Below are 57,671 nucleotides of genomic sequence, written 5' to 3'. Positions count from 1 at the left end.
CGCCATGATCTGGCGGAGAACGCCAGGTAGGGCGAGCCGGCTCGCGCACCGTAGTCATCGAGGAACTGGTGCAGTTCGGCGAGAAGTTTGCGTCCCGCAGGCGTGGCGTCGAGCCCGTTCAGGAAAGGTCGCGGCCCGTCCTGAAGCAGCCTCCGCTCCAGTCCGAGTGAACGCATCCGCTCGCCGAGGCGGGAGATTCCCGCGTTAGCCGCAGCGGTCGCATAGGACAGATCCCGGTAGAGGTCCTCCTCCTGCACACCGTCTCCCAGACCCGCCATTGCCGCCAGCCGCATGGTGACCGCCCGGTTCACGGCGAGAGGCACGAGATAGTTGCGGTAGCGGTCGTGCAGGACGTGGGCGGCGGCGTCGACCGCTTGATCCAGAAGTCGCAGGAGCGTTGCCGAATCGGCTTCCGCGCGTCGATCGATGCACCGGGTGAGACGACCAAGGCGTCTGCGGATAGCGGCCTCCTCCTGGGGCCAACACCCGGGATCGTGACGCAGGCTGCGCCCCACGACGGCGGGCAGGCGCGTGAGCCCCCACAGACTCTGCGGCGGCAGGGACGCATGCAGGCGTATGACGCCGTCGGCGTCGCCTTGAAGCAGTGCCTCCGGGGCGGGAGGATTGAAACCGGCGCGGGACAGCAGCGCCCCCACGGCCTCGACGAGCCGATGCGCGGCACTCAAGTCGAGGGGGTAGGGGCAGGGCAGGTGCTCAGCCACGTCCGCCCGGATCAACTCCTCCGCTCGGGCGCGCATGGATCGCGGTCCGGCAGGCGGTGCGGCGGAGCCGGCCCGGCCGGCAAAGGCGGTGACCGGCCTGGCCTGGAGGAGCACGACCTCTCCGTCGCACAGCGCCCACTCGACGTCCTGCGCGCATCCGTAGTACTCCTCCAGGCGCATTCCGATATCGAGCAGGCGGAGCAGCTGATCGTCGTCGAGGCACAGTCGGTTGCGCTCGGCCGAGGGGACCTGTGTGGTGACAACGCCCCGCGGGCCCAGGTCCATCCGAGTCTCCTTGGAGCCCATGGTTCGGCTGAGGGTTCGCGGCGGGCTGGCACTCAGCTTGAAGACATCGGGCACCACGTGACCGGAGACCACGCTCTCCCCGAGCCCGTAGGAGGCGCTCACCACCGCCGCATCCGCTGCCGCGGAGAGCGGGTCGCGGGTGAATAGCACGCCGGAGACTGCGGGATCCACCATCCTTTGGACGACGACGGCGATGGGCGCCGCCTCCGTGATCTCCCGGCGGCGGCGGTACTCGGCGGCCCGCTCGTTGAAGGCGGATGCCCAGCAGGTGCGTACGGCGTCTAGCAGTGCGGCCGCGCCCGACACGCCCAGGACAGTGTCGTGCTGCCCGGCCAGGCTGGTTTCGCGGCCGTCCTCATCGGCGCCCGAGGAGCGCACCGCGACTGCGGGCCGTCCCAGCCGGTCATAGGCGTCAAGCAGGGCGGACTCAAACCCGGGAGGAAGTGGGAGCGGGTGCGTGCCATTCGTCTGCCCATCAACTGCACCCGACCGGCTGGCGGCGAGGAATGCCCTGGTGGTGATGCAGAAGCCGTCGGGGACGGGCAGACCCAGCTGACGACACTGCGCCAGGGAGGCGCCCTTGCCGCCCGTCAGTGAGCGATCGGAGGCTTCGGCGTCGTCGAGCCAGAGAATCATGGCGCCTCCATTCAGCGGCCGGGGCGCGGGGTACGCCGCAACCCATCCTGACTAACTGACCAAAACATGTCAACTGGTCAGTCAAAGGGTGTTGCCGTCCCCGGGCTCGGACCATCAACACCTGTTTGGACCGCGCAAGTCCATTCGGCGCTTCTTTCTGTTTGGACCGCCGTCATGCGCCACTGGGACGGTCCAAACCGACGCAAGCGCTCCAAACAGGGACAAGTCGGGGCTTACCCCCTTGAGCTAGAAGAGGGTGGGCTGGGAGGGGGCCGCCGATTCGATCCAGGCGACCAGCGCGGAATGGGAGTCCTCCACCATGGCCAGCTCGAAGCGCTCACCGCGGTAGCGGCAGGGCACGTCCACGACGTGCCCGCCCTCACCGCGGTGGTGCACCGGGCCCAGCTCGAGGTCTTCGCGCAGCAGCCGCTGACGCGGCCGCAGCGATAACGACACCAGCCGGTGCCACTCCAGGTCGTCGTCGCCGAAGATGGCGATACCGCTGATCCAGTGCCGCCCGCCGGTGGGACGCAGTGCGCACTCGAAGGCGCCGACGCGCCCCGCCAGATGACGCAGCCGCGTGAGGAACAGGCCGGCGAGGATGATCACCACCAGCGCTATCGCACCGACAATCCCCCACACCGGCATGCTCATGATCAGTCCCGTATACCCACGCCGGGGATGACGATGGTCTCGGCGATCACGTCCGTGACCTGGGCGCTGGACTCGGAGGCCCCCGCCCCGGCCACGTCGGCCGCCACGGTGACCACATCGCCGTCGACCGAACAGAATCCGCCGGCCACCGGCACCGCGACCGGCTCGCCGTCGACCGGCGTGATGCGCACGTTGCCGCGTCCGAGCACCGCCAGGATCGGCTGGCGCCCGGGCAGGATGCCGAGTTCGCCGTCGGGCAGCGGGACCGAGACCCGAGTGGCTGCGCCGACCCAGGCCTCGCCCCCGAACCGGGAGACCACCTCCACACTCAGGCTGTGCTCGCCGGGCATGTCAGGCGTCCGCCATTTCGGCCGCGCGGCGCTCGAGGTCGTCGATGCCGCCGATGTTGAAGAAGGCCTGTTCGGGCAGGTGGTCGTACTCGCCCTCGGTGATGCGGCGGAAGGCCTCGATGGTCTCCGCCAGCGGCACCGTGGAGCCGGGCACACCCGTGAACTTCTCCGCCATGTAGGTGTTCTGGGACAGGAACTGCTCGATGCGCCGGGCCCGGCCCACCGTCACCCGGTCCTCCTCGCTGAGCTCGTCCACACCGAGGATGGCGATGATGTCCTGCAGCTCCCGGTTCTTCTGCAGAATCGACTTCACGCGGGTGGCGACGTCGTAGTGCTCCTGCCCCACGTACTGGGGGGCGAGCAGCCGGGAGGTGGAGGCCAGCGGGTCCACCGCCGGGTAGATGCCGCGGGAGGCGATGTCGCGCGACAGCTCCGTGGTGGCGTCCAGGTGGGCGAAGGTGGTGGCCGGGGCGGGGTCGGTGTAGTCGTCGGCGGGCACGTAAATCGCCTGCAGGGAGGTAATGGAGTGGCCGCCGGCGGAGGTGATGCGCTCCTGCAGCTGTCCCATCTCATCGGCCAGGTTCGGCTGGTAGCCCACGGCCGACGGCATGCGGCCCAGCAGGGTGGAGACCTCGGAGCCGGCCTGGGTGAAGCGGAAGATGTTGTCGATGAACAGCAGCACGTCCTGGTGCTGCACGTCGCGGAAGTACTCCGCCATGGTCAGCGCGCTCAGGGCCACGCGCAGACGCGTGCCCGGCGGCTCGTCCATCTGTCCGAACACCAGCGCGGTCTTGTCGAACACGCCGGCCTCGTCCATCTCCCCGATCAGGTCGTTGCCCTCACGGGTGCGCTCGCCGACACCGGCGAACACGGACACGCCACCGTGGTTCTGGGCGACGCGCTGAATCATCTCCTGGATCAGGACCGTCTTGCCGACGCCGGCGCCGCCGAACAGGCCGATCTTGCCGCCCTGCACGTAGGGGGTCAGCAGGTCGATGACCTTGATGCCGGTCTCGAACATCTGCTCCTTGGCCTCGAGCTGCTCGAAGGCCGGCGGCTGGCGGTGGATGGGCCAGCGCTCCTTGATCTCCAGGTGCTCGCCCGGTTCAAGGTTGAGCACCTCGCCGGTGACGTTGAAGACGTGCCCGAGGGTGACGTCCCCGACGGGCACGGAGATGGGGGCGCCGGTGTCGCGCACCTCGGTGCCGCGCACCAGGCCGTCGGTGGGCTTGAGCGAGACGGTGCGCACGATGTTGTCGCCCAGGTGCTGGGCCACCTCGAGGGTGATCTCGTGGGTCTCGTCGCCCTCACCGGTGGAGTTCACGGTCACCTTCAGGGCGTTGTACATCGCGGGGATCGCGTCCGGCGGGAACTCGACGTCGACGACGGCGCCGATGATCCGGGTGACGTGCCCGATGGCGGGGATGGTCCCTTGGGGGGTCGTGTCGGTCATGATGCGTTCTTCCGTGTCCGTTCTGCCAGAAGCTACTGGGTTGGTTGGCTGTGATCGAGTGGGGCGGCCGTTATTGCGAGCCGAGGGCGTCGGCGCCCGAGACGATCTCGGTGATCTCCTGGGTGATGTCGCCCTGACGGGCGGCATTGGCCAGGCGGGTGTAGGTCGCGATGAGGTCCTCGGCGTTCGAGGTGGCCGTGTGCATGGCCTGTTGCCGGCTGGCCAGCTCGGAGGCGGCCGCCTGCAGCAGGGCGTTGCGGATGCGGCTGCGCACGTAGCGGGTGAGCAGGGCGTCCAGCACGGCGTCGGCGCTGGGCGAGAACTCATACAGGGGCTGGGCGCCGGTCCGCTCGGCCCGCACCCGCTCGACGTCGGCGGCCAGGTCCTCGCGGCTGAGTTCGCCGGGCCCGTCGACGTCGACGACGGTCAGCGGCAGCATGCGGCGCACCTCGGGCACCTGGGAGACCATCGACACGAAGCGGGTGAAGACGATGTGCACCTCGGCCACGCCCCCGGCCTCCACGCTGGACAGGAAGTAGTCCAGCATGACGGTGGCCACCTCCTCGATGGAGGCGTCGCTGGGACGGTCGGACTCGCCGGTCCAGGAGAACTCCACGGGCCGGCCGCGGAAGGCGAAGTAGGCGCTCGCGCGGCGCCCGTAGGTGAACAGGACGGGCTCCTTGCCGTCCTCCACCAGCTGCTCGATCAGCCGCTCGGTCTCACGCAGGATGGTGGCGGAGTAGGCGCCGGCCATGCCGCGGTCGGAGGTGAGCACCAGGACGGCCACCCGATTGGTGTCCTCCCGCTCCCGGGTCAGCGGGTGGTCCAAGACGGCGTGGGTGCCGACGGCGGCAACCGCCTGACTCAGGGCGTGGTCGTAGGGGCCGGCCTCCTGGGCGTTGTGGCGTGCGGAACCGATCCGGGAGGAGGCGATCAGCTCCATGGCCCGGAAGACCTTCTGCAGCGTCTCGGTGGACCGGATGCGCTGCTTGTAGATGCGCTGGTTCCCTGCCACGGCGGTCAGCTCCTCTTGACCACGATCTGCTCGGCGGTGTGCTCCGCGGGCACCTCTTCCTCGGGCGCCTCAACCTCGCCGGACAGCATGCGCCCGCCGGACAGGTAGGTGGTGCGGAAGGACTCCACGGCCTGGCGCAACGCCGCCTCGGTGTCGTCGTCGAGCTGGCCGGTGTCCCGGATGGTGTCCAGGATGGAGGTGTTGCGGCGCAGGTAGTCCAGCAACGCGCGCTCGAAGGGCAGCACGTCGGCGACGGGGAGGTCGTCGAGGTAACCGTTGGTGCCCGCCCACACGCTGGCGACCTGCTCCTGCACCGGGTAGGGGGTGAACTGGGGCTGCTTGAGCAGCTCCATGAGCCGCTCGCCGCGGGTCAGCTGCTGACGAGTGGCCGAGTCCAGGTCGGAGGCGAACATGGCGAAGGCCTGCATGGAGCGGTACTGGGCCAGCGTGATCTTGAGCGTGCCGGCGACCTTCTTCATCGCCTTGATCTGCGCGTCACCACCGACGCGGGACACCGAGATGCCCACGTCGACGGCGGGGCGCTGGTCGGCGTTGAACAGGTCGGACTGCAGGAAGATCTGCCCGTCGGTGATGGAGATGACGTTGGTGGGGATGTAGGCGGAGACGTCGTTGGCCTTCGTCTCGATGATCGGCAGGCCGGTCATGGAGCCGCCCCCCAGCTCGTCGGACAGCTTGGCGCAGCGCTCCAGCAGCCGGGAGTGGAGGTAGAAGACGTCACCGGGGTAGGCCTCGCGGCCCGGCGGACGGCGCAGCAGCAGCGATACGGCGCGGTAGGCCTCCGCCTGCTTGGACAGGTCGTCGAAGACGATCAGCACGTGCTTGCCGCCGTACATCCAGTGCTGTCCGATCGCCGAGCCGGTGTAGGGCGACAGGTACTTGAATCCGGCCGGATCGGAGGCCGGGGAGGCGACGATGGTGGTGTACTCCAGGGCGCCGCGCTCCTCCAGGGTGGCACGCACCGAGGCGATGGTGGAGCCCTTCTGGCCGGTGGCCACGTAGATGCAGCGCACCTGCTGGTTCGGGTCGCCCGTCTCCCAGGCGGCCTTCTGGTTCAGGATCGTGTCCAGGGCGATGGCGGTCTTGCCCGTCTTGCGGTCGCCGATGATCAGCTGTCGCTGTCCGCGACCGATCGGAATCATGGAGTCGATGGCCTTCAGGCCGGTCTGCAGCGGCTCGTGCACGGACTTGCGGGCCATCACGCCGGGGGCCTGCAGCTCCAGGGCGCGGCGCCCCTCGGCGGCGATCTCACCGAGCCCGTCGATGGGGCGGCCCAGCGGGTCGACGACGCGCCCGAGGAAGCCGTCCCCCACCGGTACCGAGAGCACCTCACCGGTGCGGTGCACGACCTGTCCCTCGTCGATGTCGGAGTAGTCGCCCAGGATCACCACGCCGATCTGGCGCTCGTCCAGGTTCATGGCCAGTCCGGCGGTGCCGTCCTCGAAGGTGAGCAGCTCGTTGGCCATGGCCCCGGGCAGGCCCTCCACGTGGGCGATGCCGTCGGCGGCGAAGACCACGTGCCCGATCTCGTCGGCGGCGACTTCCGCCGGCCGGTAGGAATCGACGAACTCGTCCAGGGCGGAGCGAACGTCCTCCGCGGCGATGGTCATATCAGCCATCTGTCGTCTCCTTCGCTGTGGCTGGCTGCGTTATCGCAGCGGTTCGTTTGGCTTGTATGTGGCGTCGGCGCCGGGAGGCGGGTCATCCGGTCAGTGCGGTGCGCAGCCCGGCGAGCGAGTGGCGCACGGTGGAGTCCATGACGAGGTCGCGCACCATGACCCGCACGCCGCCGATGACCTCCGGATCGACCTGCAGGTTGAGTTCGACGTCGTATCCCAGCCGCCGGGCCAGGATGTCGCGCAGCCGGGTCTGCTGCCGGGTGGTCAGCGGCACGGCCGTGACGACGTCGGCGATCACCCGGTTCTGCATGGCGGCGGCCAGCTCGGTGACGCGGCGCAGGTTGTAGGGCACCCCGCCGACGGCGACCTCCGGCTGGTGTCGCACACACCAGACCACCAGGGTCATGGCGGGGTGGGAGATGCGTGAGGCGAACAGCCGCTGGGCCAGGCGCACACGAGCCTCGGTACTGGTGCGGCGGGCCGGCTCGAGCGCCTGCCGGATCTCCCGGTTGGCGGCTACCTGGCGGGAGACGGCGAAGACCTCCTGCTCGACGTCGTCGAGGGTGCCACCCGCCCGGGCGCCGGCCAGAATCGACTGGATGCCCAGGTCGTGCAGCGCACTGATCAGGTCTACGGGCCGGGACCAGCGGCCCCGCGCCATGCCCTGCAGCAGCTCCACCACGCGCGCGTCCACGCGTCCCGTGAACAGGCGGGCGGCCAGCGCGGCCTTGTGCTCCGGCTCGCGATTGGGGTCCGTCAGGGGGCCGCGCAGCGGGTTGGAGGCGATCGCGTGGGCCACGGTGAGGATCTGTTCGCCGAGTTCCTGCCCCTGCGCACCGGCGGCGGCCAGGACCGGCGCCCAGGCCTCCTCGGCTTGGGCGCGGGTGGTGGCGGTTCCGGCTTTCACCGGACCGACCCCGCTCTGGCGGACCAGGCCGGGCTCACCGGCGCGTTCTCGAGTTCGTCAAGGAAGCGGTCGATGACGCGACCGGACAGCTCCGTGTCTGACAGGTGCTCACCGACGAGCTTCTCCGCCAGGTCCGTGGCCAGCAGGCCGACGTCGGAACGCAGCGAGATCTGGGCGGCCTGCTTGTCCGCCTGGATCTGCCGCTCGGCGGCCTCCATGGCGCGGCCGGCCTCGCCGGCGGCCTCGGCACGGGCGTCGGCAATGATCTTGTCCGCCTCCGCCTGGGCGTTCTCGCGGATCTTGGCGGCCTCCAGGCGGGCGTCCTCCACAAGCCGGGCCGCACGGGCCTCGGCCCCGGACTGCTCCTCCTTGGCCTTCTCCGTCAGGGCCAGGCCCTCCTCGATCTTCGCGGTGCGCTCGTCGAGCACCGCGTTGAATCGCGGCAGGGCGTACTTGATCAGGACGACGGCGATGATCAGGAAGCAGATCGTGCCCCAAACCAGGTCGGCCAGGTCGGGGATGAACAGACCAATTCCCTCCTGGGTCCCGGCCGCCGGCAGCACGACGGTACCGACAGACATGCTGGTCACTCCGTAACGATCAGTGGAAGATGAAGCCGGCGACGAAGCCGAGCAGGCCGAGGGCCTCGATCAGGGCGGCACCGATGAACATGTTGGTGCGCAGCACGCCGGCGACCTCGGGCTGCCGGGCGGTGGACTCCTGGGTCTTGGCCACGACCATGCCGATGCCGAGGGCGGGACCGACGGTCGCCAGGGCGTAGCCGATCGTCGCGATAGAACCGGTGATTCCCATGGGGTTTCTCCTCAGTGTTGGTAGGTGGGTGGGTTGTTCGGGGGCGGGTCAGTGCAGGTGCACCGACGATTCGATGTAGACGGCGGACAGCAGCGCGAAGATGTAGGCCTGCAGCGCGGCGATGAACGTCTCGAACAGGATGAAGACGATACCCGCCGCCAGAGTGACCACGCCAACGGCCTTCAGCTGCGCCGACGCGTACACGAAAAGTGCGTTGGTGGCCAGGAACCACAGCGACAGCAGCAGGTGCCCGGAGATCATGTTCGCCATGAGTCGGACGGTCAGCGTGAACGGGCGCATCACGAAGGTCGACAGGAACTCGACCGGGACGATCAGGGGATACAGGAAGCCGGGCACGCCCGCCGGCACCAGCGAGCGCAGGGTGAACTTCCCGACCCCGTTCGTGCGTACACCCGCGTAAATGAAGGCGATGTAGGAGACGATGGCGAAGACCAGCGGCATGCCCACCACGCCGGTGGAGGCGATCTGCAGGCCGGGTATCACGCCGGAGAGGTTCAGGAAGAACACGCCCAGGAAGATCGTGGTGATGATCGGGGTGTAGCGCTTGCCGTATTTCTCGCCGAGGATCTCCACCGCAATGTTCTTGCGGACGAACTCCAGCAGCATCTCCAGCGCGTTCTGCATCCGCCCCGGCACCACCTTGGCGCGGGACGCGCCGATGCCGAACAGAGCCACCAGCACCAGCGTCATGATGATGCGCACCAGCATGACCCGGTTGAGCTCGAAGGGCGTGCCCAGGAAGGCGAAGGGCTCGGGATAGAAGTCGTCGATCGAGGGGGGTTCGAAGCCGCCCTCGTCCGCTGCCGGGACGATCGCGGCCAGACCGGATGCGAGGATCGCGCTCGTTGTCACCGGACCTCCTCAGGAATGATTGCGGACTGCGGGATGTTACCGCGGCGCGCCGCAGCGGCGGTGCCCGATGGCATCTGCCACCGCCTCCAGCGCCGGCACCTGGCGGTCATGGTACTCCCCTCATGGTGCAGTGACCCTACCCCGCTTCGGCGCCGGTCGCACGCCCGTGCCCCCGGATTCCGTTGCATGGCGGTCGAGGATTGCGCCTCCCGGATGCAGGTGACGGTGCCGGGCACGCTTCGGCACGCCGACGCGCCTAAGTCTTTAGGTCTCATCATCCGAGTCGTTGCCCGCGGGACGCCCTGAGGGCGCATGGCTGCCGGAGCCGAGCGAGACGACCTCGACGACGGTCACCCCCAGCAGCACCGCGGCGAAGGCACAGAAGAACCAGCCCGGCGCCAGCGCACCGCGGTGCGCTCCGAGCACCAGCACCACGCCGATCACCACGAGGATCTTCGCGGCGAAGGAGACCATTACCCCGGCCGACGCGAGCATGGGGAAGCGGTCCCAGGGGATGAGCAGGGCGATGACGGTGACGACGGTCAGCAGAACCCCGGTCAGGGCACCCCACGCCGCCCCGGCCCAGGCGCCACCGCCCGCCAGGGCGCCGGCAATCAACGCGACCGCGGCAATCACACCGCCCGCCCAGGCGACGCGCACCGCGGTGCGGCGGAACAGGGACTGCTGCGACATCCGCTGCGATAAGGACCGCTTCTGGCTCGGCCCCCGCCTCTGCTTCAACGCCGCTCCCCCCTGACGCGTCGGGGGCGGGCGTGGCGGGCGCCCAGGTGACGCGTCCAGGCGACGCGGACGCCGGGCATCAGGTCCGCCGTCACCACCAGGGCGAGGACCACACCGACGGCGGCGCCCGCCAGGACCCAGCGCAGGGGGAAGAAGGCCATGGCCGCCACGGAGTACGCGGCGACGGCGGCCCACACGTACATCACCAGCACGGCACGGCGGTGGGAGTGGCCGGCGGCGAGCAGACGATGGTGCATGTGCATGCGGTCGGGGTGGAAGGGGCTGTGGCCGGCGCGGGTGCGGCGCACGATCGCCATGATCATGTCCATCAGCGGCAGCAGCAGCACCGCCAGGGGGATGAGCACCGGCAGGAACACGGGCACCGCCGTCGGCCCCCCGAGCGTGCCCGGGTCGATCTGCCCGGTGACGATGATGGTGCCGGCGGCACTGATCAGCCCCAGCTGCATGGAGCCGGAGTCGCCCATGAAGATGGTGGCGGGATGAAAGTTGTGGGGCAGGAATCCCAAGCAGATGCCGATCAGGGCCGCCATCACGGTGGCCGCCAGGGAGGTGTAGGACTCCGGGGAGGTGTGGCGGGTCAGCACGTAGACGTACAGGAAGAAGGCGGAGGCGCCGATGCCGATGATGCCGGCGGCCAGCCCGTCCAGGCCGTCGACGAAGTTGACGGCGTTGATGACCGCTAGGACCACGATGATGGTCGAGAACAGGGACAGCCGCGAGGAGCCGATGGTCAGCCCGCCGACGGGGAAGGTGATCAGCTGCACGCCCTGCCACGCCATGACGCCGGCCGCCAGCACCTGCCCCACGAGCTTCGTCATCCAGTCAAGCTCCCACAGGTCGTCGATAACCCCGAGGACGCACACCAGGCCCGCCCCCAGCACCACCGCCCAGGCCGAGGAGTCGATGACGCGGGACAGGTAGGGCACCTGGGAGGCGACCACCATCGCGGTGGCGAAGCCGGCGAACATGGCCACACCCCCCAGCCGCGGGATCGGCTTGGAGTGCACGTCCCGCGCCCGTACCGGGGTGAGGGCACCGCTGACCAGGGCGAGGTGACGCACGATCGGCACGGCCACATAGGTGACGACCGCGGCGACCAGCAGCACGAGCAGATAGACCCTCATGCGTCCACGCCCTCCAATCGCGCGCGGGTGATGACACCCTCCCGCAGCACCGCGGGGGCCTGCGCGGCCGTCCCGGCCAGGGAGACGATGGTGGAGGGTACCGAGCCTGGGGTGGGGCCGCCGTCGAGCAGGAGTATGTCCGCGGTTGCGGGCCGGCCTGCGGCAGCGTCCCCGGCGTCGACGACGCGCCCCGGGAAGGCGGCGCGCACTCCGGCGGCGTCGGTGGCCGGGGGCCGTCCCGTGGCATTGGCGCTGGTGACGGCCATGGGGCCGGTGGCGTGCAGCAGGGCCAGGGCCAGAGGGTGGTCGGGCATGCGCACGGCGATCGTGCCGCCGGTCTCCCCAAGGTCCCAGCCGAGGCTCGGCGCGGCGTCGAGTACGAGGGTGAGCGCTCCGGGCCAGAAGGTCTCCATGAGGGCACGGGCCGCCTCCGGGACGTGGGCGACGACGCCGTCGAGCTGGGACAGGCCGGCGATCAGCACGGGCGGCGGCATGCTGCGGCCACGACCCTTGGCGGCCAGCAGGCGGGAGACGGCGTCCGCGTCGTCGGCGCGCACGCCCAGGCCGTAGACGGTGTCGGTGGGCAGTGCCAGTAGTCCGCCGGCGGCGACGTGTGCGGCGGCCCTGGCGATCTGCTCGGGCATCGAGTCCGAAGGGGCCTGCTGGGTCACGGCCGTCATCTTCGCACGATTCACCCCGTCACGCGCGCACGCGCCGCGGTCACCGGCTCAGCGCTTGGGCGATTCCTTGCCCGCGGTCAAGGCTGCGTACCAAATCAGGGCAATGCCGAGAACCATTTGTATCAGCATTATGACTACCGGAACTACGAACGGGATGATTTCAGGCAGGAACGCCTGAATCACGAACAGCACGGCGGAGTCGAAGCATATGAAGCCCAGCAGCAGTACGGCGTTCGCACAGGCCGACTGGATTTGATACCAGTCCTCCTCGGAGCGGTAGGCACGGGGGATGCGTACCCCCGCAAAGGAGTTCGGTTTGAGGGTCCCGCGTTTCATCTTGACACCGATGACGGTGACTAGAACACCGCTGGCGGCGAAGACCACGGTCATCAGCATGCCCGCCAGGAAGTCCTCCATACCTCCCACCTCGCTCCGCCTGCCCAGGAAGCCGCCGCTCCGGGCGTACCAGCAGCCTACCGTTTCCGGATGACCGGTTCCAGGGCGGCAGGACCCGGCTGCCTTCCCCGAGCACGGATGCGCGTCACGGGGCGTGGTCGACGACGGCTCGTCGGCTACACGATGCGGCGGGCGGCGGCCCAGCGGGTGAGCTCGTTGCGGTTGGACAGCTGCAGCTTGCGCAACACGGCGGACACGTGGGTCTCCACCGTCTTGACGGAGATGAACAGCTCCGCGGCGCACTCCTTGTAGGTGTAGCCGCGGGCGATCAGGCGCATGACCTCGCGCTCGCGGGCGGAGAGCCGATCCAGTTCGGAGTCGGCCACCGCGACCTCCCCCGCCCCGGCACCGAAGGCGTCCAGCACGAAGCCGGCGAGCCGTGGGGAGAAGGCGGCGTCCCCCACAGCGACGCGCCGCACCGCCTGCGCCAGGTCGGTTGAGGAGATGGCCTTGGTGACGTAGCCGCGAGCGCCGGCACGGATCACGCCCACGACGTCCTCTGAGGCGTCGGATACCGACAGGGCCAAGAAGCGGGTGGCGGGCACGTCCCGGCAGGCGGTGACGACCTCGGCCCCTCCCCCGCCGTTGCCGCCGGGCAGGTGCACGTCCAGCAGGACCACGTCGGGGGTCAGGGCGTGAACGGCGGCGATGGCGCCCTCGACGTCGTCGGCCTCGGCGATCACCTCCAGGTCGGGGGCGTCGGCGGCAAGCTCGGCGCGCACGCCGGCGCGCACCAGGGCGTGGTCGTCGACGACGAGGATGCGCAGCGGGGGCTGTTCGGGCTGATCGGAGGCGGGCGGCTGGGTCACGGGGAACTCCTGGTTCTGGATGGGAGTGGGCGGCTGCGTTCTGGACGAGGGCGGGCGACGACGTGGGCCGTCAGTGCGGGGAGGCCGGCCCGGCCGAGGCTCCGGACGCGGGCGACGGCGAGGCAGGCGTGGCCGGGCCGACCGGTGTGGCCAGGGACAGGTGTACCTCGGTGCCGCTCTCGCGGCAGCGCACGGTGGCACGGCCGCCATGGCGTTCCATGCGCCCGATGATCGACTCCTTCACGCCGTGTCGGTCGGGGGCGACCTCCGCCAGGTCGAAGCCGGCACCATGGTCGCGGACGAACACGTCCAGGTGGGCGGCGGCGATCTCGGCGTAGGCGCTCACCGGCGGGGTGCCGTGGCGCACGGCGTTGGACAGCGCCTCCCGGGCGGCGGCGACCACGACCTCCGTTGCCGCGTCCGGGGGCCGGTCCCCCACGATCACGAGCTCAACCTCGACGCCGTGGCGATCCTCGATCTCGGCCGCCAGCTCGCGCAGGACGTCGGCGGTGGAGGTGGCGGCCTCGGGGCGGTCGGTGTACAGCCAGGCGCGCAGTTCGCGCTCCTGGGAGCGGGCCAGACGCGCCACCGTCTCGGGATCGTCGGCGCGCTTGCGGATCAGGGTGAGGGTTTGCAGCACGGAGTCGTGCAGGTGGGCGGCGATGTCGGCGCGCTCGGCCTCGCGGGCCTCGGCGGCACGGGTGTCCGACAGGGCGCGATTGGTGCGCAGCCACAGGGGCGCCAGGACCAGGCCGATGCCCGCCACCAGGGCGCCACCGGTCAGGGCGCCTTTGACCAGCTCACGCGGCGGGACGTCGTCGCCGATCAGCAGCAGGACGCCGGCGGCCGCCAGCAGCACGCCCCCGGCCAGGCGCACGATGGTGCCGGAGTCCCGTTCCGGGCCGGTGACGGCGTCGGCCTGGGACCAGGCCAGGGCGGCGCCGGAGGCGATCAGGATCAGCGGTAGCAGCAGGCCGGCGCCACCGGTGAACACGCCCTCCCGCCAGGCGGCAATCATGGCGGCGGCCAGCAGCAGGGAGCCGCCGCCGACCAGGCCGCGCAGCCTGGGCGTCAGCAGCGGCCGATCGGCGGTGCGGCCCGCCAACCGGGCGGCCAGTCGGGCTCGCGCGGGCGGCAGCGGTGCCGGGCTGAGCGGGTTGCCAGTGGGCACGAATGCCCACAGCAGTAGGTACAGCAGGACGCCGGCGCCGCTCATGGTCGCCGCCAGCACCATGGCCAGCCGCACGACGCCGACCGGCAGCCCCAGGTGAACGGCCATCCCCGCGCATACGCCGGCGACGACCCGCGACGGGCACGGCGCTGCGGCCCGGTAGGGCGGGCGCAGCAGCGGGGGACGACCGGGCGACGGCGCCCCCGCGCCGGCGCCCACCGGAGCGGCGGTCGGCGTCGGCAGCTGCTGCGAGGACGCGGACGCAGACCGGTCCCCGAATGCGGAGGGCGCGCCGGAGGCGGTCTGGGTCATGCCCCCATGTTGGCACGCGGAACCGTCCTCCAGGCAGGTCCGTAAACGGAATTCAGGGACTCGGGCGGGAGAATCGGGGGCGACTCAGGGGAGCCCCCCATCGCGTTGGAGCCGCCGGGGCGCCGAGGATGGGGCCATGAGTGAAGTGCCCCCTACCGAGCCGCCCGCCGACCAGCCGCAAGACCGGGCGCCCAGCCCCGGTGCCGGACAACCCGAGTCCTCCGGTGGGCCGGTGCCTCCGCCGGGCACGGTCCCCGCGGACGACATGCCGCCGGGTGCTGTGCCACCTGGGGGCGTGCCGCCGCAGGGCGCCTTCCCGCCCGACGCCGGCGCGCCCGTGCCCCCGCACCGGCCGGCATCGGCGGGGTTCTTCGAGTCTCTGCGCCGCACCGGCCTGGTGCGCACCAATGAGCGCTGGATCGGTGGCGTTGCCGGCGGGGTCGCCCGCCGCCTCGGCCTGGATCCCACCCTGGTGCGTTGCATCTGGCTGGTGTTGACCATCTTCAGCGGCATCGGGCTGGTGCTGTACGGCCTGGGCTGGGCGCTCATGCCCGAGGAGTCCGACGACCGTATCCACTTGGAGCAGGCTGTCGGCGGTGACTTCGACGCCGGACTCGCCGGAGCGCTGGCCACCTTCATCGCCGGCTGGGTGCTGCTCGACCACGGCCTGGTCCCCTCCTGGTACATCACCGGCCTGGCCGAATCGGACCTGTACAACGGGTTCTGGCCCGTGGTGTGGACCTGCCTGATGGTGGGGCTGGTGTATTGGGCCTACCGCGTCTTCCAGCGACGGCAGCGTCAAAAGCCGCCGGCTCCGGGCTCCCCGGGCTCACCGACGCCGGGCGCCGGCATGCCCTACGCCGCTCCACCGGCGGCGGGGCCGCAGGTGAGGACGCCGCCCCCCGGGGCCCCCGCGGCACACGCCACCCCTTACGCCGCTGCCGCGCGGGCAGCCGGTGGGGCAGACGGCGCCGTGCGCGCAGACGCGGCGCACAACGCACCCGCGGGCATGCCCGGCCCGACGGCGTCGGGCCCCACTCGCCCCATGCCCGCACAGGCCGGTGCCGGCCGCGCCGCGACCAGGCCGACGGCCGCGCCCGGCTCACCGGCGTCGGCGGTGCGCCGGCCGACTTACGTCGCTCCCCGTCCCGTCCGGCCGGTGCGGCCCCGTCGTCCCGGGCCGGGTCGACGCCTGGGGCTGGCGATTATGGGCATTGCCTGCTGCTGCATCGCCGTGATCGTGCTGACCTGTTCGACCGGCGGCATGGGTCCGCTGGCGGCGGGCTTCGCCATGGTCGGCACCGTCACCGCGCTGCTGGGAGCGGGCGTCATCATCAGTGCCCTGCGTGGGCGCCGCGGCGGCTGGATGACCGCCACGGGCTGGCTCGCCGTGATGGTGGCCGTGCCCGTACTGGCGATCGGCACCAGCATGCCAGAGGGTGCCCTGAGCGCACGCAGCACCACCCGCGGTGGCACCACCAACACCGTCACGTTGACCTGGGCCGACCTGGAGCCGCAGCTGACCGCCGCCGATGGCAACGCGAACGTGGTAAGCCTGGGCGACTACGCGGTAGGAAGCATCGTGCTTGACCTGCGCGACATGCCGGCCGGCGCCGAACCGCACACGCGGGCGCGGCTCAGCGTCGGCGTCGGCGAGGTCACGGTGCGCACCATCACGGGCCAGAACCTGGCCGTTGACGCGGAGGTGGGCATGGGTGAGTTCACCGCCGACTTCAAGGACGACTGGCTCGTCGACGGCCAGCCGGTCAGCGACGGCGGCTACTGGCAGGAGGACCGCTTTCGGGTCGACGGGAGCAGCGTCAACAACTACGCCGTCGCGCGCCTGAGCATGGACGAGACCAGTTCGGTCGTCTCACCGGCGGCCCGGACCTCCGGAACCGCCCTGATGCTCGACATTGAGATGGGCACGGGAGAGGTGCGCGTAGCCGAGCAGCCCAGCGAAGTGACCTGGTACGGGAACCAGAACAACGAGGTGTGGATCGTCTGGTACTGGGTGGACGCCAACGGCAACTCCCACGACGGGCTCCCGGTTCCCGGCATGACGCATGACGCCATCGACAGCGACACCGCCGATATCTGCGCAGAAGCCGCGGAGGAGGCCCGGAATGCCGAGACCGCCGCGGAGGACGGTTCAGAGGATGCGGATCCCTACGAGGACGACTACTGGGACGGCAGCTGGTATGACGTCTCCAACTTGACGGGTGCCGGCCGCGAGGCCTGGGACAACTGCGTGAGTGAGGCCCTGGAGGCCGGGGCCGCCGCCGACGGGCAGGCCGAGCCGTCGGCCCCGGCCTCGGCGCAGCCTTCCGATGAGCCGTCGGCCGGGCCCTCGACCTCGTCGTCGACCGCGGAGCCCACACCTACCCCGACTCACTGACCTGCGGCCGGATGTTTAAGGAGAAGACCATGAACGAGAACACGAATGAGATCACCACAGACCCGGATGACCGGCCCGCGGAGGTCGCGGACACCACCGACGCTGGGCGTAACGAGTCCGGCGTCGCCCCGGACGCGAGCCCGGAGGAGGAGACCCGCAAGCTGGACGCCACCACCCCCGACGATCCCCATACCGCCCCGCTGCCCCTGACGGCGCCGGACTCGCCCGACCCGGCGACCACCTGGCAACTGCCGGCCGGTAAACCGCCCGAGTCCCCCGCCGCGCGGCCGCCTCACGACCTGCCGCCGCTCACCCCGGAACGCGATGTCTGGAGCGCGCCGCGCAAGGGCACGCTCAACCAGGGCGCCGAGGCGCAGAAGAACGGCGCGAACACCGCCTCGGCCCCGGCCGCCCCGCGGGGCGTGCGGGCCAGCACCCTGGTGTGGGGACTGATTCTGCTGGTGCTGGGCGGGCTGTTGCTCGCCGTCGCCGTGGGCGTGAAAGTCGATCCGGTCACCGCGCTGATTGTGCTGCTGGCAGGAATCGGCGTCGCGCTGCTCATCATCGCGCTGCTGCCACACCGCAAGGCGGACGGACGGCAGTAACGGTCAGTCACGGTCAGTAGGCCTGGCAGGTGGGGCACCAGAACAGGCGCCGCCCGCCAACCTCCCGCTCGGCGATGCGAGTGCCGCAGCGCAGGCAGGGCCGCAGCGCGCGGTGGTAGACGTACCAGCGCCCGGCCTCCGCGTCGCCCTCGGGCAACGGCTCGGGCGCCTCCGCGGCGTCGACCGTGGTGATGAAACCTGTGGCGACCCCGTATTCCATGAGCGGCACCAGGTCGTCCCAAATCTCCTGCAGCCGCTTGGCGCTGATCCGCTTGCCCTGTCGGAATGGGGACAGCCCCACCCGGAACAGGACCTCGGCGCGGTAGATATTGCCAACCCCGGCCAGAATCGATTGATCCATGAGTAGCTCGCCGATGGTGCGCTTGCGGCGGCGAACACCGGTGATGAAGTCCTTGGGGTCGGCATCCGGGCGCAGCGGGTCCGGCCCCAGGCGACGGCGCACCGCGGCCACGCCGTCGGCATCCAGCAACTCGCAGGCGGTCGGGCCGGTCAGGTCCGCCACCCCATGCTCCCCGGCGAGCCGCAGCCGGACGGCACCGCGGGGCTCGGGCGGGGCCCACTGCCCGGGCGCGGCGGGAGCCGGCTCCCGCCCGTCTAGGCCGGACAACGCGGAACCGCCGCCGTGGGCGAGGGCGTGCTCGCCCCGCTCCCCCACTCTGCGGCGGGGCGCGCCAATGGAATGGGGCGCGGTGAAGGCGCTGTCGCCGGCGAAGGTCCACGAGCCGTACAGGCCCAGATGGATGCGCACCCAGGTCACGTCCGGGGCGTCCTGGGGCAGGTCGGGAGCCGGGGCGAAGGGCAGGAACAACTGCTTGCCGTGCGCCTGCGCGCCCAGGAGTATCTGCCCGTTCAGGCGGGCGGCTCCGGCGGCGAAGCGCCCCTGCGGCGAGGACACCTCCAGGCGCTGGCCGCCGTACAACTCGGTGAGTGCGTCGGCGAGGCGGTGGACGGTGTGACCTTCGGGCATACCGGGAACGCTACACGCTGGTTAAGGCGCCGCAGCGGTTGGTCTCAATCCTGGGGATGGCTGCGGCGCGCCTCGTAGGCGGCCATCTGGTCGATGCGGTTCTGGTGGCGCTGGTCGCCGCTGAAGGGCTCGGCGATGAAGGCGTCCAGGATCCGCACCGCCTCGTCGGTGCTGTGCATGCGGGCGCCCAGCCCGGCCACATTGGCGTCGTTGTGCTGACGGGCGAGCCGCGCGACCTCCTCGTTCCACACGAGCGCGGCGCGCACGCCGTCGACGAGGTTGGCGGCGATCTGCTCGCCATTGCCGGAGCCACCGAGTACCACGCCCAGGCTGCCCGGGTCGGCCACCACCGCCTCGGCGCAGGCGATGCAGAACTCCGGGTAGTCGTCCATGCGGTCGTAGACGTAGCAGCCGTGGTCGATGACCTCGTGTCCGGCCTGTCGCCAGTGGTCCACGAGAATGCCCTTGAGCTCGAATCCGGCGTGGTCGGTACCGATGTGAATGCGCATAAGCAGATTGTGCCCCACGCGAACAGCTCCGACGCCCTCCACCTGCGAATACGGGCGGATGTGCAACCGCGGGCTAGCGTTGCGCCATGACTGAACCGACTGCTTCCCCCGCCGGCGCCGACGCCCCGGCGGCGCCCGCCGACTCCGATGCCGCCGTGCTGGCGGGCGTGTACGAGATCGCCGCCGCCGACGCCTCCGTGCGGCCGCAGGACGACCTGTACCGCCACGTCAACGGGAGCTGGCTGAGCGGCACGCAGATCCCCGCCGACCGCCCGGCCACCGGCTCCTTCCTGGTGCTGCGCGACGCCGCCGAGGCCGCCTGCCGCGACATTCTCCAGGAGTTGGCAGACGCCCCGCACGACGACGTTCCCACCACCTCCGCGGGCAAGCTCGGCGCCCTGTACGCCGCCTTCCTCGATGAGGAGCACGTCGAGCAGCTCGGTGCCGGCCCGTTGTCCCCCGAGTTGGAACCGGTCCTTGCGGCGGCGGACAAGGAGGCGCTTGCCCGTGCCCTGGGCGCGCACCTGGCCGCAGGTTTTGTCGGGCCGGTAGCCATCGACGTCGAGGTCGACCTGAACGACCCGGACCGCTACACCACCTGGATGGCTCAGTCGGGCCTGGGCCTGCCGGACGAGTCCTACTACCGGGAGGAGAACCGCGCCGAGATCCGCCAGGCGTACGTCGCCCACGTGGCGCGCATGCTGGAACTGGCGGGTCTGCCGGAGCAGTTGGGGGCCGGCGCGGACGCGCTCGCCGGACGCATCATGGCGTTGGAGACGGCGTTGGCCAAGGGGCACTGGGATGTGGTGGCCTGCCGCGACATTGAGAAGATCAACAACCCTACGACCTGGGATGACCTGACGGCTTCCGCACCCGCCTTCCCCTGGCGGATCTGGCGCGAGGGCGTGGCCGAGGCCGTCGCGGCCGCGGATGCGCCGCTGGGGACCCTGCTGGAGCACACGATCGTCGAGCAGCCCGACTACCTGGCGCACCTGGCGCAGGTGTGGCAGGACACGCCACTGGCGGACCTGCGCGCCTGGGCGGCCTGGCATGTGGTGCATGGCCGCGCCACCCTGCTGTCGAAGGACTTCGTGGAGGAGAACTTCGACTTCTACTCCCACAGGCTGCAGGGCGTGGACGAGCTGCGGGCCCGCTGGAAGCGCGGAGTGGGCCTGATCGAGGGAACGTTGGGGGAGGCGCTGGGCGAGCTGTACGTGGCCCGGCACTTCCCGCCCGCCCACAAGGCGCGCATGGAGCAGCTGGTCGCCCGCCTCATCGAGGCCTACCGCCAGTCGATCTCCGCCCTGGACTGGATGAGCCCGGCCACGCGCGAGCGCGCCCTGGAGAAGCTGTCCCTGTTCACGCCGAAGATCGGCTACCCGAGCAAGTGGCGCGACTACACCGCCGTCACGGTCACGCCCGGCGACGTCGTCGGCTCGGTGCGCTCGGTTGAGGCCTTCGAGCTGGCCCGCGCCCTGCGCAAACTGGGCGGCCCGGTGGACCGGGACGAATGGCACATGACCCCGCAGACGGTCAACGCCTACTACAACCCGACCATGAATGAGATCGTCTTCCCGGCGGCGATCCTGCAGCCGCCCTTCTTCGACCCGGACGCCGACGACGCCATCAACTACGCCGGCATCGGCGCCGTGATCGGTCACGAGATCGGCCACGGCTTCGACGACCAGGGCTCCACCTTCGACGGGCACGGCAAGGTGACCGACTGGTGGACCCAGGCCGACCGGGAGGCCTTCGAGGCCCGCACCCATGCGCTGATTGCCCAGTACGACGCCTACCGTCCGGCGGCGCTGGTGGCGCGGGCGCAGGCTGAGGGCAAGGACGGCGATGCCGTCCCCCATGTCAACGGGGAACTCACGATCGGGGAGAACATCGGCGACCTGGGCGGCTTGGGTATCGCTCTGAAGGCCTATGCGCTGGCCCTGGCAGATGCCGGTATCGGTTCGGTGGCCGAGGCGCCGGTGATCGACGGTCTCACCGGCCTGGAGCGCTTCTTCTACTCCTGGGCTCGCATTTGGCGTAACAAAAGCCGGGACGACTACGCCGAGCTGCTGCTGACGATCGACCCGCACTCCCCCGCGGAGTTCCGCTGCAACGGGATTGTGCGCAACGTGGACGCCTTCTACGAGGCCTTCAACGTCACCGATCACGATGCGCTGTGGCTCCCGCCGGAGGAGCGCGTGAGCATCTGGTGAGGCGCCGGGCCGGGCGAGGCGGCGTGAGGCGAAGTCAGCCGGCCTGATGGGGCGGGGTACACAGGCGCGGGGCCCGGATGGGCGGCTCTCCGCGCATTGGGGCGGGCCGACCCCGCAGGCGCAGGGGGTACCGCGCTCTTCCAGTTGGACCCCTGTCCCCCCGTTGGACCGCCGTATCCGCCGGTTACAGCGGTCCAACGGGGCGTGGGCGGTCCAAGTAGGGGCAGACGGTCCAAGTAGGGGCAGACGGTCCAACGCCCAGACGCGAAACGCCAGACTCACCGGGCCTTAGGTCCCAGTTATGAGACTGATGTGACACCTGGGGCGCCACATGGAACCGGGATCACAAAGAGATCACACGAAAGGGACTTGTCTTCAAACCGCGATCAAGGAAGGCTTGGCTGAGTCCGGCGCTCCCCGCGCCGCACCTCGTCTATCCCATCTGGAGGATTCATGCGTCTCGGACGCCCCATCACCGCCATCGGTGCCGCCGCGCTCGTTGCCGCCGGCGTCGTCGTATCGACCCCGGCATTCGCCTACACCACCGATGACGGCTTCACGCTCGACGCCCCCGACAGCCGCGTCGTCGACCCCAACTCGTCCATCACCGTGACCGGCTCCGGCTGCGGCAACTCGGAGAACCCCGGGAAGGTGGCCGTCGCCCTCACCAACGACGTGAACGGCTCCACCTACTCCACGCCCGTCACGGTTGACCCCGGCACCGACGGCACCTGGACCGCCACCGTGGACCTGTCCACCGCCGTCGCCGAGGTCGGTGGCGACCCCAACGAAGACCCCTGGTACGTGGCCGCTCAGTGCCTCAGCTACAACGGTGACGAGAGCGACACGGCCGGCGAGCGGATCATCCTGGACGGCACCGACTTCTCCGGCAATTACACGATCAGTGGTGCGGCCGGATCCCAGACCTTCGAGATCACGGCCTCGGGCCTGACCCCGGGCGAGACCGCCACCGCCACCCTGATCCGCCAGGCCGACGCCGAGTCGGCCGACGCCACCCCCGTGGCCACCATCGGCTCCGGCACCGTTGACGCCGATGGCAACTTCAACGGCACCTTCCCCGCCCCCTCCGTCCCCGACGGAACCTATGTGATGCGCCTGACCGGCTCCCGCTACGGCGAGGGCGGCGACTCCACCTCCCTGATCACCGTCACGAACGGCGCGTACAACCTCGCCGCCCGCGACAACAACTCCGACGACACCGCCATCACCCAGAACGACCCCACCACGACGACGGCGGACAACACCTCCGCGACCGTGGCGGTCGCCGTTCCGGCCAAGGCCTCCGGCAAGCAGCTGGCCAAGACCGGTGGTGAGGGCCTGGTCCCGGCCATTCTCGCGGCCGGCCTGCTCGCCTCCGGCGCCGTGCTGCTGCGCGCCCGCCGTCACGCCTGATTGCTGACTAGTCTGCCCGGGTGATGACCTCCTCGGAGAACTCGCCCACAACGGTCGGCTTCCTCGCCCGCGCCCACCAGGCACTTTCCGCCTGGTGGGCGCGGGCGCGTGCATGGGGACGCAGGCACCCGCTGCGCGCCGCCATCTGCGCCGTTCTCGCCGTGCTGCTGGTTCTCGGAGTGGGAGACCTCGGTCTGCTGTGGACCCGCCTGGACCGCTTCGACGTCGATCTGCCCGGCGGTGCCACCGCTGCGGGGGATACGGCGGAGACCTGGCTGGTGATCGGCACCGACTCGCGCACCGATCTGCCCGACGGACCCGCCCGCTACGGCGGCGTCGAGGAGGTGGGCGACGGGGCGCGCGCCGACGTCGTCGCGCTGGTGCAGCCGACCGCCTCCGGCTTGAACGTGCTGGTGCTGCCGCGTGACCTGACCGTGGCGCAGGGGCAGTTGTTCGACGAGCGCCTGACTACGTCCTTCCTGCAGGGCGCCCAATACACGGTCGATGCCCTGTGCACCGCCTACGGTGTGGCAGCCGACCACGTGGTCACGGTCGACATGGCCCAGTTCGCGGACATCGTCGACGCCCTGGGCGGGGTTGAGGTCGAGGTCGATGAGCCCGTACGCGACGCCTACTCCGGGCTCCAGATAGATGCCGCGGGCACGCAGCGCCTCAACGGTGTGGACGCCCTGGCGCTGGTGCGGTCGCGCCACCCCGAGGTCCTTCGCGATGGGCGGTGGGTGGCGCTGTCCGAGCAGGAGGGTGCCGAGCGGCGCAGCCGCTTCACCGGCGTCGTCATGCGCGCCGTACTGTCGGGGATATTGGAGCGGGCGCACAATCCCCTGGCGATGCAGTCACTCGCCTGGACCCTGACCGGAGACCTCGGGGCCGATTCCGGCACCGGGCTGCTCGACCTGGCGCGCCTGGCCCGCACCGTGCGCAGCAGCACGGGTACGGATGCGGCCGACGGGGTGAACCTGGTGACCGTCCCCGCGGGGCCGGTCGGGGACGGCTTCACCGCGCCCCCGACCGACGAGACCTATGCGACCCTGGCGGAATACGGATACACGCCGGGGGCATGCACTCCCGCCGACTGACTCGCCGCGATCACTAGAAGTTACGTACCGCCGCTTTACGACCCCCGGGGCTGATTTACGACCCCGGGGTGGTCGTGAAACGGACCCCAAGATCGTAAATCGACGACGGGTCGCTGTCCCCGCACCTACTGGGGTCAACGCCGCAGGTAGTCGCCGACGGCGCGGCGCAGGTTGTCCGGGCCGTGGCGCAGGGCCTGTTCCAGCGGCTCGTCGGGGGAACCGACCTTCACCAAGTCGCGCACCCCGTGTTCGAGCAGGTTTTCGGCCCCGGCCTTGATGCGCCCGGCTAAGACGACGCAGGGCACGCCCGCCCCTGCGGCGAGGCGGGCGACCCCGGCGGGCGTCTTGCCCGCCAGGGTCTGGGCGTCCACGGACCCCTCCCCCGTAAGCACCAGGTCCGCCCCGACGACGGCGTCGGCGAGGCCGACCGCCTGGGCCACCAGCTCAACTCCGGGCTCGAGCTCCGCGCCGAGGAAGACCCGCAGGGCGAAGCCGAGCCCGCCTGCGGCTCCCGCCCCGGGCGTGTCCGCCTCCGGCTCGTGGCCGGATACCCGGGCGACGTGGGCCAGGGCATGGTCCAGAATCGGCACCATCTCGGAGGTGACGCCCTTCTGCGGCCCGAACACGGCGGTGGCGCCGGTAGGGCCGGTGAGTGGGTTGGTCACGTCGCAGGCGACCTGGAAGCGGGTCTCGGCAAGCTGCGGGACGAGCCCGGAGGTGTCGATCTCGGCGATCCGCTCGAACCGCCCCGGATAAGGAGCGATCTGCGCTCCGTGTTCGTCCCGCAGCCCGGCTCCGAGGGTGGTGAGCATGCCCAGGCCGGCGTCGTTGGTGGCCGAACCGCCGATGCCCAGGATGATGCGTCGCGCCCCGCGGCCCACGGCGTCCCTGATGAGCACTCCCAGGCCGGCGGTGTTGGAGTGCAGGACGTCGCGGTCGGCGGGGGCGATGAGCTCCAGGCCGGCGCAGCTGGCCACGTCCATGACGGCGCGATCACCGTCGAGCCCGTAGGTGGCGCGGATGGGCCGGCCCAGGGCGTCGACGGTGGACACCTCCACGAGCTCGGCGCCCCAGGCGGCGGTGACCGCGTCCACGAAGCCCTCCCCGCCGTCGGACATCGGCACCATGACCGTCTCGGCGTCGGGATACACGTCGAGGACGCCGCGACGCATCGCCTGTGCGGCCTCGCGTGCCGTCATGTTCTCCTTGAAGGAGTCGGGTGCCAGAACCAGTTTCATTGGGCTGCCCTTTCGGTCTCGTGTACGCGGTGCCCGCCGCCCGGTCAGGACGCTTTGACCGGGGTGAGCGGCTCACGCCCGTCCAGCACGGCGAGGACATTGTCGACGGCGAGGCGGCACATGCGGTCGCGGGTCGCCTCACCGGCGCTGGCGGTGTGCGGGGTGAGCACGACCTGTGGACGGGCGATCAGTTCGGGGTTGACGCGGGGCTCACCCTCGAAGGTGTCGATGGCGGCGCCGCGCAGGTGTCCGGAGTCGATCGCCTCGATCAGCGCCTGCTCGTCGACGATGCCGCCGCGGGCGCAGTTGACCAGGTAGGCGCCCGGCTTCATGAGAGCGAGCGTCTCGGCGTTGATCAGGTGCCGGGTTGAGGGCAGCAGCGGCACGTGCAGGGTGACCACGTCGGCGGTGGCCAGCAGCTCCTCCTGGGTGACGATCTCCACCCCGTCCACGCTGCTGCCCAGAGGGCGGGTGGCGTCGGTGGCGATGACGCGCATGTCGAAGGCACGCGCACGCCGGGCCACCGCGCGGCCGATGCGGCCCAGGCCGATGATGCCCAGGGTCGCGCCGGCGGAGATGTCCAGGCCGACGAACATGCGCGGCCCCCACACCCAGTCATTGCCCTCGCGGATGAACCGGTCGGCCTCGACGATGCGCCTGCCGAGTGCCAGGATGAGGGCGAAGGTGTGGTCGGCGGTGGCGCCGTCCAGGACACCGGGCGTGTTGGTGACCGTGACCCCGTGACGGGCGGCGGCGTCCAGGTCGATGTTGTCGAAGCCGACGGCCACGTTGGCCACCACCTTCAGGCTCGGGCCGGCCGCGGTGAAGAACTCCTCGTCGATGCGCTCGGTGAGCGTGACAATGGCGGCGTCCTTCCCGGTCACCCGTTCCAAGAGCTCCGCCCGGGCGGGCGGCGCCTCCTGGCCGATGTCGAAGCCGAGCCCGGCGTGGGAGTCGAGCTCGCGGGTGACGGCATCGGTCAGGAGCCGGGCGACGTACACGGACTTGGTCGGCTTCACAGCCTCCACACTATTTGTCGAAGTGGTCATGGAACTGCCTTTCGTGAGGGAATGACAAATGGAGTTGGGTGGTCGGAGCGGTCAGATCTCCGGCAGGGGTTCGCGTCCGGTCGCGTCGGTCCAGGAGGCGCGGAAGGCCTCCCAGCGGTCGTCGTTGATGGCCACCCAGTCCGGCCGGGGACTCACTCGCCGGGAGACGACCTCCGGCAGCACCGCGTCGGCAACCGTCGCACCGCACATGCCCGCCGCGCCGATGGCCGGCAGGTAGGACTCGTCCACCAGGTCCAGGTCGGCATCCAGGATGTCGGCGAGCATCTGGGGAAAGGCCTCGTCCGCCCCGAAGGCCCCGGTGACGTAGATGGAGCCCGAGCCCTTGGGCACGCAGGATCCGAGCACCATGCGGTCCACCAGCAGCACGCCGTCGACGATGCCGCGAGCCACCTGTGCGCGGCTGGTCTCGCGGGTGATGTCCACCAGCCGGGCACAGGGCGCCTCGAACCACAGCGGCCCCCGCTCCCGCATGACATGCGGAATGAAGAACGGGGCGGTGACCGCGTCCTCGCGGGAGATGTCGTAGGCGGTGCGGATCATGCCGGCCACGCCGCCGTCGGCCTCGCCGAAGCCGGCCACCAGCGCACCGGTGGCCAGGGCGTCCCCACCGTTGGTAACCCCGTTGATCAGCCACTCGCCCGGCCGGTTGCCGCAGCGTTGCAGGGCGGTGGCGCGGGTGTCCGGAGCGGCCAGGCAGGAGTTGATCACGTGAGTGGTGCCCATGATGAAGAACGGCTTCGTGCCCGGCCTGGTCCCCAGGGCATAGGAGGCAGCCGGGGTGTCCGCCGAGCCGACCGACACGGGGATGCCGGCGGGCAGGCCGAAGTCGGCGGCCGCCTCCGGCGTGACCGTGCCGAGGATCTCCACCGCGTGCTTGACCGGCGGCAGCGTGCCCGGATCAACCTCCAGCAGGTCGACCGTCTCCTGGATCCACCCCTGGGCCGGGTCCAACGTGTTGAAGATGCCGGAGTAGGAGGCCTGCGTGGGGTCCAGAGCGGTCTTCCCGGTGAGCAGCGCGCCGAGCCACGTGCCGGCCATCCCGAAGGTGGCCATGCCCGCGAAGGCGTCGGTGTCATGGTTGCGCAGATAGGGGTATGCCAGCGCCATGAAGGTCGACTGCGAGGGGTGGTTCCCGGTAGCCGCCAACGCCTGCGGCGAACGCTGATCTGAATACTGGTTGAAGTAGTAGCGCAGAATGTTGTTGTCCCACACCACCCCCAGCCCGCAGGCCTTGCCGGCGGCATCCAACGGAACGGCGACCGGGCAGTGGACGTCGATACCGACGCCGGCGGCGCCGGCAAGGGCGGGTCCCAGATCGGCCAGCGCGCCGCGGATGGACTCCTCCCAGGCCCGGGGGTCAACGCGGCCCTGCACGGAGCGGGAGCGCGGGTGGGCGCAGCGGGCGCGCGCGATCACCTCCCCGCCGGCGTCGACGACGACGGCCTTGGTGGCCGAGGTCCCCAAATCGATTCCGACGAATGTGCTCATCATTGAACCTCCGTCTTCCTGTCGTCTTGGCTGACGTCGACCGCCGTCAGTCCAGCAGCTTGACGGCCTCGGACGGGGCGACGCCGTCGTGCACCACGGCCCGCAGGGCCCGGACCATCTTGGCGGGGTCCTCGGCCTGCCAGATGTTGCGCCCGCAGGTCATGCCCACGCCGCCGGCCTCCATCACCGCGGCGGCCTGCTCGAGGACGTTGATGGGCTTGGGGGCGGGGGCGCCACCGGCGGCGACCACGGGTGTGGGGACGGCGTCGACGACCTGCTTGAACTCCGCGGCGGAGCCGGTGTACCAGGTCTTGACGATGTCGGTGCCGCATTCGGCGGCGGCCCGGGCCGCGTATACCACTGACTCGGTGGAGCCCTTGCGATCGCCCCAGAGCTCACCGGAGGGGTAGGCGTGGCAGATGACCGGCATGCCCCACTTGTGAGCCTCCTCGGTGGTGGCGGACATCATCTCCAGCATGGCGACCTGGTTCTCCGAGCCCGCGGAGATACCGATGGCCAGGGCGTCAGCGCCCAGGCGGATGGCATCGTGAACGGACGCGACGGTGGCGTCGTAGGTGGGGTGGAAGTCGACGCAGAAGGTCGATCCCTTGATGATCAGCGGGACGGTGATGTCGGTGTCCCACAGCAGGTGGCCGGCGATGCCCTTGAAGACGGTGAAGGCGTCGGGTCCGCCCTCGATGATCCGGTTGAAGGTGTTCTTGATATCGGCCAGGCGGGGTGCAACGCCGCGCGGGACCGCCTGGTCCAGGGCCACCGACATCATCCGGCCGTCCGTGCCGAGCAGGCGGCGCATACGCAGCTGGCGTCCCAGGGCGGGAGTGGTGCCGACGGGGTTGATGGAGTAGACGGACATGGTTTTCTCCTTGTTGTCATGTGACCCGGCCCTGCGCCGGGCCACTTGGGTGAAGTTGAGTAGTGAGTCGAAAAAGGGTGCGTTGACCGGGACTCGCGTCGTGAACGCGAGTCGGAGGGGTGGTTGAGAAGAGTCGCCGGGCGTTAGGCCCAGACGTCGACGCCGACGCGCATGTCGGCACCGGAGGCGGCCAGATCAATGGCCTCCGTGGCCCGATCGAGCGGCAGCTGAGTGCCGATCAGATCGGCCACCTTCAGCCGACCGTCATTGATCATTGGGGCGACCTGCTGGAAGTTCTCCAGACGGCAGGAGGATGCGCCCACGATCTCGTACTCGTTGTAGTGGATGTCGTTGGCGACGAACTCGAGCTTGGCCTCGGAGTTGAAGCCGGCGAACACCGAGATGCGAGCTCCCGGAGCCAGTAATCCGAGGTAGGGGGTCATGGCCTCGGGACGGCCGATGGCCATGATCACCACGTCGATGCCGTCGGGGGCGAAGTCCCGGATGCGGTCGGCGATGTCGTCCGACGGCGCGAGCACCAGGTCCGCCCCGGAGGCGCGGGCGATGTCGTGGCGGGCCTGGTTGGGCTCGACGGAGATGACCTGGCGCACGCCCTGCGCCTTGGCCAGGCGGATGTGGATCAGGCCGAGCGGCCCCGCCCCGGCCACCAGCACCGTGTCGGCCCCGGCCACCTTGGCCAGGTTCTGGCCGTTCAAGGCGCACGAGACGGGCTCGACGATGGCAGCCTCCCTGGGGGAGACGTTGTTGATCGGGATCAGGTTCTCGCGCGCCTGGGCGGGGACCCGCACATACTGGGAGAGCCCGCCGTCGAGCTGGTAGCCGAAGGCGACGCGGTTGCGGCAAATGTTGGGGTGCCCCTTGGAGCAGGCCGAGCAGGTCCCGCACGGGACGAGCGGGTAGACACAGACCTGGTCGCCCATGGACACGCCCTCAGGCAGCTCGCCGTTCACGGCTACCACTTCTCCGGCGAACTCGTGCCCGAGTGTGGAGGGCAGAGTCACGTTGCGGGTCTTTCGACCGGTGTAGATGCGGACATCCGTGCCGCATAGAAGGGCCCCGGTGACCTTGAGCAGGACGTCCCCCGGCGCAAGTTCGGGGATCGGCACCTGCTCAATCCGCATGTCGTTGGGGGCGTGCAGTACCGCCTTCCTCATGGTGGCGTTCAAGTCGACGGTCGTGTTGACAGTCATGATTGTTCCTTAGGATTACGTGAGTCTTTGGGGATCTGCTCGCCGGCGAGCAGAATGGTGGTGGCGCCGTGTTCCTCGAGCGCGTCGAGCTGTTCCTGAGTCGCACCGGCGTCGGTGATCAGCGCCCATTCATGGGGCAGAGGCGACCAGTAGGGGTAATCGTTCGCGTCGTCGAGCTTGGAGGAATCGGCGATGACATAGACCTGGGCGGCCTGCCGGAGCATCATTGACTTCAGCCGTGACTGGTCGTAGGTGCGCGAGGCGATGCCGCGTTCGGTGTTGACGGCGTCGGCGCCGACGAAGGCGATGTTTCCGTAAATACGGGACAGTGTCATCTCGGCGTCACCGCCGCAGATCGTCTCGTTGATGCCGCGCAGATTGCCGCCGAGGACCAGCACGTGAACGCGCTCCTGACCTACCAACCGGTTGATACAGCGCAACCCGTTGGTGACCACGGTGAGTTCGAAGCGGTTGTCGATGGCGGCGGCAATGCGTTCCGCGGTGGAGCCGGCATCGAGGATCACCAGGTCGCCGTCGTGCAGCAGAGACACCGCGACTTGAGCGATCGCCTCCTTCTCGACGACGTTGGAGACCTCCCGCTGCGCCATCGTCATTTCCCGCCGCCCCGGGGCCAGCGAGGCACCCCCATAGGTGCGGGAAATGACCTCGTCCTTCTCCAGTAGGGCCAAGTCCCGACGGATCGTGACTACGGAGACGTCCAACGCCTCGGCGAGCTCGTTCACCGACGCGCGCTTGTCCGTACCCTCGCCGAGCATTTCAACGAGCCGGGCTCGCCGCCGATCCCCCTTGGTGCGGGGCTCGGCAGTCGCATTCGAACGAACGGTGATGGCCATGGTGTCTCCCTGGTCGTTTAAGACGGTCTCTAGGCGCATCGTCCCACCTCCCTTCGTCGTTGTCGTTCGTTCGTGTCGTGTGCCGCAATGGACTCGTGTGGAGCGCATCTCTCAACTGCGGGGCCGAGGCCCTTCTGCCTCCGGTACTCGTCTGTTGCTGCGCTTACACGGTGACCAAGTCCCTGGAGAAGTCGATCTGTTCGACCTTGGGAAGCATGAAGGCGAAGACCAGGGCGCCGAGGACGGATACCGCCCCGGACAACAGCAGCGGCAGGCCGAAGGCTCCGGTAGCCCCATACAGGAAGCCGATGACGATCGGGTTGAGCGCGGAGCCGATGTTGGAGAAGAAGTTCTGGGTGCCGCCCAGCACGCCGACGGTGGAGGCGGGGACGAAGTCCGCGGGCAGGCACCAGATGGTCACGATGGTGAAGGCCGAACCGAAGTAGGACACGGACATGAGCGCAAGCGCCAGTCCCGCTGTGGGGACGAAGGCCGCTCCACCGATCACGGCACACAGCAGCATGCCGACGACCAGGCAGGTCTTGCGGACCCTGGTGACACCCCAGCCGCGCTTGAGCAATGCGTCGTTGATCAGACCACCGCTCCAAGAGCCGATGATGGAGCAGATCGGGGGAATCGCGCCGAAGGCTCCAAGCTTGAGCAGGTCGAAGCCACGCTCGTCCACAAGGTAGGTGGGGAACCAGGTGAGGAAGAAGGTCACCGCGAAGTTCACGCAGAAGAAGCCGATCATCATGGCCCACACGGCGCGCTTGCGCAGCAGGATGAGTACCGGGACGGCCTTCTCGGTACCGGCCGCAGCCGCTTCGCGCTCCTCCTCATCGCGCCCCTCGTTGATGATCGCCATCTCCTCCTCACCGATTGAGCCGACAAGCTCCGGGCGGCGATAGAGCGCCCACCAGCCGAGCGACCACAGGATCCCGAGCACGCCTGCGATCAAGAAGACCCACCGCCAGCCCCACAGGCCGATGATCCCGGCGATCACAGGAGTCGCGATGGCCGAGCCGATACGCGCGCCTGAGTCATAGACGGAGGTGGCGCGAGCACGCTCCCGCTGGGGGAACCAACGGGAGACGGTCTTTGCAGATGCCGGGTAGGCACCCGACTCACCGATACCGAGGCCGAGTCTCAGCCCGAACAGCATGGCGAAGCTGCTGACCAGGAAGGTGGCACCGGTGCACACCGACCACACGAACACCGACGCGCCGAACATGACGCGCTCGCCGAACTTGTCGATCAGTGAGCCCGCGGGGATCTGCATGATCGCGTACGACCAGGAGAAGGCGGACAGGATCAGGCCCTGTTCACCGGGCGTGATGTGGAAGTCCTTGGTCATATAGGGCAGCGACACCGAGATCGCAGAGCGATCGATGTAGTTGATGGCGAGCCCGATAGCACAGACGACGGCGACCACCCACCGCCAGTTGGTCTTGCCAGACCGGCGTACCGGTACTCCAGTTGAAGTCGTCATGGATACCTCCTTGTACCTCAAAAATGAGCGGTTCACTCACATAAGGAACCGTCGACGATCGGTTCGATCATTCCGACGGCACCATCGTCGCCCAGCCCCGCCACCCGGTCAAGTCAGATCGATCGATTCGACCACCTTTTCGATCGATTCGATCATCACACACCGAGTTGCTTGGGACCTAAGTACTAGACGCTTCAAACAGCTCGGACCCTGCAGGCATGCTCTCCTGCGCACCAGCACCCATGGTCGTGAGTGCGCCCGCTATGGTGGCGTACTTCAGGGCGGAGTCGATGTTCTGTCCTCGCACCAGCGCGGCACACATGGTCCCTACGAACGAGTCGCCGGCACCCGTGGTGTCCACAGCATTCACATGGTGCGCCGGAACCACCTTTTGTCCCTTCGCCCCCGCATACACGGAGCCCGCCCCGCCGAGGGTCACGATCACCTCAGGCGAGATCCGCCGAAGCCCGACGGCCAGCCGCTGCCACCCGGCGATGTCCCCCGGTGCATGCTCACATCCCGCGTATGCGAGTGCCTCCTCCTCGTTCACGATGAGGTACTGGAACAGACCATGCAGCTCGTCCCCGTACGGCACGTAGGGGGCGGCATTCAGAACCGCCGGAATGTGCATGTCACGCGCTCTTCGACCGACGGAGACGACGGAGTCCGCCGGGACCTCGTTCTGGGTGAGAACCAGCCCAGGTCGGGGAATGGCGGCGAACGCAGCGTCCACGTCCGCTGGTGTGAGCCGCGCGTTGGCACCGGAGATCACCGTGGATGAGACGGTCCCGTCTGGAGTGCAGTGGACGAATCCCAAGCCGGTTGCACAGCCGTTGATCTGCGTGACACGCAGGGCAACTCCTTCCGACTCCATCCGAGAGAGGTAATCGCGCCCCCGGTCGTCGGCGCCTACCGCGCCGACGAATGTCACCGGTACTCCCAGCCGACGTGCCTGGATCGCTTGGTTGGCGCCCTTACCGCCAAAACTCGTAACAGCGTCAGTTACACAGAGCGTCTGCCCGGGTCTGGGCAACTCGTCCACGTATACGGTGAAGTCCGTGTTAAGGCTTCCAACAACCAACACGCCACCTTCCATGGGAATTGCGTCGGTCATGATCCCCCACCCCTGCCCAGCAGTTCCAAGCGCAGCGCGGCGACCTGCAGCGCATCCTGGGACTCAGCGACCTCCTGGAAACGATCAGGCTCCTGCCTATCAAGCACCTCCAAGAGGGCATCAGTCGCGGCGACATTCGCCTGCAACTCGCCAGCAGCGTCCTCCCGCACGGGGAAGGTGTCAAAGTAGATCGGGGCCTGATAGCCGCCACGCCTGAGCCAGTGCAGAAGTTATAGGGTCTCCCATGGGTGGACGGAACCCACGATCATCCCGTCGTCACTGCCCCCATACCCGTCGTTTAGATGGATTCCATACAGCCTTCCGTCCGCGAGCAGGAGCGCAGCAGCGTGTGCGGGATAGTCGCGTGCCATGATCATGTGACAGAAGTCCAGAGTCGCACCCACATTGGGCCGATCAATACACTGAAGCAGGTAGAGGACGAAGCCGCTACTTGGAATCATCGTGTGAACGCGCTCCTCATACGGCTTGTACTCGATGCTGAAGCGCATGTCCGGGTGCTCGTCCGCCAAGCGCTGATAGACGGAAACAAGGCGCTTGGTAGCCGTCACGAAGTCCTTTTGGAAGGCGTAGTCATAGCCGTCATATCCGAGCCACAGGGTGACCAGGTCACTGCCGAGGTCTCTGGCGGCCCGTACACCGGCACCTACCAGCTCATAGGCGTCGTCGGATATATTCGTCTCCGGCCCGGTGAACTCTCCGGATCGGTACTTGCTGCGGAATCTCACAGCGATCGAGTTCAGCCGCAGTCCGTTGGCAGAAAGCGCCTCTTTGACGGCCCCGACGCCTCCGCCCACCAAGTGCTCGGGATAATTGAGATCCACATAGCCGACGCCGTCCACGCCGGCGATCGCAGCGAGCGCCTCCGGCACACTCATTCCCTGTTTGATGTATGAATTGATTCTGGCCGAGTACTGCATTCGACCCCTCCTATTCCGTCGGCGCCAAACGCCGAAACTGTTGGTGCTGTAAGACACGTGTAGTGTTGATCCGCGACGTCTCTCACCTATATGCGGTAGAAATCGGTCGCCGTGCCGGCGAACAACCGGCCTCGCTCTTCTCGGGTGAAGTCCGCCACCGTCGCATCAAAAGCCGCGTACAGAGTCGACATGTCGGAGTAGAGCGAGTCGACGGGGGAATTGCTGGCGAACATGGAACGCTCCACTCCGAATGCATCGATCGCGGTCAGAATCGGCTCCCTTATGGACGTCTTCGTCCAGTGGTGGTCGGTAGTTCCTAGGCCGGAGAGCTTGACCAACACGTTTTCGCGCCGAGCCAGATCACGCAGTCCACCGCCCCACCACCTCAAGTAGTCCGCATCCCGACGGATCGGCATGCCGAGGTGGTCAAGGACTATCCGTGTGGAGGGGAAGGCGTCCGCCAGTCGTGCGGCATCGGACAGCTGCCCGGGGAATACCTGCAAGTCGAACGACATGCACAACGGTTCGAGCTGTGCGAAGTTATCCCGCCACACCGGCTCGTCCATGATGCCGTCGCGGGTACGGTGGGTGTAGTAGGGGTCAGGATCCCAGTTGAGGATGTCGCGTACCCCTCGGATAGTCGACAAGCTCGCATACCGTTCCAGAAGCGCCGGGGCAGCGGGATCCAACAGGTCGGCCTTGGCCACCTGCACGCTCCGACTGCCCGACAGCACATCGTTGATCCACTCCGCTTCACGCAGCGGCGAAGCGGCGCCGTTCTCTATCACCACGGAGGCGACCACCGGGATTCCGGCGCAGTCCGCTTGATAGTCCTCGATGAGGTAGTCACGGCGCAGCGGCGTATCATCGCCGTGATATCGCGGCATCGGCGGTCCACTCAACCAGGGATAGCCGTCGGCCAATCGACACAGGTGGTGGTGCGCATCCACCACGGGCACGTCAATCATGACCGGCTCCGGACGTCGTCGCCGTTTGACTGCCGTGCATCTCCGACTCCTGGGGTTCACTCGGCACCGGGCTGGACCGCTTGGGTCGCTTGGTGCCGCGTCTCATAGCCGGCCAGTTCTTTCCGACCTGGTCGAAGGTGACCGCGATTACGACTACCAGTCCGGTTACGATCTGTTCGTAGAAGCTCGGCACGCTCAGCAGCACTAGGCCGTTCGTCAGCGCCCCGAGAATCAGGGCACCGATGATCGTTCCACCGATCGAGCCCTCGCCACCCATGAGGTTTGCACCGCCGATCACTGAGGAGGCGATCGCCGTCATCTGGTAGGGGGCACCGGCCTCGGACTGCGCCGCCGAGATGCGGGCGACAACTACCATTCCCCCCAGTCCAGACAGTGTGCCGGCCAGGACGTAAACCCAGATCTTGACCCGCGCTACATTGACTCCGGAGAGCCAGGCAGTCTCCTCGCTGCCGCCCGTGGCAATGACATTCTGGCCGAACACGGTGCGCCGCAACAGGAACCAGCAAAGGATCGCACAAATGGCAACAGCCGCGACCGAGGTCGGTATTCCCATCACCCGAGAGTTCAAGATCATGACGAACGGCTTGGGAATGTTGTACACGGGAAGACCGTCGGTAACGACGTACGCCAAACCCTGAAATATCGACATGGTCCCCAATGTAGCGATGAACGGAGGCAGTCGAACGAGGGCGACCAATACGCCATTCACCAAGCCGCACAGAGCCCCAACAACGAGCCCTACCACGAAACCCAGATATGGGTTTAACCCCTGGTTAACCATCAGGGCCGCACTGACCATGCCCGACAGGCTCGCGATCGATCCGACCGACAGGTCGATGCCGCCGGTAATGATCACGAACGTCATGCCGAGCCCGATAAGGCCGTTGACACACGCTGAGATCGCGACATCGCGTAGATTGTCGAGCCCGAGGAACCTGGGATTCAGTATGCCGAATCCCAGATAGATCACCAGAGCGGCGATCGCGATGGTGAAGGTCTGCGCGTTGATGCGGGAGCGCCACGCCGTGGCTCTACTTCTTATGTTATTCATGTCCGTTCTCGTTCCATCGTCCATCCGGTCGGTCACGTCAGGCGGCAGCGTCATCGACGCCCACCGCAGCCGCGACGAGGTTCTGCTCATTGATGTTCTCTCCCGAGAACTCCGCGACCGCATGCCCCTCCTTCATGACGAGGGCGCGGTCACTCAGGGCGATGATCTCGGGCATATCGGAGGAGACAATGACCACTGCGCAACCCTGAAGCGTCAGCTCGTCAATGAGTGTGTAGATCTCGGCACGTCCTCCGACGTCGACGCCTTTTGTGGGCTCGTCGAACAGGAAGACGCGGGCGTTCGTGGTCAGCCACTTCCCGAGCACGATCTTCTGCTGGTTGCCGCCGGAGAAGTCCCGCGCCTTGGCCCGCACATTCTTAGGTCTCAGGCCAACGGACGCGGACAGCTGTTCCGCTACCTTCGTCTGCTTACGCGGAGAGACCACTCCCATGCGGGAGCCCATAATCGGTCCGTTGGGAAGTGCAAAGTTCTCGTAAGCGGCCGTCAACAGGACCAGGCCCTGGTTCTTCCTATCCTCCGGGATGAACGCGATTCCCGCCCGTTTCGCATCCTGTGGATTACGAATGCGCAGAGGCTGCCCGGCGATCGCCACGTTAGCCTCCGTGCGGGGATCAGCACGGATGATGGCCCGCAGTAGCTCGGTACGACCGGAGCCGACGAGTCCGGAGATGCCCAGTACTTCTCCACCGCGCACGGTGAAGGACACCGGGCCGACCCCCCTCGGATGGGTGGCGGCGTCGACGGATAGCAGGATCGGGTTGCCGCGTAGGTCCCGCTTGGGGCGCTGGTAGTCGAGCAGCTCGCGCCCGACCATGGCTCGCACGATGTCACGTGAGGTCGTGTCCGAGATCTTCTCGTCGAAGCTCGCCCGCCCATCACGGAGTACCACCACACGATCGGAGATCTTCATGACCTCGTTCATCTTGTGAGAGACGAACAGGATGCCGATCTGCTTTTCGTGGGCAAGCTGTCTAACCCTATCAATGACGGCGGCGGCATTCTGTTCCACCATGGCGGTGGTGGGCTCGTCCAGAGCGACAATCTTGGCCCCGAAGGCGAAGGCCCGCGCGATCGTGAGTGCGTGACGTTCGGCCGGGCTCAATGTCCGCATCAGGCGGTTCCGGTCGAAGTCGAACCCCATACGCCGCACGTCTTCCATCGCTCCCGATACGGCGCCCGCCGCGGCTACGCGGGCGGCACGCCCGAGCCCGATGAGTATGTTCTGCTCCACGGTAAGCTGAGGGACGATGGCAGGTTCCTGGTGCGCGATGACGATGCCGTCATGCCGCGCAGACTCGGGCGTGTACTCGCTGCGGACCCGTCCTTCAATGGCGAGTTGTCCACTGTCTGGCCGTAGCGAACCACCGAGGATACGTAGGAAGGTGCTTTTACCGGCGCCATTCTCGCCAGCCAGAGTGAGGACCTCCCCGTGATGCAGCTCGAAGGATACGTCAGCGAGTGCGAGCACTCCCGGGAACTGTTTTCGGATTCCCTCAACCTTTAGGAGCGGTTCAGAAGAACGCATGATCTCTGCTCCGGATACGGTGGCTCACGGCATACCGGTCAGGTAGTCGTTCACGTTCGATTTGTCCACAACGAACGCCGGAACGTCGACGAACGCCGGCACCTTGTTGCCGGCAAGCAGCCACAGCGCCACCTTGACACCACTCGTTCCCTCGGTGGTGGGACGCTCGGAGACGGTCGCCGTGTATCCGTTGTCATTCGCGATCTCGGTCTTCGCCTGCGGGATGCCGTCGGTGCCTACGAGGATGACTTCACCCTGCTTACCCTTCTCCTGGATCGCTGACATGGCGCCCAGTGCCATGGTGTCGTTTTGACAGTAGATAGCCGTCAGATCCTCGTTGGCCGTCAACATGCCTGCCGCGGTGTCCTTGGCAAGAGCGGTATCCCACTTGGCCGTGGTCGATGCGACGAGTTCGATGTTCGGGTAGTCCGTCTTGAGCGTCTCCCGGAAGCCAGTTCCTCGATTCTGGGCATTCGAGGATCCCGGATCACCCTCGATCATCGCGACCTTCCCGCCATCCGGCAGCTTCTCCGCGATGTACTGCGCAGCGGTGGCGCCGATGGTCGTCGCATCGGGCCCGACGTAAACCGTACCCGCGACGCTGCTGGCTGCATCGTTGAGGATGATGACCGGGATTCCCTGGGAGATAGCGCTCTCGAATACCGAGTCCAGAGCCGTAGCGGAGATCGGTGACGCCAAGATTGCCGAGCACCCTGACTTCATCGCCGACTGGGCCTTGTCCAGCTGCTCAGTGATCGATGCTTCGTCGTTGACTGCATAGGTCTGGTACTCGACGCCGTACTCCTGCGCCGTCTGTTCGAAGCCATCGCGTTCGTAACTCCAGTACTCGTTGGACAGCGTCCTGGTGATGTAGCACAGGCGGATGTCTGAGCTGCCCGTCGGTTCGCCGAGTTCACCCTCGATGTCCTCGATAGGCGTCTTGCCCTCCGCGTCCACCAGCGAGACGACATCCACACCAGCTCCACCACCGGAGGCTCCGGATCCGCCCTCGTCAGCGGGGGTGCAGGCCGCGAGCAGGCCCATCGACACGGCCGCCGCACACAGAGCGGCTAGCGGTTTGGATCGAAGATTGTTCATGTCACCACAACTTCCTCATTGAAGGCGCTCCGCTCCGATGCGGTCTGCGCGGGTACGTAAATGATCGCATCGATCATCTAGTTCGCGCAAGACGCAATTTTCGATCTTTTTGCCCGCCAGATTCGATCACACCGATCGCTCTGGTCGGCTTGAGCGCGGCTCAGGCCCACGACGCCTGCCACGATTTCTGGCCCCCGGCGCGCGGTGGGACAATCGCCCGGGGCGTCGCGGCCCACACCGCGGTTCCCAGAGCATCTGCCACTACGACTGAAGGAGCTTTTGTGCCCGGTCAGAACCTCACCCGCGAGGAGGCGGCGGCACGCGCCGCCGTCGTCTCCACCGACAGCTACGACGTCGTCCTGGATCTGTCCGGCGCCGCGGATCCCGCCAACGCCACCTTCCGCTCCACCACGACGGTCCGCTTCACCGCCACCCCGGGGGCCTCCACCTTCATCGACCTGATCGCCCCGGCCGTCCACGCAGTGACGCTCAACGGCACCGCCCTGGACCCGGAGCGGGTGTTCGCTGACTCCCGCATCGCGCTGGCGGACCTGCGCGCGGACAATGAGCTGACCGTGGTTGCCGACTGCGCCTACATGCACACCGGCGAGGGCCTGCACCGCTTCACCGACCCGGCCGACGGCGAGACCTACCTGTACACGCAGTTCGAGGTGCCCGACGCCCGTCGCATGTACACCGTGTTCGAGCAGCCCGACCTGAAGGCCACCTTCCGCTTCACCGTCACCGTGCCCGAGGGCTGGACGGTGTTGTCCAACTCCCCCACCCCCGCGCCCACGCCGGCCGCCGCAGGCACGCACACCTTCGCCTTTGAGCCCTGCGAGCGCATCAGCTCCTACATCACGGCGATCGTGGCCGGCCCCTATGTCGGGGCCACCGACGTCTACACGGCCGCCGATGGCCGCACCGTCCCCCTGGGCGTGTACTGCCGCAAGAGCCTGGCGGAGTTCATGGACGCCGAGGAGATCCTGTCGATCACCAAGAACGGCTTCGCCTACTACGAAGAGCTGTTCGGCACCCCGTACGCCTTCACCAAGTACGACCAGGCCTTCGTGCCCGAGTTCAACGCCGGGGCCATGGAGAACGCCGGCATCGTCACCCACCGCGACGACTACATCTTCCGTTCCCGGCCGGTGCAGGCACGCGTCGAGCGCCGCGCCGAGACCATCCTCCACGAGCTGGCACACATGTGGTTCGGGGACCTGGTCACCATGAAGTGGTGGGACGACCTGTGGCTGAACGAGTCCTTCGCCGAGTACTGCTCCACGCTCGCCGTTGCCGAGACCACCCGCTGGACCGACGCCTGGACCACCTTCCAGGTGCTTGAGAAGAACTGGGCCTACAACCAGGACCAGCTCTCCTCCACCCACCCGATCGCCGCGGACATCAACGACCTGCACGATGTGGAGGTCAACTTCGACGGCATCACCTACGCCAAGGGCGCCTCCGTGCTGTCCGCGCTGGTGGCCTATGTGGGACGCGAGTCCTTCTTCGCCGGCATCAAGAACTACCTGGCGGCCCACGCCTACGCCAACGCCACCCTGGCCGACCTGCTCGGTGAGCTGGAGCGGGTCTCCGGCCGCGACCTGTCCGCCTGGACCCGCGTGTGGCTGCAGGAGGCGGGTGTGACCACGCTGCGCCTGGAGCTGGACACGAACGCCGACGGCGTGATCACCTCCGCGGGGATCGTGCAGGAGATCCCGGCGGCCTCCCCGGCGTCGCTGCGCCCCCACCGGGTGGTGCTGGGCGCCTATGCGCTCGGCGCCCAGGCCCCGGCCACCCTTGAGCGCACCGGCCGCATTGAGCTCGATGTCGCCGGCGCGCGCACCGAGGTGCCCGAGCTGGTCGGCACCGTCCGCCCCGACGTCCTGCTGCTGAACGACGACGATCTCACCTACGCCAAGGTGCGTCTGGACGCCGCCTCGCTCGCCACCGGGCTGGCGCACGTGGACGCCTTCACCGCCTCACTGCCGCGTTCGGTGCTGGTGGCCAGCGCCTGGGACATGGTGCGCGACGGCGAGCTGCCGGCCGCGGACTTCCTGGCTGCTGCACTGCGCGCGCTGCGCACCGAGACGCACTCGAGCGTGGTGCAGGGGCTGCTGGCGCGGGTGGCGACCTGCCTGTCGGCCTATCTGCCCCCGGCCACACGTCGGGATGCGGCCGTATCGACTACCGACACGCTGCTGGACCTGGCGCGCGCGGCCGAGGCTGGCAGCGACACCCAGCTGCAGCTGGTGCGCGCCGTCGCCGCCCACGCCGTCACCACCCCCCAGCTCGACGTCGTCGCCGCCTGGCTGGACGGATCCGCCACCCTGCCGGGCCTGGTTGTGGATCAGGACCTGCGCTGGGAGCTGCGGGTGGGGCTGGTCGCCGCCGGCCGGTGTGGCGAGGCGGAGATCGCCGCGGAGGAGGCGCGCGACCGCACCACCACGGGCCGCGAGCGCGCCGCCCAAGCACGCGCCGCCGTCCCCACCGCGGAGGCAAAGGCCGCCGCCTGGCGCGAGCTGGTGGACAACGCCGGCCTGCCCAATGAAACGCAGGTGAAGATGCTCGCCGGCTTCAACATGGTGGAGCGCAACCCCGAGCTGCTGGCCCCCTACGTCTCCGAGTACGTCAAGGAGGCCGACGGCATCTGGAACTCGCGCACCTTCCACATGGCCGAGAACCTGCTGGAGCGCCTGTGGTCGTCCGCCACCGTGGGACTGCCCGACGTCGCCCCGGCCGCGGCGCTGGAGAGCTGGCTGGCCGCCCACGCGGATGCGCCCGCGGCCTTCCGCCGCATCGTCAGCGAGAACCTGGACGACACGCGCCGCGTGATGAGCGTGCAGGCCTGCGCCCGCCCCGCCGAGGGCTGATACTCACCGGCCCAATTGCGCGTGCCGCCGAGGGCGTGGAACCCGGAGACTCGGGTTCCACGCCCTCGGACCCTCTGCGGCTCTGGGGAGCGGATTGCCCGAAACACGTGGGCTGCGACGCGCACCGGTCAATGGGCCGCGGACTTACCGGAGCTCTTCGCCGCGGCGTCCTGGGCGGCCGCAAAGGCGTCGGCGTCGTCCGCCTCGCGGCCGGGGGTCTTGAATACCGGTGAGCACGGCGTGGACCGCGTACAGCGGGAAGGCGACATAGGCGAAGGCGTACTCCAGCAGCTTGGTGATGCCGGTGACAAAGGCGGTCAGGGCCACGGAGATCATCAGCGCACCGGTGGCCTTGCGCTTGGCGGGCAGGGCGCTGCGCCAAATCGCCAGGGCCGCAGCAACACCTCCCTCCGTGCCGGCCGTCATCAGCCAGCCGCCCAGTTGCTCGTTGATGAGCCAGTTGAAGGCGGGATACAGGGCCCCATGACCAGGGCGACGCCGATCGCCGCCACCGAGGTGATGATCGGGACGAAGCGGCGACCGCCGAAGAAGGCAAGCCAGTCGGGCAATTTGATGCGGTAGTACCGCTGCCACAGCCTCGCCGCCACGATGCCGATGACAATGCCGCCGAGCACGCCGTAGTTAATGGTGTTCTCCGCCGGCGTCTCGCCGCCCGCACCCCAGTAGGGTGCCAGTGCGCCGAACACGCCCTGGAGCACCAGGTAGCCGAACAGGCCCGCAATGGCGGTGGAGCCGTCCGACTTCCTCGCGAAGCCGATGGCCACGCCGACCGCGAAAATCAGGGCCAGATTGAGGCTCGTCCTTGAACGCGTTCGAACCGGCGCTTCCAGTGCAAGCCCTGCGCCGCTGATTGTCAAGGACGGGGCGGGTGACCCTGCCGCTACCATGGCCGGGAGCGCCGGTCACTTCCGGCCGACTGGGTGATGGCGCCATATGCATGCCGTCGACCGACCCGCACCGTCACGGCAGACATGCGGCGAACCAAGGAGGACACACATGTTTCAGGCATCGAGCGGCGTTGGCATCCCGACCGGATCGGACGGGGATGCGGCAGGCACCTTCGCCGCCGGCGCCGAGGACGCGGAGAGCGCCGTCGTCCGCTCGCCCCTGGCCGGGCGCGTGATCGCCGTCGGCGATGTTCCCGACCCGGTCTTCGCCACCGGCATGCTCGGCCCAGGAGCGGCGATCGACCCCGACCGCGCGGGCGGAGGCGAGGTCAGCGCGGTCGCCCCCGTCGCCGGGACGGTCGCCAAGATTCACCCCCACGCCTTCATCGTGACCGGCACTGCGGGACGCAGTGTCCTGGTGCACCTGGGGCTGGACACGGTTCAACTCGAAGGCGCCGGCTTCACGCTGCACGTCGCCGAGGGCGACGCCGTCGCCGTCGGCGACCCCGTGGTCACCTGGTGCCCGGCCGCCGTCGAGGCCGGTGGCCGCAACCCGATCGTGCCGGTCATCGCCCTCCAGGCCGAGGGCGCGCAGGTCACCACCGGTGCCGCGGGCGGACACGTGGAGGCCGGCGCGCCCCTGTTCACCTGGATCTGACCGGCAGCCACCCGCCCTCAGCGATTGAACTCGTTGCGCACGGCCCCCAGCAGGCTGGCCAGGCGCACGTTTTCCGGCAGGTCCTCCATCAGCACCACTTCACCCGACCCGTCCGCCAGCGGCATCTTCCAGTTCGGGTACTCCTTGTCGGTGCCGGGCTGGTTCTGGGCGCGGCGCTCGCCGACACCGTCTACCAGTGACACGCCGACCAGCGCCGAGGGGGTGCGCACCACATAGCGGTACAGCGCCTCCACGGTCTCACGCTCGGAGGGATTGTCCGCCAGCAGGTTGTGCTCGCGCAGGCGCGTCAGCATGCGCTCGCGCTCGATGCGGGCCTCGGTGCGCACCTGCTCGACGGGCTCGGTGAGCAGCCCGAGCCGCTCGCGCAGCGCCACGTGCTCGTCGGCCAGATAGCCGGCGGTGGGCGGCAGGTCGTGAGTGTTCACGGTGGACAGGGCCAGGTGCCGATAGGCGCCCGGCTCCAGCGGCCAGTCGTCCTCGTCCTTCTCGAACCAGAGCACGGAGGTACCCAGCACGCCGCGGCTGGCCAGGTACTCGCGGACCCACGGCTCCACGGTGCCCAGGTCCTCGCCAATGATGACGGCGCCGGCACGGTGCGCCTCCAACAGGACGACGCCGATCATCGCCTCGTGGTCATAGCGCACGTAAGCGCCCTGATCGGCGCGCAGGCCGTCGGGAATCCACCACAGGCGGAACAGGCCGATCACGTGGTCGATGCGCAGTGCCCCCGCGTGCCGCAGCACCGTGCCGACCATCTCCCGCAGCGGGGCATAGGCCGTCTCCGCCAACCGGTTGGGGTCCCACGGCGGCTGGGACCAGTTCTGGCCCAGCTGGTTGTACATGTCCGGCGGGGCGCCAACCCCGACGCCGGAGGCGAAGGCGTCCGGCTCGGCCCACACGTCCGCACCCTGCGGGTGCACGCCGACAGCAAGGTCGTCCATCAGCCCCAGGCTCATACCGGAGGCCTTGGCCTGGGCCTGGGCCCGCCCCAGCTGCTCATCGACGATCCACTGCAACCAGGCGTAGAAGTCGATGCGGTCCGCCAGCGTGCGGGCCTCGTTCGCAACGAAGGCGCTGGAGGCGTCCTTGAGGTTGTCGGGCCAGTCCGCGAAGCTGCCGTACTTCTCCATCAGCGCGCACCACAGGGCGAAGCGCTCCAGCCCCACGCCCTGGGCGTCGCGGAAGCGCTCGAAGTCGCGCTGACGGGAGCGGGAGCGGCCGGCGGCGAAGATGACCTCCAGGGCCTCACGCTTGGCCTTCCAGGCGGTGTCACGGTCGATGGCGTCGGCGCTGAGGTTGGCCTCGGCCACCTCCTCATGCGCCCACTGCACCAGGGAGCGGCGCGGCCCGGACAGGCGCGAGACCTCCAGGATGTTCTCGGGACGGATGTAGATGGGGTTGACGAAGCGGCGGGTGACCGGCAGATAGGGCGAGGGCGTCATCTCGCCGACGGGCTCGGCGGCGTGCATCGGGTTGATGAGCAGGAAGTCGGCGCCCTCGTCACCCAGGAAGCCGACCAGCTCGGTGAGATCATCGGCGTCGCCGATGCCCCAGGAGCCGTGGGAGCGTATGGAGTACAGCTGGGCCATGACGCCCCAGCCGCGGCCTCCCAAGGAGGAGGGCAGGTCGAGGTGGTCGGGGGTGACGGCCAGCGCGGCGCTCGCCGAGGAGCTGCCGCCGTCCGGACCGGCGTCGACGTCGGCGATGATCGTGTGCCAGCCCAGCGGCAGATCGTCGGGGATGACGAAGGAGGCCTGGCCAGTGAGCACGCCGTCGACCTCGCGGGGGGCGGTCCAGTCGTCGGCCTGCAGCAGCTGCAGGGTGTCGCCCTCCTCCAGCTTGATGTGCACCCGGACGTGAGCGCCGTCGGGCAGGTGTACGGGGATGGTCGACTGCGTGCCGACCCGCACCACCACGGTGGGGGGAAGGGTGCGCCGCCAGGGGGCGATGTCGACCTCACGCAGGGACTCCTCGACCTCCTGCGGGTCACTCGCCTTGACGCCCAGGGCGCCCAGGACGGCGACCAGCGTGGTGCGGGAAGGCGCGGCGAGGTTGCCGTGGTAGTCCCAGTACTCGGTGGAGACCCCGTGGGCCTCGGCAAGCTGCTTCAGGCGCTCGTCGGGGATGTCGGATGCGGCGTTGGAGTCGGTCATGGCGGTTGCCTCGTGCTCGGTCGCGCGTGCGCGCGAGGGCGTCCCCGGTTGCATGGGGCGCGGGAAGGTGATTTCAAGGGATGATCCGCCGGCTGCACCGATGCGACCGCGCGGTCGGCACGGCAGACGAGAACATCTCTTGCAGCAAGCGTTTCACACGATCCGTGCCAACGCCAGTCGCCCACGCCGACGACGGCGGGCCGGGCTCCTTCTCATCCCCACCCACCGCTGACGCTGGGCGGGTCCCGGCGGCCCAATGCGGCGGCCGAGCGGGTCGGCCGCCGGGAAGGAAGCGGCGGCCGACCGGCCGAATCAGTCGAGTTCGGCGATCTCCTGTGCGAGGGTGTCCGCGGTCGGGCCGACAACCACCTGCACCACGCGGCCGGAGCGGACCACGCCGAAGGCGCCGGTGGCGCGCAGGGCCTCCTCGTCGACCTTGTCCTGGTCGACTACCTCCACCCGCAGACGGGTGATGCAGGGCTCCAAGTCGGAAATGTTCTCGCGCCCACCCAGGCCGGCGACGATCTCAGCTGCAGTACTCATGCGTGCTCCTCGGGGTTCCTCGTGCTCGCCGTCACTTTATCGCAGTTCGGGGCGCTCAGGGGACGGGTCCGCGGGCCGCTTATCTGTCAATCGTCATTCATCCGATGGCAAAATCGTTCCCCAAGCGCCCAAGTCGGTGCACAATGAGCCGTGACACTCATCTCCATCGCCGTTGAGGAGAACCGCATGGCCCCGTCCGCCGCAAACCCCAACTCTCTAGCCGGTATTGGCGTGAGCCCCGGGCTCATCGCCGGCCCCGTCGCCCGCATGGCCCCCGGCATTTCCGAACCCGAGATCGCCACGTTGGATCCGAGCCGTGACACCGAGAAGGAGTGCGACCGCGTTGCCGCGGCCGCACAGACCGTGAAGAAGGGCCTCGAGCTGTCCGCCGCCGAGGCCAAGGGCGACGGCCGCACCCTGCTGGAGACCACCGCACAGATGGCCGCCGACCCGACCCTGACTTCCTCGGCGCAAGCCATGATCCGCGAGCGCCGCCTGGTGCCCGAGCGGGCCGTGTGGGAAGCGGCGGGGACGCTCGCCTCCATGTTGGAGTCGCTCGGCGGCTACATGGCCGAGCGCACGCGCGACGTTCAGGACGTGCGCGACCGCATCGTCGCAGTGCTGACCGACTCCCCCATGCCCGGCATTCCCCGCCTGCCCGAGCCCTTCGTGCTCGTAGCCGAGGACCTCGCCCCCGCCGACACGGCCCTGCTGGACCCGGAGAAGGTCGTCGCCTTCGTGACCTCCGAGGGCGGCCCGACCTCCCACACCGCGATCCTCGCCCGCGCCCTGGGCATCCCCGCTATCGTCGGCACCGGCTCCGCCGTCACCGACCAGCTGTCCGACGGTGACATCGTCCTGGTGGACGGTACCAAGGGCACCATCGTCGTCGACCCCAGCGAGGATCAGCTGCGGCGCGCCCGCGAGCTGGCCAGCCGCGTGCGCGTATTCAACGGGGACGGCGCCACCAAGGACGGCCACGAGGTGCAGCTGCTCGCCAACGTGGGCGACGGCGCCGCCGCCCGCTCGGCCGCAGAGGCCAACGCCATGGGCGTGGGCCTGTTCCGCACCGAGTTCTGCTTCCTGGACCAGCCCGAGGAGCCCAGCGTCGACGACCAGGTCGAGGCTTACAAGGCGGTCCTGGCGGCCTTCCCCGGCAAGAAGGTGGTGGTGCGCACGCTGGACGCCGGCGCCGACAAGCCACTGCCCTTCCTCACCGACGCCACCGAGGCCAACCCGGCCCTGGGCGTGCGCGCCTACCGCACCACCCGCCGCGACCCGGAGGTTCTTGACCATCAGCTGGAGGCCCTGGCCAAGGCCGAGGCCGAGACCAACGCCAAGGTTTGGGTGATGGCCCCCATGATCTCCACGGCGGAGGAGGCCAAGGCCTTCACCGAGAAGGCCCGCTCCTACGGCCTGCAGACGGCCGGCATGATGATCGAGGTGCCGTCGGCGGCGATCATGGCGGACAAGATGTTCGAGTACGCCGACTTCGCCTCCATCGGCACCAACGATCTGACCCAGTACGTGATGGCCGCCGACCGGCTGCTGTCCTCACTGGCGGACCTCTCCACCGCCTGGCAGCCGGCCGTGCTGCGCCTGATCAAGGAGGCCTGCGACGGCGCCGCCCCGCACGGGCGCCCGGTGGGCGTGTGCGGTGAGGCCGCCGCCGACCCGGCACTGGCGACGGTGCTGGTGGGCCTGGGCGTGGCCAGCCTGTCCATGACCGCCCGCGCCCTGCCCGACGTCGACGCCGTGCTGAAGTCGGTGGACCTGGCCGAGTGCCAGCGGCTTGCCGGTATCGCGACCAGCTCGGCGACCGCCGAGGAGGCCCGGCAGGCGGTGCGCGCCGAACTGCCCATCCTGGAGGAGCTCGGTCTTTGACGCATCCGTATCCCGTTCCCCCCGCCACCACCGAACCGCTCGGGTCCGTCACACGGATCCTCGCTCTTGAGGAGGTGGTCGGCGCGGGGGACGGGACGGAGGCGTTCACGGGTTCCTCGCTTCCCCAGATCTCCGGACGCATCTACGGCGGACAGGTAGTTGCACAGGGCCTATTGGCGGCCGCCGCCACGATGGTTGACGACGGCGACGGCCCCCGGCAGCCGCACTCGGTGCACGCCTTCTTCATGCGCGGCGGCAAGCCGGGCGAACCGCTGCGCTTCGAGGTGGAGCGGATGCATGATGGCCGCTCCTTCTCCCAGCGCCGCACCACCACGACCCAGGGCGGGGCGCCGATCCTGACGATGGTCTCCTCCTTCCAGGAGCAGCAGGAGGGCACCGAGGTGCAGCTAGAGGCGCCCGACGTGCCGCCGCCGGAGGAGCTGACCAGTGCGCTGGAGATCTTCCGCTCCATCGATCACCCGGTGGCCAAGTTCCTGGGACGCACCACCGCCTTCGACATCCGCCACGTGGAGGGCAACATCTACCTGCGCCCCGGCAAGCAGACGGAGGGCCGCCAGCACCTGTGGGTGCGCTCGCGCGGGGCGCTTCCACCGGACACCACCCAGACGGTGCATCGGGCACTGCTGACCTACATGTGCGACCAGGTCATGCTGGAGCCCGCGCTGCGCAGTCAGGGGTTGTCCTGGCGCAGCGAGGGCATGAGCCTGGCCACCCTGGACCACGCCCAGTGGTTCCACCGCGACGTCGACGCGGGGGATTGGCTGCTGTTCGTGCAGGACTCCCCCACTTCCCAGGGCGGGCGCTCCATGGCCCGGGCGGAGGTGTTCGACTCCGCCGGGCGCCTGGTCTCCACGATCGCGCAGGAGGGCATGATCCGCACTCCGACGGCTACTTCGCACGGGAGCGGCGACTGGGCGATTCGGGTGGCCGAGGGCGACGACGGCGGGCCGATTCCGGAGGCCGCGGATCCGCAGCCCTCGGCCTGACACCGTCTCGACGCAACACCGGTCCGGGCCGGCTCAATCTCGGCCTGGCACCGGTCCGGGCCGACGCCGGCCGGGGCCGACACCATCTTCGCCCGACACCGTCTCGGACCGCCGGCCGACGTCGCAGCAAGGGGCGTGCGCACGAACGACATCACACGAGATTGCTCGCAACATCGTTGCTAGCGACTTGGTGATAAACGCAACAGCTTATTACATGCGATGCCGCACAAACGCGCTTAGAGACGCACAGTTAAGGGTATGCTGCCGAATTGAGACCTAGCGCCGCGAACCTACGCGCTCCTGCCTGACACGTCGGTTGTCACCACGAGAAGGCGGGAGCGCGCAGTCGTCGCGACGGTCCTGGATACAAAACACTCTCCCGATAACGGCATGAGAAAGGAGTCCCATGCGCTCCCGCACCGCCTCTCACCTTCTGGCGGTACTTGCTCTCGGGGCATTGGCCCTGGTGATGATCGTCCCCGCTACTTTCATCAGCTCGGCAAGCGCCGCCGAAGACACGTGCACCACCACCACCGAGACCCCCGACGTCTCGCTTCTCAAAAACGATCAACCGGTGTCCGCCGAAAACACGGCGGTCGCCTGGGAAATGCTGAAGCTACAGTTCGACCTCACGCTCAATAACGGCCACTGCGCCGGTCAGACCTATGAGATCGGTACTCCCGCCGAGCTGCGGTTCGATTCCGGAACCACCTGGAACCTCAACACCGAGAGCGGCGAAACCGCCGCCACCATGACCTACCGGGCCGATGAGGACGGCACGAATGGCCGCCTGGTCATCACACTGACCGACTACGTCGAGTCTCACCAGGACGTGTCCCTGTCCGGCTGGGTCGACACCCGGCTGACCAGCGCGATCACTCCTTCCAGCACCGAGACCCTCACGTTCAACATCAATGGCGAGGTCACCACCGTCGAGGTGCCCGTCGGCGTGTGCGAGGGCAACTGCACCGAGATGCCCAGTTATCTCGCCAAGTTCGGCTCCGCCCCTGCACCTGACGCTGATGGCGTCAGTGCGGGCAGCGTGACCATCCAGACACCCACTGTCACCCCGGAGATGGCCGCCGGAGCCGACTCGGTGACGCTGAATTGGAGTGATGAGCTCACCTCACCCGACCAGACCTTCACCTGCAGCGCCACCGCCCACTCGTACACGGGACGCAACGAGTGGGGGGACCCCACCGGCGGCACCGCCGCGCAGGTGAACGTCACCAGCTGCACCGACAAGACCATCAGTGGAACGGTCGTAATTCCCGCGGGACAGTTCGCCCGAATCACCCTGCCCATGAACTTCCGCGGCGCCGGCCCGTGGACGGACACCGCCTCGCTGGTCTTCGGCAGCAACACCTTGGAGCGTGAGACCGAAGTGATCCTCCGCAACGGCGGCGGCTCCGCCAGCGGCAACGTGCCGGTCGTCCCGACTCCGAGCGAGTCTCCTGCTCCCTCCACGACCCCGAGCGAGTCGCCCACGCCGACCGAGTCCGCCACTCCTTCCGAGTCGCCCTCCGCGACCCCGAGCGAGTCGGAGAGCCCGGCTGCAACCGCCTCGGCGACCCCCAGCACAAGCCGCGTGGTCGTCACCACCTCCTCTACGCCGTCGCCGCACCGCTCACTGGCCCGCACCGGCGCCAACAGCCTGGTGCTCGTACTCGGCGCAGGCTCACTGCTGATCGCCGGCGCGGTCGCACTCCAGCGCGCCCGGGCTCGCGAGTGACGCCGATCGTCCGCCTGCCCAGCTGAGCTTCGGCCCGGCAGCGAAACGGGTGGGGCCCCGGATCTCAACGATCCGGGGCCCCACCCGTTTTATCGGGTTGTCGACGCCAACGCGTGCGGGGAGACGGAGACGGGCTCAGGCCGCCTTCCCCTTCCCGCGTTATTCCCTCGCGAGCGTCTACTACGAGCTTTTGCACCCTGGTGTGCAGCAAAACGCCGCACACCAGGGTGCAAAACGTCGTAACAGGGCACAAAGTGTCGCATCGGCTCAGTCGCGCGTGTTCGCCCCGCAACCAACGCGACTCCATCGCCTCGCAAGCTCGAGCAAGCTCGGCTTGACTCGGCTCAGTCGCGCGTGTTCGCCCCGCAACCAACGCGACTCCATCGCCTCGCAAGCTCGAGCAAGCTCGGCTTGACTCGGCTCAGTCGCGCGTGAGCTTCCTGTAGGTGACGCGGTGGGGGCGGGCGGCCTCGGCGCCCAGGCGCTGGACCTTGTTCTCCTCATAGGAGGCGAAGTTCCCCTCGAACCAGTACCAGGAGGCCGGGTTCTCCTCGGTGCCCTCCCAGGCCAGGATATGGGTGGCCACGCGGTCCAGGAACCAGCGGTCGTGGGTGATGACCACCGAGCAGCCCGCGAAGTTCAGCAACGCGTTCTCCAGCGAGGACAGCGTCTCGACGTCGAGGTCGTTGGTGGGCTCGTCCAGCAGGATCAGATTGCCGGCCTGCTTCAGCGTGAGCGCCAGGTTCAGACGGTTGCGCTCACCACCGGACAGCACCCCGGCCGGCTTCTGCTGGTCGGCGCCCTTGAAGCCGAAGGAGGCCACGTAGGCGCGCGAGGGCATCTCCACCTGGCCGACCTGGATGTAATCCAGCCCGTCGGAGACGACCTCCCACAGGGTCTTCTTCGGGTCGATTCCGGCGCGGTTCTGGTCCACGTAGGACAGCTTGACCGTCTTGCCGATCTTGAGCTCCCCGCCGTCGAGCGGCTCCAGGCCCACAATCGTCTTGAACAGGGTGGTCTTGCCGACCCCGTTCGGGCCCACGATGCCGACGATGCCGTTGCGCGGCAGCGTGAAGGACAGGTTGTCGATCAGCGTACGACCATCGAAACCCTTCTTGAGGTTGGTGGCCTCCAGAACCTGGTTACCCAGGCGCGGGCCCGGCGGAATCTGAATCTCCTCGAAGTCGAGCTTGCGGGTGCGCTCGGCCTCCGCGGCCATCTCCTCATAGCGGGCCAGACGCGCCTTGGACTTGGCCTGGCGACCGCGCGCGGAGGAGCGCACCCACTCCAGCTCGTCCTTCAGACGCTTGGCGAGCTTGGCGTCCTTCTTGCCCTGGATTTCCAGGCGCTTCTCCTTGGTCTCCAGGTAGGTGGAGTAGTTGCCCTCGTAGGGGTAGAGGTGCCCGCGGTCGACCTCGGCGATCCACTCGGCCACGTGGTCCAGGAAGTACCGGTCGTGGGTGACGGCGATGACGGCGCCCTTGTAGGTCTTCAGGTGCTGCTCGAGCCAGAGCACGGACTCGGCGTCGAGGTGGTTCGTGGGCTCGTCCAGCAGCAGCAGGTCGGGCGCCTCCAGCAGCAGCTTGCACAGGGCGACGCGGCGGCGCTCACCACCGGACAGGTTCTTCACCTCGGCGTCCGGCGGCGGGCAGCGCAGGGCGTCCATCGCCTGCTCCAGCTGCGAGTCGAGGTCCCAGGCATTGGCGGCGTCGAGCTCGTCCTGCAGGGTCCCCATCTCGGCCATGAGCGCGTCGAAGTCGGCGTCGGGGTCGGCCATGGCGGCGGAGATCTCGTTGAACCGGTCGAGCTTGCCCTTGAGCTCGGCCACGCCCTCCTCCACGTTGCCGAGCACGGTCTTGTCCTCGTTCAGCGGCGGCTCCTGCAGCAGGATGCCGACGCTGTAGCCCGGCGACAACCGGGCCTCGCCGTTGGAGGGCTGGTCGATGCCGGCCATGATCTTCAGGATCGAGGACTTGCCGGCACCGTTGGGGCCAACCATGCCGATCTTGGCTCCCGGGAGGAAAGCCATGGTGACATCATCCAGGATGACCTTGTCACCGTGCGCCTTGCGCGCCTTGATCATCTGGTAGATGAATTCAGCCACAGGTCTGATACGCCTTTCAAAAGGGGTTTCTCGGATTCGCTCGTGCCCCGACGACGACGCTCCCCGGCCGCGCCGGGGTGCGGATCGCGTCGTCGGCGCACACCATCACCCAGCCTACGGGAGCCGCGGGCCGACGACGACGGCGCGGGCCAGTGACGCCGTACACTCACCTCCGCCACGCCCACGACTGTCGGTAAGGAACCCGCGTGGGTGCCGACATACCGGGCGAACCGCCAATGAGCCGACCGCCCCGCAAGGAACCCGTGTGCGCACCGGACTTACGGGCTCTTCGCGTTTAAGGGTGTAGAGACGGGGGTTGGGGTGGTGTCTCGGGTGTGTGGCTGTTTGCGGTTCGACCGGCTAACCCGCGCCTGCTTGGACCGTCCGGCTGTACTCGGACTGTCTGGCTGCGCTTGGACGGCCCCAGACGCGCTCTCAGGCGGTCCAACCGCAGATTCGCGGTCCAACTGGAGGGACTCGGTCCAAGTAGGGGGCCGAGACAGGCGCGGCCGCCGGGACCGCCCGGCCTCACCGCGGCCTGTCCGCCCACGGCCCGCCGTCGGCGCTCGTTCCCGCGCGTGGCTGCCCAAAGTGTCCAGGATCGGCATAAACGACTCCGACGCTGCCGACGGCCGTGGGCAGAACGTTGGAATCATGCGGTTTCAGAAACGGCCCCAGCGGTCGTCGACGGCCTTAGTGCCGAATCTGGACATTCCGCCCCACGGCGCGGCACCCGGGCACACCCCACCCCCGCCAGCACCCAACCCAACCAAGCCCACAACACCCCACCCCCACTCCAACAAACCAAACAAGCCCGTTGACAGCGCTCCCGGCTCAGAGATTCTGTGGTTGATTGACGTCGTAGGTGTTCCGGGCATACGCGCGGGGCCGACCGGCGCGAGCCTTGTGAAGTAGCAGCACGATCACCCCTGCGACCAACCACAGACAGCCGACGACAATCCAGGTGACTGGCTCGTCAACGGGAACGCCGGTACTCACCGCCAAAAGATTCGACAGGTGAAATCCGCCGTGCGCGCCTACGGCCGCCCAGGTCGAGCCCGAGACCCAGCGTGCCGCCATCGCTGCCGCTCCAAAGCCGAAGGGCATGGCCAGGTAAATGACGCGCTCGCCCCACCCCTCCTGACCGCCCTGAGAGATCAAGTGCATGACGGTGAAGGCGAGTAGCGATACGGCCGCCGCCGTCCGGGTGGAGCCGAGTGAGCGGAACAACCAACCACGCCACACCAGTTCCTCAGGGATCCCCTGCAGGAAGAACCCCAGAGCGATCTGGATCAGGATCGCGGACCACCACGTGTCGCCCGGCATGGCGGGCTCCACTCGGGGGATGCCGAGCGCTTCGCCTACGGCTCCGGCCATCGGCATGATCGCGAAGGCGACGGCGATCATGCCCAGGCACCAGGCCAGTGCACGCGGACTCGGGCGCATTGCCAGATCTGAGAGACGCGCGTGGTCCAGGCGAGTGATCAGCAGCCTAGTGCACTGGTAGGCGCACGCCGTCGCCAAGGACATGATCACGAGCACCGCCAGACAAACCACCAGCAACCCTGCGCTGCTCCGGCCGAAGACTTTTCCGTCCAGCAGTGCCTGCACTCCCGGTATGGCCATGATTAGCGTTGGTACCGTGGCACTCAGCACCATGACCACGATGGCGATCGCCACCCGTGCCGCGGCGCCGCCCGGGCCCGGTCGGCTCGTTCGCGCCTCCAACTTCGGTTCCGTATTGGCTTCCGTCCCGGTGATCTCGCGTAGGCTCATATAGGTCACGCTAAGTGGCGCAAGTCACCGACTCCAGGGGCTGCGACGATAACCAGGGACGACACGCCGCGGATTCAGGGACCCGTCAGGGACCTCCCCGAGAGCCCCTATCCATTCCGGATCCGCGCGGGGCTCCGGCTATGGTTCAAGGACATGAGCCGAATGGTCAGGCCAAGTATGGCCAAGGCGGGCGACAAGATCGCGGCACTGTCGCCGTCGCCGGCGGTGCCCGTCCGGCCGCCGCCGCAAGTGCCGCCGGCGTATGTGCCGCCGCCTTCCAAGTCTCCGATGACGGTTGACGGTTTACGACCTTGGGGTGCGTTTCGCGACCTCCCCGGGGTCGTGAAACGCACCCCAAGGTCGTGATTCGACATCAGACCGCTCAAAGCCCTACGACGCATCGACAAGCGGGATCAGCGCCGACTCCAGGGGGCGATCGCTCTGCTTGCCACCAACCCGTGCCGTCCCGGATGCCGTCCTCTCAAAGGCCGCCCCGCCTGGCGCGTACGCGTGGGCGATTTGGGCAGATACAGCATCATCTACACGATCGACGACGGCCGACTCGTCGTCGTTGTGGTCACGCTCGGACACCGCCGCGACGTTTACCGCTGACCGGGCTGAAGACGCCCGCAGGCGCCATGCCACCGGCACAACCTATAAGCTCATTGAGGCGACCGGTGTCCACTACGCGCACGCCGGTTTTGGAAGAGAGGGATGGTTAAGTGTCCTTGCCTGACGACACATCCGCCTGGGCGGTGCTTGTCGGCGTCACCACCTCCGGGTCGCACGCGTCGGCGCACTGGTTTCAAGGCTTTCTGAAGTCCTGCCGGGAGCGGAAGCTGCGCATCTGCGGCGTGGATTTCCATGAGCCCCTACAACACCAGAACCCACCCATCCCGATCGACTGCCTGGTCACGGTGCCCGGCCCCTACGCGAGCGGACTCGACGCGGAGCAGACCACTGCGGCGGTGCAGGATATTCGAGCGCGCTGCCCGGGCGAAGTGGTGCTGTCCGCCGCGCTCCGAGAGAACTATCAGCTGCAAAACAGTCAGCTTGCCCGCGCGCTGGGGACCATGGCCAACGACGAGGCCTGCATCAGGCTGATCCAGGACAAGCCTGCCTGCCGCGAGGCTCTGCGTCAGGCCGGTGTGCGTCAGCCGCAGAGTCTGCGGATCATAGGGGCCGCGGCGGACGGAACACCGCTGTTCGGCAATGCGGCCGGAGAGGGAGTGAAGACACCGCCTCCAGCCCCCGGCGGCTGGATCGTCAAGCCGGCTACCGGGATGGGCAGCGTAGGGGTCCACCACATCGCTTCGCTGGACGAGTTGCCCGATCTTGGTCCCGATGTCGTCGCAGGAGGTTACTGTCTGGAGGAGTTCGTGACAGGTACGGAGTTCTCTGTCGAGGGCCTCACCGTTGACGGGCAGGTCCGCGTCTACACGACGACCGCCAAGACGACCAACGAGAGCTTTGTCGAGACTGGCCATCTTCAGCCGGCCGGGCCCGACAGGATCCCGCCGTCATGTCACCTGCGGGAGCAGCTCCAGACGTGCATCGATGCGCTGGGGATTCGGTGCGGGCACCTGCACGTCGAGTTCTGGGTGACACCTGAGAATGAAATCGTATGGGGTGAGTTCCACGTCCGGCAGGGCGGAGACTTCATCGCCCCCGACCTGGTGTCTGCGGTGTGCCCGGGATTGGACTTTTACGGCGAGTTGGTCGACTCCCTGCGCGGAGAGCCGCTGCCGCCGACCCCGGAGATCAGTCGCCACGCAGGCGTGCGCTTCGTCGAGACCGCCGCCGGAACCGTCGTCGGCACCAGCCTCAGTAGAGAACTCCCGGCCGGGACCGACGTCTTTTGGGAATGCCGCCCCGGAGACACGGTCCACGCCGTCAATGAGTTTCGCGCGCGTCCCGCCGCAGTCTTGGCGTGCGCCGATGACGAGCCTGCGGTCGAGGCCAGGCTGGCCGACGCGATTGACGCCTGCGATATCCGGGTCGCCTCATCCAAGCGAGGCGGAGCGTGACGTGCCGGGCGACAGCTGCACGGCCGGGGCATTCCCGACGCTGACGAGTTGGCGAGTGTGATACCGATCGACCGGCAGGCCGGTCTAGGCGAAGTACGGCCGGCTCACGCAGGCGATTGCGTCGCCAGCCAATTGCGGCTCAGTCGGCGGCCTGCTCCTGCTGCTTGCGCCAGCGGATGCCGGCGTCGATGAAGCCGTCGATGTCGCCGTCGAACACGGAGTCGGGGTTGCCGACCTCGTAGCCGGTGCGCAGGTCCTTGACCATCTGGTAGGGGTTGAGCACGTAGGAGCGCATCTGGTCGCCCCAGGAGGCCTTGACGTCGCCGGCAAGCTCCTTCTTCTTGGCGTCCTCCTCCTGCTGCTTGAGCAGCAGCAGGCGCGACTGGAGCACGCGCATGGCGGCGGCGCGGTTCTGGATTTGGGACTTCTCATCCTGCATGGACACCACCAGCCCGGTGGGCAGGTGCGTGATGCGCACGGCCGAGTCGGTGGTGTTCACGGACTGGCCGCCGGGCCCGGAGGAGCGGAACACGTCGATGCGGATATCCGTCTCGGGGATGTCGATGTGGTCGGTGGACTCGATCAGTGGGATGACTTCGACGGCGGCGAAGGAGGTCTGACGGCGCCCCTGGTTGTCGAAGGGGCTGATGCGCACCAGGCGGTGGGTGCCGCCCTCCACGCTGAGCGTGCCGTAGGCGTAGGGGGCGTGCACCTCGAAGGTGACGGACTTCAGCCCCGCCTCCTCGGCGTAGGAGGTGTTGAGGATCTTGATCGGGTATTCGTGACGCTCCGCCCAGCGGGTGTACATGCGCAGCAGCATTTCCGCGAAGTCGGCGGCGTCAACGCCGCCCGCCCCGGAGCGGATGGTTACCACGGCGTCGCGCTGGTCGTACTCGCCGGACAGCAGGGTGCGGATCTCCAGGTCGGACAGGTCCTTGCGCACGCCGACCAGGTCGCGCTCGGCCTCGGCGAGCAGCTCCGCCGCATCATCGCCGGACTCCTCCCCCGCCATCTCGACCATGGTCTCCAGGTCGTCGATGCGCCCGCCCAGTGCTTCCACCCGCTTGAGGTCGGCCTGTGCGTGCGCCAGAGCGGACGTGACGGCCTGGGCGGCGTCGGCGT

49 protein-coding genes and 1 pseudogene (2 of these 50 running past the window's edge) are annotated in these 57,671 nt (G+C 68.5%); 12 read left to right on the top strand and 38 right to left on the bottom strand.

What is annotated here, in order from left to right:
• The 16 genes from ACGLYG10_RS05405 to ACGLYG10_RS05330 all read right to left on the bottom strand — a co-directional run.
• Positions 1–1,664 carry the 5' portion of a PEP/pyruvate-binding domain-containing protein gene (locus ACGLYG10_RS05405; RefSeq protein WP_073328723.1) on the bottom strand. Its footprint begins 865 nt before the window's first position, so 1,664 of the gene's 2,529 nt are visible here — the first part of the coding sequence; the start codon lies at positions 1,662–1,664; its stop codon lies beyond the left edge, outside the window.
• A gap of 246 nt (positions 1,665–1,910) precedes the next feature.
• Positions 1,911–2,318: a DUF2550 domain-containing protein gene (locus tag ACGLYG10_RS05400; RefSeq protein WP_170866463.1), complete on the bottom strand. Its 408-nt coding sequence runs from the start codon at positions 2,316–2,318 to the stop codon at positions 1,911–1,913.
• 2 nt (positions 2,319–2,320) lie between these two features.
• Positions 2,321–2,668, bottom strand: a complete 348-nt coding sequence (locus tag ACGLYG10_RS05395; RefSeq protein WP_073328717.1) for a F0F1 ATP synthase subunit delta/epsilon — start codon at positions 2,666–2,668, stop codon at positions 2,321–2,323.
• A gap of 1 nt (position 2,669) precedes the next feature.
• Positions 2,670–4,121, bottom strand: coding sequence for a F0F1 ATP synthase subunit beta (atpD, locus tag ACGLYG10_RS05390; protein WP_073328715.1), 1,452 nt, complete (start codon positions 4,119–4,121; stop codon positions 2,670–2,672).
• 70 nt (positions 4,122–4,191) lie between these two features.
• Positions 4,192–5,136: a F0F1 ATP synthase subunit gamma gene (locus ACGLYG10_RS05385; RefSeq protein WP_073328712.1), complete on the bottom strand. Its 945-nt coding sequence runs from the start codon at positions 5,134–5,136 to the stop codon at positions 4,192–4,194.
• A 5-nt stretch (positions 5,137–5,141) separates the two neighbouring features.
• Positions 5,142–6,773, bottom strand: coding sequence for a F0F1 ATP synthase subunit alpha (atpA, locus tag ACGLYG10_RS05380; RefSeq protein ID WP_073328710.1), 1,632 nt, complete (start codon positions 6,771–6,773; stop codon positions 5,142–5,144).
• 82 nt (positions 6,774–6,855) lie between these two features.
• The gene (locus tag ACGLYG10_RS05375; RefSeq protein ID WP_073328707.1) at positions 6,856–7,680 is read right to left on the bottom strand and encodes a F0F1 ATP synthase subunit delta; all 825 of its coding nucleotides are present in this window, start codon (positions 7,678–7,680) and stop codon (positions 6,856–6,858) included.
• Entirely contained in the window at positions 7,677–8,261 is a 585-nt protein-coding gene (locus ACGLYG10_RS05370) for a F0F1 ATP synthase subunit B (RefSeq protein ID WP_139240850.1), read from the bottom strand. The genes ACGLYG10_RS05375 and ACGLYG10_RS05370 overlap by 4 nt, the downstream gene beginning before the upstream one ends.
• A 19-nt stretch (positions 8,262–8,280) precedes the next feature.
• On the bottom strand, positions 8,281–8,487 hold the full coding sequence (gene atpE, locus ACGLYG10_RS05365) for an ATP synthase F0 subunit C (RefSeq protein ID WP_073329290.1): 207 nt from the start codon (positions 8,485–8,487) through the stop codon (positions 8,281–8,283).
• 54 nt (positions 8,488–8,541) lie between these two features.
• A complete protein-coding gene (gene atpB, locus ACGLYG10_RS05360; protein WP_083565576.1) occupies positions 8,542–9,366 on the bottom strand; it encodes a F0F1 ATP synthase subunit A in 825 nt (274 codons plus the stop codon).
• A gap of 264 nt (positions 9,367–9,630) precedes the next feature.
• Positions 9,631–10,059 (bottom strand): hypothetical protein, encoded by a 429-nt coding sequence (locus ACGLYG10_RS05355; protein ID WP_073328702.1) that lies wholly within the window; start codon positions 10,057–10,059, stop codon positions 9,631–9,633.
• A gap of 44 nt (positions 10,060–10,103) precedes the next feature.
• Positions 10,104–11,252, bottom strand: coding sequence for an MraY family glycosyltransferase (locus tag ACGLYG10_RS05350; RefSeq protein WP_073328699.1), 1,149 nt, complete (start codon positions 11,250–11,252; stop codon positions 10,104–10,106).
• Entirely contained in the window at positions 11,249–11,932 is a 684-nt protein-coding gene (locus ACGLYG10_RS05345; RefSeq protein ID WP_083565574.1) for an L-threonylcarbamoyladenylate synthase, read from the bottom strand. Before ACGLYG10_RS05345 ends, ACGLYG10_RS05350 begins: the two co-directional genes overlap by 4 nt.
• Before the next feature lie 48 nt (positions 11,933–11,980).
• A complete protein-coding gene (locus ACGLYG10_RS05340) occupies positions 11,981–12,349 on the bottom strand; it encodes an SdpI family protein (protein ID WP_073328697.1) in 369 nt (122 codons plus the stop codon).
• Positions 12,350–12,504: 155 nt separating this feature from the next.
• Positions 12,505–13,197, bottom strand: coding sequence for a LuxR C-terminal-related transcriptional regulator (locus tag ACGLYG10_RS05335; RefSeq protein WP_073328694.1), 693 nt, complete (start codon positions 13,195–13,197; stop codon positions 12,505–12,507).
• Positions 13,198–13,267: 70 nt separating this feature from the next.
• On the bottom strand, positions 13,268–14,680 hold the full coding sequence (locus ACGLYG10_RS05330; protein WP_073328692.1) for an ATP-binding protein: 1,413 nt from the start codon (positions 14,678–14,680) through the stop codon (positions 13,268–13,270).
• A 136-nt stretch (positions 14,681–14,816) separates the two neighbouring features.
• Here ACGLYG10_RS05330 and ACGLYG10_RS05325 point away from each other — a divergent pair, with 136 nt between their 5' ends.
• Together ACGLYG10_RS05325 and ACGLYG10_RS05320 are read left to right on the top strand one after the other, a co-directional pair.
• On the top strand, positions 14,817–17,078 hold the full coding sequence (locus ACGLYG10_RS05325; protein ID WP_083565569.1) for a PspC domain-containing protein: 2,262 nt from the start codon (positions 14,817–14,819) through the stop codon (positions 17,076–17,078).
• A 29-nt stretch (positions 17,079–17,107) separates the two neighbouring features.
• Positions 17,108–17,683: a prolipoprotein diacylglyceryl transferase gene (locus ACGLYG10_RS05320; RefSeq protein ID WP_073328686.1), complete on the top strand. Its 576-nt coding sequence runs from the start codon at positions 17,108–17,110 to the stop codon at positions 17,681–17,683.
• Positions 17,684–17,696: 13 nt separating this feature from the next.
• Here ACGLYG10_RS05320 and ACGLYG10_RS05315 read toward each other — a convergent pair whose 3' ends face one another.
• Positions 17,697–18,671, bottom strand: coding sequence for an Fpg/Nei family DNA glycosylase (locus tag ACGLYG10_RS05315; protein ID WP_073328684.1), 975 nt, complete (start codon positions 18,669–18,671; stop codon positions 17,697–17,699).
• Between the two features lie 44 nt (positions 18,672–18,715).
• The gene (locus ACGLYG10_RS05310; RefSeq protein WP_073328681.1) at positions 18,716–19,180 is read right to left on the bottom strand and encodes a ribose-5-phosphate isomerase; all 465 of its coding nucleotides are present in this window, start codon (positions 19,178–19,180) and stop codon (positions 18,716–18,718) included.
• An 86-nt stretch (positions 19,181–19,266) separates the two neighbouring features.
• Here ACGLYG10_RS05310 and ACGLYG10_RS05305 point away from each other — a divergent pair, with 86 nt between their 5' ends.
• The 3 genes from ACGLYG10_RS05305 (at position 19,267) to ACGLYG10_RS05295 (ending at position 23,903) form a co-directional block, all read left to right on the top strand.
• Positions 19,267–21,393, top strand: a complete 2,127-nt coding sequence (locus ACGLYG10_RS05305; protein WP_073328679.1) for a M13 family metallopeptidase — start codon at positions 19,267–19,269, stop codon at positions 21,391–21,393.
• A 453-nt stretch (positions 21,394–21,846) separates the two neighbouring features.
• Entirely contained in the window at positions 21,847–22,806 is a 960-nt protein-coding gene (locus tag ACGLYG10_RS16810; RefSeq protein ID WP_073328676.1) for a hypothetical protein, read from the top strand.
• 23 nt (positions 22,807–22,829) lie between these two features.
• Positions 22,830–23,903, top strand: a complete 1,074-nt coding sequence (locus ACGLYG10_RS05295) for an LCP family protein (protein WP_073328674.1) — start codon at positions 22,830–22,832, stop codon at positions 23,901–23,903.
• Positions 23,904–24,037: 134 nt separating this feature from the next.
• Here the strand turns inward: ACGLYG10_RS05295 and ACGLYG10_RS05290 are convergent, their stop codons facing one another.
• The 14 genes from ACGLYG10_RS05290 to ACGLYG10_RS05230 all read right to left on the bottom strand — a co-directional run bounded on the left by ACGLYG10_RS05290 (position 24,038) and on the right by ACGLYG10_RS05230 (position 38,740).
• Positions 24,038–25,141 carry a glycerate kinase gene (locus ACGLYG10_RS05290; RefSeq protein ID WP_073328671.1) on the bottom strand — a complete coding sequence of 368 codons (1,104 nt, stop codon included), beginning with the start codon at positions 25,139–25,141 and terminating at the stop codon, positions 24,038–24,040.
• A gap of 44 nt (positions 25,142–25,185) precedes the next feature.
• Positions 25,186–26,190 (bottom strand): 2-hydroxyacid dehydrogenase, encoded by a 1,005-nt coding sequence (locus ACGLYG10_RS05285; protein ID WP_073328668.1) that lies wholly within the window; start codon positions 26,188–26,190, stop codon positions 25,186–25,188.
• Between the two features lie 51 nt (positions 26,191–26,241).
• A complete protein-coding gene (locus tag ACGLYG10_RS05280; RefSeq protein ID WP_083565567.1) occupies positions 26,242–27,702 on the bottom strand; it encodes a xylulokinase in 1,461 nt (486 codons plus the stop codon).
• 43 nt (positions 27,703–27,745) lie between these two features.
• The gene (locus tag ACGLYG10_RS05275; RefSeq protein WP_073328666.1) at positions 27,746–28,573 is read right to left on the bottom strand and encodes a class I fructose-bisphosphate aldolase; all 828 of its coding nucleotides are present in this window, start codon (positions 28,571–28,573) and stop codon (positions 27,746–27,748) included.
• Between the two features lie 143 nt (positions 28,574–28,716).
• Complete coding sequence (locus tag ACGLYG10_RS05270; RefSeq protein ID WP_199912497.1) at positions 28,717–29,784, bottom strand: alcohol dehydrogenase catalytic domain-containing protein; 1,068 nt, start codon at positions 29,782–29,784, stop codon at positions 28,717–28,719.
• Positions 29,781–30,638 carry a DeoR/GlpR family DNA-binding transcription regulator gene (locus tag ACGLYG10_RS05265; RefSeq protein WP_170866461.1) on the bottom strand — a complete coding sequence of 286 codons (858 nt, stop codon included), beginning with the start codon at positions 30,636–30,638 and terminating at the stop codon, positions 29,781–29,783. The genes ACGLYG10_RS05270 and ACGLYG10_RS05265 overlap by 4 nt, the downstream gene beginning before the upstream one ends.
• A 163-nt stretch (positions 30,639–30,801) precedes the next feature.
• Positions 30,802–32,127: an MFS transporter gene (locus ACGLYG10_RS05260; protein ID WP_073328661.1), complete on the bottom strand. Its 1,326-nt coding sequence runs from the start codon at positions 32,125–32,127 to the stop codon at positions 30,802–30,804.
• A gap of 178 nt (positions 32,128–32,305) precedes the next feature.
• Complete coding sequence (locus tag ACGLYG10_RS05255) at positions 32,306–33,241, bottom strand: ribokinase (RefSeq protein ID WP_083565562.1); 936 nt, start codon at positions 33,239–33,241, stop codon at positions 32,306–32,308.
• The gene (locus tag ACGLYG10_RS16165) at positions 33,238–33,411 is read right to left on the bottom strand and encodes a hypothetical protein (protein ID WP_170866460.1); all 174 of its coding nucleotides are present in this window, start codon (positions 33,409–33,411) and stop codon (positions 33,238–33,240) included. Before ACGLYG10_RS16165 ends, ACGLYG10_RS05255 begins: the two co-directional genes overlap by 4 nt.
• Before the next feature lie 60 nt (positions 33,412–33,471).
• On the bottom strand, positions 33,472–34,179 hold the full coding sequence (locus ACGLYG10_RS05250) for a sugar phosphate isomerase/epimerase family protein (protein ID WP_083565560.1): 708 nt from the start codon (positions 34,177–34,179) through the stop codon (positions 33,472–33,474).
• Positions 34,180–34,265: 86 nt separating this feature from the next.
• A complete protein-coding gene (locus ACGLYG10_RS05245) occupies positions 34,266–35,147 on the bottom strand; it encodes an amidohydrolase family protein (RefSeq protein WP_073328656.1) in 882 nt (293 codons plus the stop codon).
• Positions 35,140–36,309 carry an ABC transporter permease gene (locus ACGLYG10_RS05240; protein WP_170866459.1) on the bottom strand — a complete coding sequence of 390 codons (1,170 nt, stop codon included), beginning with the start codon at positions 36,307–36,309 and terminating at the stop codon, positions 35,140–35,142. The genes ACGLYG10_RS05245 and ACGLYG10_RS05240 overlap by 8 nt, the downstream gene beginning before the upstream one ends.
• Complete coding sequence (locus ACGLYG10_RS05235; RefSeq protein ID WP_073328651.1) at positions 36,257–37,765, bottom strand: sugar ABC transporter ATP-binding protein; 1,509 nt, start codon at positions 37,763–37,765, stop codon at positions 36,257–36,259. The genes ACGLYG10_RS05240 and ACGLYG10_RS05235 overlap by 53 nt, the downstream gene beginning before the upstream one ends.
• 24 nt (positions 37,766–37,789) lie before the next feature.
• Complete coding sequence (locus tag ACGLYG10_RS05230; RefSeq protein ID WP_073328647.1) at positions 37,790–38,740, bottom strand: substrate-binding domain-containing protein; 951 nt, start codon at positions 38,738–38,740, stop codon at positions 37,790–37,792.
• Positions 38,741–39,144: 404 nt separating this feature from the next.
• On the opposite strand from ACGLYG10_RS05230, the gene pepN reads away from it, so the two are divergent.
• The gene (gene pepN / locus ACGLYG10_RS05225) at positions 39,145–41,736 is read left to right on the top strand and encodes an aminopeptidase N (protein ID WP_073328645.1); all 2,592 of its coding nucleotides are present in this window, start codon (positions 39,145–39,147) and stop codon (positions 41,734–41,736) included.
• A gap of 128 nt (positions 41,737–41,864) precedes the next feature.
• On the opposite strand, the pseudogene ACGLYG10_RS15575 reads toward pepN, so the two are convergent.
• A pseudogene (locus ACGLYG10_RS15575) lies at positions 41,865–42,548 on the bottom strand (PTS transporter subunit EIIC); the annotation flags it as partial.
• Positions 42,549–42,753: 205 nt separating this feature from the next.
• On the opposite strand from ACGLYG10_RS15575, the gene ACGLYG10_RS05210 reads away from it, so the two are divergent.
• A complete protein-coding gene (locus ACGLYG10_RS05210; protein ID WP_083565552.1) occupies positions 42,754–43,302 on the top strand; it encodes a PTS sugar transporter subunit IIA in 549 nt (182 codons plus the stop codon).
• A gap of 17 nt (positions 43,303–43,319) precedes the next feature.
• Here the strand turns inward: ACGLYG10_RS05210 and malQ are convergent, their stop codons facing one another.
• Together malQ and ACGLYG10_RS05200 are read right to left on the bottom strand one after the other, a co-directional pair.
• Positions 43,320–45,476, bottom strand: a complete 2,157-nt coding sequence (gene malQ, locus ACGLYG10_RS05205) for a 4-alpha-glucanotransferase (protein WP_073328640.1) — start codon at positions 45,474–45,476, stop codon at positions 43,320–43,322.
• A 312-nt stretch (positions 45,477–45,788) separates the two neighbouring features.
• The gene (locus ACGLYG10_RS05200; RefSeq protein ID WP_073328637.1) at positions 45,789–46,019 is read right to left on the bottom strand and encodes a PTS sugar transporter subunit IIB; all 231 of its coding nucleotides are present in this window, start codon (positions 46,017–46,019) and stop codon (positions 45,789–45,791) included.
• A 186-nt stretch (positions 46,020–46,205) separates the two neighbouring features.
• On the opposite strand from ACGLYG10_RS05200, the gene ptsP reads away from it, so the two are divergent.
• From ptsP to ACGLYG10_RS05185, 3 genes are all read left to right on the top strand, one after another.
• On the top strand, positions 46,206–47,903 hold the full coding sequence (gene ptsP, locus ACGLYG10_RS05195) for a phosphoenolpyruvate--protein phosphotransferase (protein WP_073329280.1): 1,698 nt from the start codon (positions 46,206–46,208) through the stop codon (positions 47,901–47,903).
• Positions 47,900–48,910, top strand: coding sequence for an acyl-CoA thioesterase (locus tag ACGLYG10_RS05190; protein WP_073328635.1), 1,011 nt, complete (start codon positions 47,900–47,902; stop codon positions 48,908–48,910). Before ptsP ends, ACGLYG10_RS05190 begins: the two co-directional genes overlap by 4 nt.
• A 406-nt stretch (positions 48,911–49,316) precedes the next feature.
• Positions 49,317–50,642, top strand: a complete 1,326-nt coding sequence (locus tag ACGLYG10_RS05185) for an Ig-like domain-containing protein (RefSeq protein ID WP_073328632.1) — start codon at positions 49,317–49,319, stop codon at positions 50,640–50,642.
• A 421-nt stretch (positions 50,643–51,063) separates the two neighbouring features.
• Here the strand turns inward: ACGLYG10_RS05185 and ettA are convergent, their stop codons facing one another.
• Positions 51,064–52,746 (bottom strand): energy-dependent translational throttle protein EttA, encoded by a 1,683-nt coding sequence (ettA, locus tag ACGLYG10_RS05180; RefSeq protein ID WP_073328629.1) that lies wholly within the window; start codon positions 52,744–52,746, stop codon positions 51,064–51,066.
• 834 nt (positions 52,747–53,580) lie between these two features.
• Entirely contained in the window at positions 53,581–54,522 is a 942-nt protein-coding gene (locus ACGLYG10_RS05175; protein ID WP_083565551.1) for a CPBP family intramembrane glutamic endopeptidase, read from the bottom strand.
• Between the two features lie 372 nt (positions 54,523–54,894).
• On the opposite strand from ACGLYG10_RS05175, the gene ACGLYG10_RS05170 reads away from it, so the two are divergent.
• Both ACGLYG10_RS05170 and ACGLYG10_RS05165 read left to right on the top strand, forming a co-directional pair.
• Positions 54,895–55,134, top strand: coding sequence for a type II toxin-antitoxin system RelE/ParE family toxin (locus tag ACGLYG10_RS05170; protein WP_073328627.1), 240 nt, complete (start codon positions 54,895–54,897; stop codon positions 55,132–55,134).
• A gap of 110 nt (positions 55,135–55,244) precedes the next feature.
• Entirely contained in the window at positions 55,245–56,549 is a 1,305-nt protein-coding gene (locus tag ACGLYG10_RS05165) for an ATP-grasp domain-containing protein (protein ID WP_073328624.1), read from the top strand.
• A 139-nt stretch (positions 56,550–56,688) separates the two neighbouring features.
• On the opposite strand, the gene prfB is transcribed toward ACGLYG10_RS05165, so the two are convergent.
• On the bottom strand, positions 56,689–57,671 hold the 3' portion of the coding sequence (gene prfB, locus ACGLYG10_RS05160) for a peptide chain release factor 2 (protein ID WP_073328622.1). It continues 139 nt past the right edge of the window; 983 of the gene's 1,122 nt are visible here — the last part of the coding sequence; its start codon lies off the right edge, out of view; its stop codon occupies positions 56,689–56,691.

The sequence above is a fragment of the Actinomyces glycerinitolerans genome, assembly GCF_900098745.1.
GTDB lineage: Bacteria > Actinomycetota > Actinomycetes > Actinomycetales > Actinomycetaceae > Actinomyces > Actinomyces glycerinitolerans.
Note: the sequence above shows the minus strand (reverse complement) of the source record. Positions and strands in the feature narration are given on the sequence as shown.

Excerpts from the sequence above, each read along its gene's own strand:
- ACGLYG10_RS05400 (WP_170866463.1), bottom strand. The coding sequence starts at position 2,318 with ATGAGCATGCCGGTGTGGGGGATTGTCGGTGCGATAGCGCTGGTGGTG.
- ACGLYG10_RS05395 (WP_073328717.1), bottom strand. The coding sequence starts at position 2,668 with ATGCCCGGCGAGCACAGCCTGAGTGTGGAGGTGGTCTCCCGGTTCGGG.
- atpD (WP_073328715.1), bottom strand. The coding sequence starts at position 4,121 with ATGACCGACACGACCCCCCAAGGGACCATCCCCGCCATCGGGCACGTC.
- atpA (WP_073328710.1), bottom strand. The coding sequence starts at position 6,773 with ATGGCTGATATGACCATCGCCGCGGAGGACGTTCGCTCCGCCCTGGAC.
- ACGLYG10_RS05370 (WP_139240850.1), bottom strand. The coding sequence starts at position 8,261 with ATGTCTGTCGGTACCGTCGTGCTGCCGGCGGCCGGGACCCAGGAGGGA.
- ACGLYG10_RS05355 (WP_073328702.1), bottom strand. The coding sequence starts at position 10,059 with ATGTCGCAGCAGTCCCTGTTCCGCCGCACCGCGGTGCGCGTCGCCTGG.
- ACGLYG10_RS05350 (WP_073328699.1), bottom strand. The coding sequence starts at position 11,252 with ATGAGGGTCTATCTGCTCGTGCTGCTGGTCGCCGCGGTCGTCACCTAT.
- ACGLYG10_RS05345 (WP_083565574.1), bottom strand. The coding sequence starts at position 11,932 with ATGACGGCCGTGACCCAGCAGGCCCCTTCGGACTCGATGCCCGAGCAG.
- ACGLYG10_RS05340 (WP_073328697.1), bottom strand. The coding sequence starts at position 12,349 with ATGGAGGACTTCCTGGCGGGCATGCTGATGACCGTGGTCTTCGCCGCC.
- ACGLYG10_RS05330 (WP_073328692.1), bottom strand. The coding sequence starts at position 14,680 with ATGACCCAGACCGCCTCCGGCGCGCCCTCCGCATTCGGGGACCGGTCT.
- ACGLYG10_RS05325 (WP_083565569.1), top strand. The coding sequence starts at position 14,817 with ATGAGTGAAGTGCCCCCTACCGAGCCGCCCGCCGACCAGCCGCAAGAC.
- ACGLYG10_RS05320 (WP_073328686.1), top strand. The coding sequence starts at position 17,108 with ATGAACGAGAACACGAATGAGATCACCACAGACCCGGATGACCGGCCC.
- ACGLYG10_RS05315 (WP_073328684.1), bottom strand. The coding sequence starts at position 18,671 with ATGCCCGAAGGTCACACCGTCCACCGCCTCGCCGACGCACTCACCGAG.
- ACGLYG10_RS05310 (WP_073328681.1), bottom strand. The coding sequence starts at position 19,180 with ATGCGCATTCACATCGGTACCGACCACGCCGGATTCGAGCTCAAGGGC.
- ACGLYG10_RS05305 (WP_073328679.1), top strand. The coding sequence starts at position 19,267 with ATGACTGAACCGACTGCTTCCCCCGCCGGCGCCGACGCCCCGGCGGCG.
- ACGLYG10_RS16810 (WP_073328676.1), top strand. The coding sequence starts at position 21,847 with ATGCGTCTCGGACGCCCCATCACCGCCATCGGTGCCGCCGCGCTCGTT.
- ACGLYG10_RS05295 (WP_073328674.1), top strand. The coding sequence starts at position 22,830 with ATGACCTCCTCGGAGAACTCGCCCACAACGGTCGGCTTCCTCGCCCGC.
- ACGLYG10_RS05290 (WP_073328671.1), bottom strand. The coding sequence starts at position 25,141 with ATGAAACTGGTTCTGGCACCCGACTCCTTCAAGGAGAACATGACGGCA.
- ACGLYG10_RS05285 (WP_073328668.1), bottom strand. The coding sequence starts at position 26,190 with ATGACCACTTCGACAAATAGTGTGGAGGCTGTGAAGCCGACCAAGTCC.
- ACGLYG10_RS05280 (WP_083565567.1), bottom strand. The coding sequence starts at position 27,702 with ATGATGAGCACATTCGTCGGAATCGATTTGGGGACCTCGGCCACCAAG.
- ACGLYG10_RS05275 (WP_073328666.1), bottom strand. The coding sequence starts at position 28,573 with ATGTCCGTCTACTCCATCAACCCCGTCGGCACCACTCCCGCCCTGGGA.
- ACGLYG10_RS05270 (WP_199912497.1), bottom strand. The coding sequence starts at position 29,784 with ATGACTGTCAACACGACCGTCGACTTGAACGCCACCATGAGGAAGGCG.
- ACGLYG10_RS05265 (WP_170866461.1), bottom strand. The coding sequence starts at position 30,638 with ATGGCCATCACCGTTCGTTCGAATGCGACTGCCGAGCCCCGCACCAAG.
- ACGLYG10_RS05260 (WP_073328661.1), bottom strand. The coding sequence starts at position 32,127 with ATGACGACTTCAACTGGAGTACCGGTACGCCGGTCTGGCAAGACCAAC.
- ACGLYG10_RS05255 (WP_083565562.1), bottom strand. The coding sequence starts at position 33,241 with ATGACCGACGCAATTCCCATGGAAGGTGGCGTGTTGGTTGTTGGAAGC.
- ACGLYG10_RS05250 (WP_083565560.1), bottom strand. The coding sequence starts at position 34,179 with ATGCAGTACTCGGCCAGAATCAATTCATACATCAAACAGGGAATGAGT.
- ACGLYG10_RS05245 (WP_073328656.1), bottom strand. The coding sequence starts at position 35,147 with ATGATTGACGTGCCCGTGGTGGATGCGCACCACCACCTGTGTCGATTG.
- ACGLYG10_RS05240 (WP_170866459.1), bottom strand. The coding sequence starts at position 36,309 with ATGAGCAGAACCTCGTCGCGGCTGCGGTGGGCGTCGATGACGCTGCCG.
- ACGLYG10_RS05235 (WP_073328651.1), bottom strand. The coding sequence starts at position 37,765 with ATGCGTTCTTCTGAACCGCTCCTAAAGGTTGAGGGAATCCGAAAACAG.
- ACGLYG10_RS05210 (WP_083565552.1), top strand. The coding sequence starts at position 42,754 with ATGTTTCAGGCATCGAGCGGCGTTGGCATCCCGACCGGATCGGACGGG.
- malQ (WP_073328640.1), bottom strand. The coding sequence starts at position 45,476 with ATGACCGACTCCAACGCCGCATCCGACATCCCCGACGAGCGCCTGAAG.
- ACGLYG10_RS05200 (WP_073328637.1), bottom strand. The coding sequence starts at position 46,019 with ATGAGTACTGCAGCTGAGATCGTCGCCGGCCTGGGTGGGCGCGAGAAC.
- ptsP (WP_073329280.1), top strand. The coding sequence starts at position 46,206 with ATGGCCCCGTCCGCCGCAAACCCCAACTCTCTAGCCGGTATTGGCGTG.
- ACGLYG10_RS05185 (WP_073328632.1), top strand. The coding sequence starts at position 49,317 with ATGCGCTCCCGCACCGCCTCTCACCTTCTGGCGGTACTTGCTCTCGGG.
- ACGLYG10_RS05175 (WP_083565551.1), bottom strand. The coding sequence starts at position 54,522 with ATGAGCCTACGCGAGATCACCGGGACGGAAGCCAATACGGAACCGAAG.